This window comes from Pseudoxanthomonas suwonensis 11-1 (assembly GCF_000185965.1).
In the GTDB taxonomy this organism is placed as follows: Bacteria; Pseudomonadota; Gammaproteobacteria; order Xanthomonadales; family Xanthomonadaceae; genus Pseudoxanthomonas; species Pseudoxanthomonas suwonensis_A.
The window spans coordinates 3,243,169-3,300,422 of record NC_014924.1; the positions used below are offsets into that span (position 1 = coordinate 3,243,169).

The 57,254-nt window shown below is 68.0% G+C and carries 48 protein-coding genes and 1 tRNA gene (1 of these 49 running past the window's edge); 29 read left to right on the plus strand and 20 right to left on the minus strand.

Translation table 11 applies throughout. The features are described from left to right. Positions 1-97 precede the first annotated feature (97 nt). From PSESU_RS14835 to PSESU_RS14855, 5 genes are all read left to right on the plus strand, one after another. Entirely contained in the window at positions 98-1,885 is a 1,788-nt protein-coding gene (locus PSESU_RS14835; protein ID WP_013536613.1) for an autotransporter assembly complex protein TamA, read from the plus strand. After that, positions 1,882-5,706 carry a translocation/assembly module TamB domain-containing protein gene (locus PSESU_RS14840; protein WP_013536614.1) on the plus strand — a complete coding sequence of 1,275 codons (3,825 nt, stop codon included), beginning with the start codon at positions 1,882-1,884 and terminating at the stop codon, positions 5,704-5,706. The genes PSESU_RS14835 and PSESU_RS14840 overlap by 4 nt, the downstream gene beginning before the upstream one ends. A gap of 76 nt (positions 5,707-5,782) precedes the next feature. Further along, positions 5,783-7,933, plus strand: a complete 2,151-nt coding sequence (locus PSESU_RS14845; protein ID WP_013536615.1) for a S46 family peptidase — start codon at positions 5,783-5,785, stop codon at positions 7,931-7,933. A gap of 70 nt (positions 7,934-8,003) precedes the next feature. After that, on the plus strand, positions 8,004-8,534 hold the full coding sequence (locus PSESU_RS15790; RefSeq protein WP_013536616.1) for a hypothetical protein: 531 nt from the start codon (positions 8,004-8,006) through the stop codon (positions 8,532-8,534). A 108-nt stretch (positions 8,535-8,642) separates the two neighbouring features. After that, positions 8,643-11,006: a Tex family protein gene (locus PSESU_RS14855; protein WP_013536617.1), complete on the plus strand. Its 2,364-nt coding sequence runs from the start codon at positions 8,643-8,645 to the stop codon at positions 11,004-11,006. Between the two features lie 80 nt (positions 11,007-11,086). On the opposite strand, the gene PSESU_RS14860 is transcribed toward PSESU_RS14855, so the two are convergent. Next, positions 11,087-11,995: a cation diffusion facilitator family transporter gene (locus PSESU_RS14860; protein WP_041765163.1), complete on the minus strand. Its 909-nt coding sequence runs from the start codon at positions 11,993-11,995 to the stop codon at positions 11,087-11,089. A gap of 206 nt (positions 11,996-12,201) precedes the next feature. After that, positions 12,202-12,561, minus strand: coding sequence for a carboxymuconolactone decarboxylase family protein (locus PSESU_RS14865; RefSeq protein ID WP_013536619.1), 360 nt, complete (start codon positions 12,559-12,561; stop codon positions 12,202-12,204). A gap of 76 nt (positions 12,562-12,637) precedes the next feature. On the opposite strand from PSESU_RS14865, the gene PSESU_RS14870 reads away from it, so the two are divergent. Together PSESU_RS14870 and PSESU_RS14875 are read left to right on the plus strand one after the other, a co-directional pair. After that, a complete protein-coding gene (locus tag PSESU_RS14870) occupies positions 12,638-12,955 on the plus strand; it encodes an ArsR/SmtB family transcription factor (RefSeq protein ID WP_013536620.1) in 318 nt (105 codons plus the stop codon). A gap of 10 nt (positions 12,956-12,965) precedes the next feature. Continuing rightward, positions 12,966-13,490: a rhodanese family protein gene (locus tag PSESU_RS14875; protein ID WP_013536621.1), complete on the plus strand. Its 525-nt coding sequence runs from the start codon at positions 12,966-12,968 to the stop codon at positions 13,488-13,490. Between the two features lie 25 nt (positions 13,491-13,515). Here PSESU_RS14875 and PSESU_RS14880 read toward each other — a convergent pair whose 3' ends face one another. The 3 genes from PSESU_RS14880 to PSESU_RS15795 all read right to left on the minus strand — a co-directional run bounded on the left by PSESU_RS14880 (position 13,516) and on the right by PSESU_RS15795 (position 17,489). Beyond that, positions 13,516-14,211: a glutathione S-transferase family protein gene (locus PSESU_RS14880; RefSeq protein ID WP_013536622.1), complete on the minus strand. Its 696-nt coding sequence runs from the start codon at positions 14,209-14,211 to the stop codon at positions 13,516-13,518. 74 nt (positions 14,212-14,285) lie between these two features. Continuing rightward, positions 14,286-16,172 (minus strand): tRNA uridine-5-carboxymethylaminomethyl(34) synthesis enzyme MnmG, encoded by a 1,887-nt coding sequence (mnmG, locus tag PSESU_RS14885; RefSeq protein ID WP_013536623.1) that lies wholly within the window; start codon positions 16,170-16,172, stop codon positions 14,286-14,288. Positions 16,173-16,649: 477 nt separating this feature from the next. Then, positions 16,650-17,489, minus strand: a complete 840-nt coding sequence (locus PSESU_RS15795) for a hypothetical protein (RefSeq protein WP_013536624.1) — start codon at positions 17,487-17,489, stop codon at positions 16,650-16,652. Positions 17,490-17,627: 138 nt separating this feature from the next. Between PSESU_RS15795 and PSESU_RS14895 the strand changes: the two genes are divergently transcribed. From PSESU_RS14895 to PSESU_RS14905, 3 genes are read left to right on the plus strand one after another with little or no spacing between them, the layout of a single operon-like run. Then, entirely contained in the window at positions 17,628-18,578 is a 951-nt protein-coding gene (locus PSESU_RS14895) for a pyridoxal-phosphate dependent enzyme (protein ID WP_013536625.1), read from the plus strand. Beyond that, on the plus strand, positions 18,575-19,183 hold the full coding sequence (locus PSESU_RS14900; protein ID WP_013536626.1) for a YdcF family protein: 609 nt from the start codon (positions 18,575-18,577) through the stop codon (positions 19,181-19,183). The genes PSESU_RS14895 and PSESU_RS14900 overlap by 4 nt, the downstream gene beginning before the upstream one ends. Positions 19,184-19,224: 41 nt before the next feature. Continuing rightward, entirely contained in the window at positions 19,225-19,647 is a 423-nt protein-coding gene (locus tag PSESU_RS14905; protein WP_013536627.1) for a nuclear transport factor 2 family protein, read from the plus strand. A gap of 67 nt (positions 19,648-19,714) precedes the next feature. Here PSESU_RS14905 and bioC read toward each other — a convergent pair whose 3' ends face one another. The 5 genes from bioC to bioB are packed head-to-tail and all read right to left on the minus strand — an operon-like array spanning position 19,715 to position 24,107. Further along, entirely contained in the window at positions 19,715-20,602 is an 888-nt protein-coding gene (gene bioC, locus PSESU_RS14910; protein WP_013536628.1) for a malonyl-ACP O-methyltransferase BioC, read from the minus strand. A 13-nt stretch (positions 20,603-20,615) separates the two neighbouring features. Beyond that, complete coding sequence (gene bioH, locus PSESU_RS14915; RefSeq protein WP_013536629.1) at positions 20,616-21,380, minus strand: pimeloyl-ACP methyl ester esterase BioH; 765 nt, start codon at positions 21,378-21,380, stop codon at positions 20,616-20,618. Between the two features lie 37 nt (positions 21,381-21,417). Continuing rightward, positions 21,418-21,807, minus strand: coding sequence for a DUF7079 family protein (locus tag PSESU_RS14920; RefSeq protein ID WP_013536630.1), 390 nt, complete (start codon positions 21,805-21,807; stop codon positions 21,418-21,420). An 8-nt stretch (positions 21,808-21,815) separates the two neighbouring features. Continuing rightward, positions 21,816-23,015, minus strand: a complete 1,200-nt coding sequence (gene bioF / locus PSESU_RS14925) for an 8-amino-7-oxononanoate synthase (RefSeq protein ID WP_013536631.1) — start codon at positions 23,013-23,015, stop codon at positions 21,816-21,818. Between the two features lie 57 nt (positions 23,016-23,072). Further along, entirely contained in the window at positions 23,073-24,107 is a 1,035-nt protein-coding gene (gene bioB, locus PSESU_RS14930) for a biotin synthase BioB (RefSeq protein ID WP_013536632.1), read from the minus strand. 76 nt (positions 24,108-24,183) lie between these two features. On the opposite strand from bioB, the gene PSESU_RS14935 reads away from it, so the two are divergent. The 3 genes from PSESU_RS14935 (at position 24,184) to PSESU_RS14945 (ending at position 27,369) form a co-directional block, all read left to right on the plus strand. Further along, positions 24,184-24,924 carry a ComF family protein gene (locus PSESU_RS14935; protein ID WP_013536633.1) on the plus strand — a complete coding sequence of 247 codons (741 nt, stop codon included), beginning with the start codon at positions 24,184-24,186 and terminating at the stop codon, positions 24,922-24,924. A 78-nt stretch (positions 24,925-25,002) separates the two neighbouring features. Beyond that, entirely contained in the window at positions 25,003-26,043 is a 1,041-nt protein-coding gene (locus PSESU_RS14940) for a LacI family DNA-binding transcriptional regulator (protein ID WP_013536634.1), read from the plus strand. Positions 26,044-26,169: 126 nt separating this feature from the next. Further along, entirely contained in the window at positions 26,170-27,369 is a 1,200-nt protein-coding gene (locus PSESU_RS14945) for an AGE family epimerase/isomerase (RefSeq protein WP_013536635.1), read from the plus strand. A gap of 9 nt (positions 27,370-27,378) precedes the next feature. Here the strand turns inward: PSESU_RS14945 and PSESU_RS14950 are convergent, their stop codons facing one another. The 5 genes from PSESU_RS14950 to PSESU_RS14970 all read right to left on the minus strand — a co-directional run bounded on the left by PSESU_RS14950 (position 27,379) and on the right by PSESU_RS14970 (position 33,501). Next, positions 27,379-28,293, minus strand: a complete 915-nt coding sequence (locus PSESU_RS14950) for a carbohydrate kinase family protein (RefSeq protein ID WP_013536636.1) — start codon at positions 28,291-28,293, stop codon at positions 27,379-27,381. A 139-nt stretch (positions 28,294-28,432) separates the two neighbouring features. Beyond that, on the minus strand, positions 28,433-29,734 hold the full coding sequence (locus tag PSESU_RS14955; protein WP_013536637.1) for a sugar MFS transporter: 1,302 nt from the start codon (positions 29,732-29,734) through the stop codon (positions 28,433-28,435). Positions 29,735-29,835: 101 nt separating this feature from the next. Next, the gene (ubiA, locus tag PSESU_RS14960; protein ID WP_013536638.1) at positions 29,836-30,738 is read right to left on the minus strand and encodes a 4-hydroxybenzoate octaprenyltransferase; all 903 of its coding nucleotides are present in this window, start codon (positions 30,736-30,738) and stop codon (positions 29,836-29,838) included. 49 nt (positions 30,739-30,787) lie between these two features. Next, positions 30,788-33,016 carry a polysaccharide biosynthesis tyrosine autokinase gene (locus PSESU_RS14965; protein ID WP_013536639.1) on the minus strand — a complete coding sequence of 743 codons (2,229 nt, stop codon included), beginning with the start codon at positions 33,014-33,016 and terminating at the stop codon, positions 30,788-30,790. Positions 33,017-33,060: 44 nt separating this feature from the next. Next, positions 33,061-33,501, minus strand: coding sequence for a low molecular weight protein-tyrosine-phosphatase (locus tag PSESU_RS14970; RefSeq protein WP_013536640.1), 441 nt, complete (start codon positions 33,499-33,501; stop codon positions 33,061-33,063). A gap of 216 nt (positions 33,502-33,717) precedes the next feature. On the opposite strand from PSESU_RS14970, the gene PSESU_RS16445 reads away from it, so the two are divergent. The 13 genes from PSESU_RS16445 (at position 33,718) to PSESU_RS16045 (ending at position 50,367) form a co-directional block, all read left to right on the plus strand. Then, positions 33,718-34,065 carry a hypothetical protein gene (locus PSESU_RS16445; RefSeq protein ID WP_013536641.1) on the plus strand — a complete coding sequence of 116 codons (348 nt, stop codon included), beginning with the start codon at positions 33,718-33,720 and terminating at the stop codon, positions 34,063-34,065. Between the two features lie 106 nt (positions 34,066-34,171). Then, positions 34,172-35,281: a polysaccharide biosynthesis/export family protein gene (locus tag PSESU_RS14975; protein ID WP_013536642.1), complete on the plus strand. Its 1,110-nt coding sequence runs from the start codon at positions 34,172-34,174 to the stop codon at positions 35,279-35,281. A gap of 101 nt (positions 35,282-35,382) precedes the next feature. Continuing rightward, positions 35,383-35,997 carry a YjbF family lipoprotein gene (locus PSESU_RS14980; protein ID WP_041764212.1) on the plus strand — a complete coding sequence of 205 codons (615 nt, stop codon included), beginning with the start codon at positions 35,383-35,385 and terminating at the stop codon, positions 35,995-35,997. Further along, positions 35,994-36,794 carry a capsule biosynthesis GfcC family protein gene (locus PSESU_RS16040; protein WP_081459329.1) on the plus strand — a complete coding sequence of 267 codons (801 nt, stop codon included), beginning with the start codon at positions 35,994-35,996 and terminating at the stop codon, positions 36,792-36,794. Before PSESU_RS14980 ends, PSESU_RS16040 begins: the two co-directional genes overlap by 4 nt. Further along, complete coding sequence (locus PSESU_RS14995; protein WP_049782381.1) at positions 36,791-39,016, plus strand: YjbH domain-containing protein; 2,226 nt, start codon at positions 36,791-36,793, stop codon at positions 39,014-39,016. The genes PSESU_RS16040 and PSESU_RS14995 overlap by 4 nt, the downstream gene beginning before the upstream one ends. Before the next feature lie 169 nt (positions 39,017-39,185). Further along, complete coding sequence (locus tag PSESU_RS15000; protein ID WP_233275234.1) at positions 39,186-40,577, plus strand: undecaprenyl-phosphate glucose phosphotransferase; 1,392 nt, start codon at positions 39,186-39,188, stop codon at positions 40,575-40,577. A 102-nt stretch (positions 40,578-40,679) separates the two neighbouring features. Continuing rightward, entirely contained in the window at positions 40,680-41,846 is a 1,167-nt protein-coding gene (locus tag PSESU_RS15005) for a nucleotide sugar dehydrogenase (RefSeq protein WP_013536645.1), read from the plus strand. A gap of 23 nt (positions 41,847-41,869) precedes the next feature. After that, entirely contained in the window at positions 41,870-42,844 is a 975-nt protein-coding gene (locus PSESU_RS15010) for an NAD-dependent epimerase (protein ID WP_203415164.1), read from the plus strand. Next, positions 42,834-43,625: a WecB/TagA/CpsF family glycosyltransferase gene (locus tag PSESU_RS15015; protein WP_013536647.1), complete on the plus strand. Its 792-nt coding sequence runs from the start codon at positions 42,834-42,836 to the stop codon at positions 43,623-43,625. Before PSESU_RS15010 ends, PSESU_RS15015 begins: the two co-directional genes overlap by 11 nt. A gap of 40 nt (positions 43,626-43,665) precedes the next feature. Further along, complete coding sequence (locus PSESU_RS15020; RefSeq protein ID WP_155942790.1) at positions 43,666-45,174, plus strand: hypothetical protein; 1,509 nt, start codon at positions 43,666-43,668, stop codon at positions 45,172-45,174. A 4-nt stretch (positions 45,175-45,178) separates the two neighbouring features. Then, positions 45,179-47,728, plus strand: coding sequence for a lipopolysaccharide biosynthesis protein (locus tag PSESU_RS15025; RefSeq protein ID WP_013536649.1), 2,550 nt, complete (start codon positions 45,179-45,181; stop codon positions 47,726-47,728). Between the two features lie 65 nt (positions 47,729-47,793). Continuing rightward, positions 47,794-48,735, plus strand: coding sequence for a UDP-glucuronic acid decarboxylase family protein (locus PSESU_RS15030; RefSeq protein WP_013536650.1), 942 nt, complete (start codon positions 47,794-47,796; stop codon positions 48,733-48,735). Positions 48,736-49,308: 573 nt separating this feature from the next. Continuing rightward, positions 49,309-50,367, plus strand: a complete 1,059-nt coding sequence (locus PSESU_RS16045; protein ID WP_013536651.1) for an acyltransferase family protein — start codon at positions 49,309-49,311, stop codon at positions 50,365-50,367. Between the two features lie 54 nt (positions 50,368-50,421). On the opposite strand, the gene PSESU_RS15800 is transcribed toward PSESU_RS16045, so the two are convergent. Next, complete coding sequence (locus PSESU_RS15800) at positions 50,422-51,087, minus strand: phosphatase PAP2 family protein (protein ID WP_013536652.1); 666 nt, start codon at positions 51,085-51,087, stop codon at positions 50,422-50,424. A 280-nt stretch (positions 51,088-51,367) separates the two neighbouring features. On the opposite strand from PSESU_RS15800, the gene PSESU_RS15045 reads away from it, so the two are divergent. Beyond that, positions 51,368-51,444, plus strand: a tRNA-Arg gene (locus PSESU_RS15045). Positions 51,445-51,500: 56 nt separating this feature from the next. Here PSESU_RS15045 and PSESU_RS15050 read toward each other — a convergent pair. The 3 genes from PSESU_RS15050 to PSESU_RS15060 form a co-directional block, all read right to left on the minus strand. Beyond that, positions 51,501-52,463 carry a helix-turn-helix transcriptional regulator gene (locus PSESU_RS15050; RefSeq protein ID WP_013536653.1) on the minus strand — a complete coding sequence of 321 codons (963 nt, stop codon included), beginning with the start codon at positions 52,461-52,463 and terminating at the stop codon, positions 51,501-51,503. 65 nt (positions 52,464-52,528) lie between these two features. Then, positions 52,529-54,562, minus strand: a complete 2,034-nt coding sequence (locus tag PSESU_RS15055; protein WP_203415166.1) for an AAA family ATPase — start codon at positions 54,560-54,562, stop codon at positions 52,529-52,531. Between the two features lie 163 nt (positions 54,563-54,725). Then, positions 54,726-55,307 carry a HEPN domain-containing protein gene (locus PSESU_RS15060; protein ID WP_233275235.1) on the minus strand — a complete coding sequence of 194 codons (582 nt, stop codon included), beginning with the start codon at positions 55,305-55,307 and terminating at the stop codon, positions 54,726-54,728. Positions 55,308-55,532: 225 nt separating this feature from the next. Here PSESU_RS15060 and PSESU_RS15065 point away from each other — a divergent pair, with 225 nt between their 5' ends. After that, positions 55,533-55,868, plus strand: a complete 336-nt coding sequence (locus tag PSESU_RS15065) for a hypothetical protein (RefSeq protein WP_013536656.1) — start codon at positions 55,533-55,535, stop codon at positions 55,866-55,868. Positions 55,869-55,989: 121 nt separating this feature from the next. On the opposite strand, the gene PSESU_RS15070 is transcribed toward PSESU_RS15065, so the two are convergent. Beyond that, a complete protein-coding gene (locus PSESU_RS15070) occupies positions 55,990-57,105 on the minus strand; it encodes a DNA topoisomerase IB (protein WP_428992121.1) in 1,116 nt (371 codons plus the stop codon). A gap of 104 nt (positions 57,106-57,209) precedes the next feature. On the opposite strand from PSESU_RS15070, the gene PSESU_RS16600 reads away from it, so the two are divergent. After that, positions 57,210-57,254, plus strand: the 5' end (the start) of a protein-coding gene (locus tag PSESU_RS16600) for an I78 family peptidase inhibitor (RefSeq protein ID WP_013536658.1). It continues 330 nt past the right edge of the window; the window shows 45 of its 375 coding nt (coding positions 1-45); it begins with the start codon at positions 57,210-57,212; the stop codon falls past the right edge of the window.

Genomic DNA, 57,254 nt, shown 5'->3' on the forward strand with positions numbered 1-57,254 from the left:
CTGCCCGCCGTGCCCGCGCGTGCCGCAGGTCACGCTACGCGCGCCCCCGGGCGCCGGCCTTCAGGCCGCCTTTGCACGATCCCGGTATCCTGCGCTGATGCCGCTCCCCCGTCGCATCCAGACCACCCTCCCGCTCCTCGTCCTGGCCATGGCGCCGGCGCTGGCGCTTGCCCGCGGCACCATCCAGAAGGTCGAGATCGACGGCCTGGAGAAGGAGCCGGCGATCGAACAGAACGTGCGCCTGGGCCTGGGGCTCAACGACGTGCTCGGCAAGGAGCAGGGCGAGTCCCGCCTGGAGCTGCTGCTGTTCAACGCCGAGCGCGACGCCCGGCGGGCGCTGGAGCCGTTCGGCTACTACTCGCCAGTGATCGAGGTCGACTCGGTCCGCGACGAGGAGGACCGGATCACCGTCACCCTGCGCATCGACAAGGGCCAGCCGGTGGAGGTGCGCGACTTCCGGGTCGAGATCGCCGGTCCCGGCGGCGAGGACCGCTACCTGCAGGAGGACCTGGCCGGTTTCCAGCCGCGCCAGGGCGAGCGCTTCGACCACGCGGTGTACGAGGAGCACAAGGACGGCATCACCCGGCGCCTGGCCGAGCGTGGCTACTTCGATGCCGACTTCCTCTCGCGCGAGGTGCGGGTCAGCCGCGGCGAGGCCACGGCCGACATCGACCTGGTCTGGGACAGCGGCTTCCGCTACGACATGGGGGTGACCACCTTCCACCAGGACTACTTCCGCCCCGGCCTGCTGGAGAAGCTGGTGAACTGGGAGGAAGGCAGCTACTTCCACGAAGGCAAGCTGGACCGCCTGCGTGAATCCCTGGTGCGGCTGGACTACTTCAGCGCCATCGACATCCAGCCCAAGCCCGAGGAAGCCACCGAGGACCTGCAGGTGCCGGTGGACGTCAACCTGGTGCTGGCCAAGCGCAACATCTACACCGCCGGCCTGGCCTACGGCACCGAGAGCGGGACCGGCGTGCGCCTGGGCGTAGAGCGGCGCTACGTCAACGACCGCGGGCACAAGCTCAACTGGGACCTGGACTGGGCGCAGAAGCGCAAGAGCTTCCTCACCCAGTACCGGATCCCCGCCTTCGCCTGGCTGGATGGCTGGTACGGCTTCTCGGTGGGCTTCTACGACGAGCAGACCGACTACATCGACCTGCGCAACATGAAGCTGGTCGCCAGCCGCAGCGGCGAGATCAACCAGCGCTGGACCGCGGTGGCCTCGCTCAACGCGCTGCGCGAGCGCTGGAGCTACGACATGGACACGGCCACCGGCTCGCGCCTGTACACGTACTCCACCCTGGTCTATCCGGAACTGACCGCCAACTACGCCAACGTCGACGACCGCCTGTTCCCGCGCCGCGGCATCAGCGGCACGCTGGCCCTGCGTGGCGGCGTCGAGAACGTGGGCTCGGACACCAGCTTCATCCAGGTCCACGGCAGCGGCACCTGGTACCGCCCGATCGGCGAGGTCGACCGCCTGATCGTGCGTGCCGAGGCCGGCACCACCTGGACCGGCGAGCTGGTGGCGATGCCGCCCAGCCTGCGCTTCTTCGCCGGCGGCGACCGCAGCATCCGCGGCTACGCCTGGCGCGAGGTCGGCCCGCGCACGCCGCCGCCGGACAACTTCGCGCTTGGTGCGCGCCGCGTGGTCACCGCCTCGGCCGAGTACGAGCACTACTTCAAGGGCGGGCCCTGGGGCGGCGCGGTCTTCGTCGACGCCGGCGACGCCTTCGACAACGACTTCAGCCCGCGCGTAGGCGTCGGCATCGGCGCACGCTGGCGCTCGCCAGTGGGTCCGGTGCGGATCGACCTGGCCCATGGCCTGGATGACCCCGATTCCAGCTTCCAGATCTACCTGAGCCTGGGAGCGAACCTGTGAGCACGACCGAGGCCAACGCCACTCCCCCGCCGCCGCGCCGCCCGCGCTTCTACCGCCGCCGCCGCTTCTGGGCATGGTCCGGCCTGGGCGTGCTGGCGCTGGTCGTTGCCGTGGTGATCGCGGTGTACTGGCTGCTGCAGTCCGTGGCCGGACGCGACGTGCTGCTGGCGCAGATCGTCTCGCGCCTGCCGGTGGATTCCTCGCTGATCTGGGAGCGCGCCGAGGGTCCGGTCGCCGGCCCGCTGGTGCTGCACGACCTCGAGTTCCGCTACCAGGACTACCGCTTCACCGCGCGCCGCGCGGTGCTGGATCCGGACATCCGCCCGCTGCTGGGCAAGCGCCTGCGCCTGGATGCGTTCGTGCTCGAGGACGCTACCCTCAACCTGGCGCGCAGCGACGAACCCTTCGAGCTGCCGCGCTGGCCGGATTCGCTGCCGGCGATCGAGATGCCGCTGGCGATCCAGGCCGACGCCATGGTGGTCGACGGCCTGCGCATCACCTCAGGCGGCGAGCCGGTGATCGACATCCGCAAGCTGCGCGGCGGCATCGACATCGCCAACGGCGGCCTGCATGCCGAGCACCTGGAGGTGCATAGCGACCTGGGCCTGTTCTCCGTGCATGGCGACTACGTGCCCGCCGAGGACTACCGCAGCGACCTGCTGGCCACCGCGGTATTCCCTGTCGCCGACGGCGGCGTGCCCGCGCGCCTGGGCCTGATCGCCCGCGGCGACCTGTCGCGGATGGATGTCGGCATCGGTGGCCGCGCACCACGGCCGCTGCGCGCCAGCCTGAGCCTGGGCGGCAACGAGGACGCCCCGGCCTGGCAGCTGCGCGCGCGCAGCGAGGGCCTGGATCCGGGCCTGTTCACCGGCGCCGCGCCGATGGAGGAGCCGCTGGTGTTCGACGTGGCCGCCGATGGCCAGGGCGGCGCCGCGGACATTTCCGGCACCGCCCGCGTGGGGGGCCAGGACTGGGTGGTCGCGCCCTCGCATGTGCGCCTGGAGGACCAGGTGCTGGACGTCGACCCGCTGGTGCTGGAGCTGTACGAGGGCCAGGTCCGCCTGCGCGGCCGCGCCGACTTCACCAATCCCGACGAGGGCCGCTTCCGCTTCGCCCTCAATGCGGAGGGCATCCGCCTGCAGCCGACCGAGCCGGATGCGCCGGCGGTGGGCATCGATGCGGCGCTGGGCGTGGCCGGCACCACCTCGCTGTGGGCCGCCTACGGCGACGCCGACCTGCAGCGCGGCACCGAGCGCGCCAGCCTGGAGCTGGACGTGCGTGGCGACCGCAGCAGCGCGCGGATCCACTCCCTGCACGCACGCATGCCCACCGGTACGCTGGATGGGGAGGGCCAGGCCAGCTGGGACCCGGTGCTGGCCTGGGACGTGGCGCTGCGCCTGGACGGCTTCGATCCCGCTTATTTCCTTCCCGACTGGCACGGCAACGTCCATGGCCGCCTTGCCAGCACCGGCCGCCAGCGGGAGCCGGCCAGCCCAGGCCAGCCGGCCGAAGGCTTCGACGCGGACTTCGTGCTCGAAGGCCTCGGCGGCCGCCTGCGCGACCGTCCGCTGTCCGGCCGTGGCCGCTTCGAGCTGCACGGCGATTCCGGCAACGGCGCGCTGGAGCTGGCGCTGGGCGGCAGCCGGGTGCAGGCCAGCGGCGTGGTCGGCGACCGCATCGACGTCCAGGCGAAGCTGCAGCCGCTGCGCCTGGACGACGTGCTGGTGGGCACTGGCGCCGGCAGCGTGGAGGGCGACGTCCGCATCAGCGGTCCGCGCGCCACCCCGGACCTGGAAGCGGATGTCGAAGGTCGTGGCCTGCAGTGGGGCGATTCGCGCGTCGGCTCGCTGAGCCTGCGCGGTCGCCTGCCGTGGCGCGGACAGAACGGCGACCTGCGCCTGCAGGCACGCGAGATCGAGGCGGGCCTGGCGATCGCGAGGGCGGATGTGCACGCGCGCGGCGCGGTGGCCAACCTGCAGCTGGATGCCGAGGTCGACAGCCCGGATGCGGCCGGCATCGTCCTGTCCGGGCAACTGCAGGAGCGCGGCGGCGGCTGGCAGGGCGTGATCGAGCGCCTGCGCATCACCCCGGTCCGCGGCAGCGCCTGGGCGCTGCAGGAACCGGCCGCCTTCAGCCAGGCCGGCGAGCGCTTCCAGCTGCAGCCGGCGTGCCTGGCGACCACCGGCGCCGACGGCGACGGCGCCCTGTGCGCGCGCGCGGACTGGCCGCGGCAGGGACTGCAACTCGAGAGCGAGCGCCTGCCACTGACCCTCATCCATCCGTGGCTGCCGAAGAACGAGGGCCGTGCCCTGGTCCTGCGCGGCGACATGAGCCTGGAGGCCGACATCCGGCCGCAGGGCGGGCGCTGGACCGGCGGCGTGCACCTGGCCTCGCTGGAAGGCGGCCTGCGCCTGGGCGACCGCACCCGGCGCGAGCTGATCCGCTACGACCAGTTCAGCCTCGACGTCGAGTTCGATCCGCGCCAGATCAGCGGCCGCCTGGGCAGCGGCTTCAAGGGCGACGGCTACATCGACGCCAAGGTCACCACCGGCTGGGATCCGGGCTCGCCGCTGGAAGGCGAGATCTATACCTACATGTCGCGCCTGTTCTGGCTGGAGCTGTTCTCGCCCGACCTGGTGCGCCCGCAGGGCGTGCTGCGCGGCCACGTGAGCCTGCGTGGTACCCGCGGCGCGCCCTCGCTGGGCGGCCAGCTGCTGCTGGAGGAGTTCCGGGGCGAACTGCCGGCGCTGGGCCTGGTGCTGAGCGAAGGCAGCGGCAGCCTGGACGCGCAGCCGGACGGCTCGGCGCGGATCAACGCCAGCGTGCGTTCCGGCGATGGCCGGCTGACGGTCGACGGTGGCCTGTCCTGGTACGGGCAGGCCACCCCGCTGCAGCTGGCCATCCGCGGCAGCAACGTGCTGATCGCCGACACGCCGATGCTGCACGCGGTCGCCAACCCGGACCTGCGCTTCAGCCTCGAGGGCAAGACCATGGTCCTGGCCGGCGAGGTCGAGGTGCCGAGCGCGCGCATCGACCTGGAGCGCTTCGAGCAGGGCGCGGAGATTTCCGAGGACGTAGTGGTGCTGGATCCGATCGATCCGGAGGAGACCGCCAGTGCGCCGCTGGACCTGGACCTGGCCCTGGTGCTGGGCAACCAGGTCACCCTCAGCGGCTATGGCCTGGACGGCACCCTTGAAGGCCGCCTGCAGGTCCGCGCCCGCCCGGGCCGCGAGATGACCGCCACCGGTGCGCTCGACGTGGGCGGCAAGTACGAGGCCTACGGCCAGGAGCTGCAGATCACCCGCGGCCAGATGACCTGGAGCAACAACCGGGTCAGCGATCCGCGCGTGAACCTGCGCGCCGAGCGCCGCGTCGGCGACGTCACCGCCGGCATCGACGTCACCGGCAACGCGACCACGCCGCGGGTTGAGGTCTGGTCCAACCCGTCCATGCCGCAGTCCGAGGCCCTGGCCTACCTGATGCTGGGCCGCAGCCTGGAAGGCGCGACCCGCGACCAGGCCAACCAGGTGACCGCGGCCTCGGCGGCGATGTCCGCCGGTACCGGCCTGCTGGCCGCGCAGCTGGGCACGCGCCTGGGCTTCGACGATGCCGGCGTCACCCAGTCGCGCGCGCTCGGCGGCTCGGTGGTCGGCGTGGGCAAGTACCTCTCGCCCAAGCTGTACGTGGGCTACGGCGTGTCCCTGGTCGGCAGCGGCCAGGTGCTGATCCTCAAGTACCTGCTGCGCCGCGGCTTCGACCTGGAGATCGAGTCGAGCACGGTGGAGACCCGCGGTTCGGTGAACTGGCGCCACGAGCGCTGATACGTGACCTGCGGTGGTTGTCCCCCGGGGCAACCACCGCTACCGTCCGGGGTTCGTTTTCCGCTGGATCCCCGCGATGTCCCTAGCAAGACCCGCCGTGCTCGCCGCCGGCCTGGCCCTGGCCTGTGTTTCCGCCCTGCCCGCGCCCGCGCGCGCCGACGAGGGCATGTGGATGCCCTCGCAGCTGCCGCAGCTGGCCGAGGCCATGCGCAGCGCCGGTTACGCCGGCGACCCGGCGAAGCTGGCCGACCTCACCGCCGCCCCGCTCAACGCCGTGGTGCGCGCCGGTGGCGGCACCGGTGCGTTCGTCTCCGCCGACGGCCTGGTGCTGACCAACCACCACGTCGCCTTCGGCGTGATCCAGTACAACTCCACGCCCGAGCGCAACCTGATCGACGACGGCTACGTCGCCGCCGACCGCGCAGCCGAACTGCCGGCCAACCCGGACTTCCGCGTACTGGTCACGGTCGGCTTCGACCGGGTCACCGACGAGGTCCTGGCCGGCACCCGCGGCCGCAAGGGCCGCGACTACCAGCAGGCGGTCGAGGCCGCCTCCAAGCGCATCGTCTCCGAGTGCGAGCGCGAAGCCGGCATCCGCTGCAGCGTCGCCACCATGTACGCCGGCACCGACTTCTACCGCATCCGCCAGCTGGAGCTGCGCGACCTGCGCCTGGTCTACGCGCCGCCGCGTGCGATCGGCAACTACGGCGACGAGATCGACAACTTCATGTGGCCACGCCACACCGGCGACTTCACCATCCTGCGCGCCTACGTCGGCAAGGACGGCAAGCCGGCTGCGTACTCGCCGGACAACGTGCCCTACAACCCGCCCTCGCACCTGCAGGTCTCGGCCACCGGCCCGCAGGCCGGCGACTTCGCCATGCTCGCCGGCTACCCGGGCATCACCTATCGCCACCGCACCGCCGCCGAGTTCGCGCGCCAGGTGGAATGGACCCTGCCGGCGCGGGTGGACGTGTTCGACGCGCTGATCGGCGTGATCGAACAGGCCGGCCGCGGTGATGCCACGGCCCGCACCCTGTATGCCTCGCAGCTGCAGTCGCTGAAGAACAACCGCAAGCGCGCCGCCGGCGAGCTGGAAGGCCTGCGCCGCAGTGACGCGGTGCGCCTGCGCGCCGAGGACGAAGCGGCGATGCTGGCCAAGGCATCGCGCAGCGACGCCCGCGACATCAAGGCCCTGGCAGGCGTGCTGGAGCGCGACAACGCCGTGCGCGAGCGCGAGCTGCTGCTGGGCCTGGCGGCCTCGCAGAGCCAGCTGCTGCGCTCGGCCCTGACCCTCGAGCGCCTGCGCATCGAGGCGGCCAGGCCCGACGCCCAGCGCGAGTCCGGCTACCAGGCCCGCGACCTGGCCCTGATCGAAGGCCAGCTGCGCCAGGTGCAGCGCCGCTACCACCCGGACGTGGAGAAGGCGCTGCTGCGCGAACTGCTGGGCCGCTACCAGCAGCTGCCCGATGCGCAGCGCGTGCCGGAGTTCGACACCGCCTTCGGCCGTACGCCCGAGGCGCTGGAGCAGGCGCTGCAGCAGCTCTACGCCGGCACGACCCTGGGCGACGAGCAGGCACGCCTGGCGGCCTTTGCCGCCGCGCGCGAGGGCCAGGCGCTTCCGCAGGATCCGCTGCTGGCACTGGCCGCGCAGCTGGTCCCGGCACAGGTCCGCCTGGAGCACGCGCGCAAGGCCAGCGAGGGCGAGCAGCTGCGCCTGCGCCCGGCCTACATGCACGCGCTGGCCGCCTGGCGCCAGGCCCAGGGCCGCGCCCTGTACCCGGATGCCAACAGCACCCTGCGCGTGAGCTACGGCAAGCTCGAGGCCCTGCAGGCACGCGACGCGGTGACCTACGCCCCGGTGACCACCGTGGCGGGCATCGTCGAGAAGCACACCGGCGAAGTCCCGTTCGATGCACCGCAGCCGCTGCTGGACGCGATCGCCGCCGGCGACTTCGGCCACACCGCCGATCCGCAGCTGGGCACCCAGACCGTCGACTTCCTCACCAACCTGGACACCACCGGCGGCAACTCCGGCTCGCCGGTGCTCAATGCCAGGGGCGAGCTGATCGGCCTGAACTTCGACAGCAACTGGGAAGCGGTCAGCGCCAGCTGGTGGTTCGACCCTAGCTACAAGCGCGCCATCCACGTCGACATGCGCTACATGCGCTGGCTGATGGAGAAGGTCTATCCTGCCCCGCACGTGCTGCAGGAAATGGGGCTGTAAGCCACTCCTCCTCCCTGTCGGCACCCCACCGCCGACAGGGAGGTCGCATGCGCAGCGTTTCTTCCTCGCCGTGCTGTTGCTGGCCCCGGTCGGGCTGGCCACCGCCACGCCCGCGGGCATCGCCGACAACCCGCGCATGTGGGAGATCTTCCTGGCAGGCCAGCAGGACCGCGGCGAGGGCGAGGTCGACTGGGAGGCGGTGCGGCGGCAGGACCAGGCGCATCGCGGCGAGGTACTGGCGATGCTGCGCGCAGGCACCCTGCGCACCTCGGTCGACTACTTCAATGCCGGCATCGTGTTCCAGCATGGCGACACGGTGGAGGATTACCGCCTCGCAATGGCATTGGCCCAGGTCGCGGCCGCGCTCGATCCGGACAACAAACCCCCGCTGTGGCTGACTGCGGCGGCCTGGGACCGGCCGCTGATGAAGCGCGGCCTGCCGCAGTGGTACGGCACCCGGTGCCACCAGCCCACGCCCGGCGGCCCGCTGGAGCTCTACCCGGTGGACGAGGCGGTGGCCAGCGACGAGGAGCGCGTCCGCCTCAACGTGACCACCCTGGCCGAGGCACGCGCCCGCGCAGCGGCGATGGGCGCGGACTGAGGCGGGATCGCGGGGGCCAGGCAGGTAGCGCTTGTCAACGGCTTACATCGCCGGCGGCAGGGGGCGACAATCGGTTTTCCGAATCTTTCCCGGCGAAAACCGCAGTCCATGACCGAGATTTCCCCCGCGCTCGCGCGCAAGATCGCCCAGACCATCGCCGAGGAAATCGGCGCGCAGACCGCCCAGGTGGTCGCCGCCGTCGGCCTGCTCGACGAGGGCGCGACCGTGCCGTTCATCGCGCGCTACCGCAAGGAAGTCACCGGCGGCCTGGACGACACCCAGCTGCGCAACCTCGAGGTGCGCCTGGGCTACCTGCGCGAGATGGAGGACCGCCGCGCCGCGATCCTGTCCAGCATCGAAGAGCAGGGCAAGCTGACCAACGAGCTGCGCGCCGAGATCGAGGCCGCCGACAGCAAGTCGCGCCTGGAAGACCTGTACCTGCCGTACAAGCCCAAGCGCCGCACACGTGCGCAGATCGCGCGCGAGGCCGGGCTGGAGCCGCTTGCCGACGGCCTGCTGGAAGATCCCGGCCGCGTCCCCGAGGAGTTCGCCGCGCAGTTCGTCGATGCGGACAAGGGCGTGGCCGATGCCAAGGCGGCGCTGGAAGGCGCGCGCGCGATCCTGATCGAGCGCTGGGGCGAGGATGCGGCGCTGCTGGGCGAGCTGCGTTCGTGGCTGGAAGCCAACGGCCAGATCCGCTCGAAGGTGGTCGAGGGCAAGGAGACCGCGGGCGAGAAGTACCGCGACTACTTCGACCATGCCGAGCCGCTGGCGAAGATCCCCTCGCACCGCCTGCTCGCGCTGTTCCGCGGCCGCCGCGAGGAGTTCCTGCAGCTGGACCTGGAGCCGGGCACCGACCTGGAGGCCGGCCACGCCTACGCCGAGGGCCGCATCGCCCGCCACGCCGGCATCAGCGACCAGGGCCGCCCGGCCGATGCCTGGCTGCGCAACGCCTGCCGCCTGGCCTGGCGCGCCAAGATCCACCTGCACCTGCTGCTGGACCTGTTCAACCAGGCGCGCGAGAAGGCCGAGGCCGAGGCGATCGCCGTGTTCGGCGACAACCTGAAGGACCTGCTGCTGGCCGCGCCCGCCGGTCCCAAGGCCGTGCTGGGCCTGGACCCGGGCCTGCGCACCGGCGTGAAGGTGGCCGTGGTCGACGCCACCGGCAAGCTGGTGGCCACCGACACCATCTATCCGCACGAGCCGCGCCGGCAATGGGACCAGTCGCTGGCCAGCCTGCGCAAGCTGTGCATCACCCATGGCGTCCAGCTGGTCGCGATCGGCAACGGCACCGCCTCGCGCGAGACCGACAAGCTGGCCGGCGACCTGCTCAAGCTGGTGCCCGAGCTGAAGATGCAGAAGATCGTGGTCAGCGAGGCCGGCGCTTCGGTGTACTCGGCGTCCGAGCTGGCGGCCAGGGAATTCCCGAACCTGGACGTGTCGCTGCGTGGCGCGGTGTCGATCGCCCGCCGCCTGCAGGATCCGCTGGCCGAGCTGGTCAAGATCGAGCCCAAGGCCATTGGCGTGGGCCAGTACCAGCACGACGTGGACCAGTTCCGCCTGGCGCGTGCGCTGGACGCCAAGGTCGAGGACTGCGTGAACGCGGTCGGCGTGGACGTCAACACCGCCTCGGCCGCGCTGCTGGCGCGCGTGTCCGGCCTGAGCCCGACCGTGGCCGAGAACATCGTCAGCTTCCGCGACCAGAACGGCGCCTTCCCCTCGCGCAAGGCGCTGCTGAAGGTGCCGCGCCTGGGCGAGAAGACCTTCGAGCAGTGCGCCGGCTTCCTGCGCATCAGCGATGGCGAGCAGCCGCTGGATGCCTCGGCGGTGCATCCGGAGGCCTATCCGGTGGTCGAGCGCATCCTCGCCGGCAGCGGCAAGCAGGTGAAGCAGATCATCGGCGACAGCGCCTTCCTGCGCTCGCTCAAGCCCGAGCAGTTCACCGACGAGAAGTTCGGCGTGCCGACCGTGCGCGACATCCTCAAGGAGCTGGAGAAGCCCGGCCGCGACCCGCGTCCGGAGTTCAAGGCCGCGAAGTTCGCCGAGGGCGTGGAGGACATCAAGGACCTCAGGCCGGGCATGGTGCTGGAAGGCGTGGTCAGCAATGTCGCCGCGTTTGGCGCCTTCGTCGACATCGGCGTGCACCAGGACGGCCTGGTCCACATCTCCGCGCTGAGCGAGCGCTACGTCAAGGATCCGCGCGACGTGGTCAAGGCCGGCGACATCGTCAAGGTGAAGGTGCTGGAGGTGGACGTGGCGCGCAAGCGCATCGCCCTGACCTGCCGCATGAGCGACGAGCCGGGCCAGGCCAGCGCGCGCGATGCGCGTGGTGGCGACCGCGACAACCGCGGCGGCCCGCGTGGCGGCGATCGTGGTGGTCGCGGTGGCAATCCCGCCCGCGCACCGCAGCAGCAGGCCGCGCCGTTCAACAGCGCCATGGCCGATGCATTGAAGGGCCTGCGCCGGAACTGATCCGGCCATGGGATTGCAGAAGGGCCGGCACTGCCGGCCCTTTTCGCTTCATGGCCCAAGCGGTCCGGCGTCGCAAGGGGCTACTCGGCCCACTCAAGGTCGGTGGTGAAGGCGATGGTGAGCCAGCGCTGCTGCGGATCGCCGCCGATGCGCTCGCCGATGCTGTCGCGCAGCTGGTCCCATGATTCCAGCGTGCGCGGCGGCTGGCCGCGCGGAACGATGAAGTGCAGCTCGATCTGGCGACCGCGCCCGACCCGGGCCACGTAGGCACGGAAGTCGAGGAAGCCCTCTTCGGCCACCACCTGGCGTGCGACCTCCTCCACCTGCAGGCGCAGGTCCTGCGGGGTGACCAGCAGGATGTCCGCCAGCGCGCGACGGATCGTGCCCAGCGGCAACGGCAGGATCAGCACGCACACCAGCGCCAGCACGCCCGGATCGATGTAGGGCGTCCAGTGCTCCAGCGCCGTGCCCTGCAGCGTGCTGCCGATGGCGAAGGCCAGCAGCAGGGCGGTGGTGATCGCACCGGACATCATCCAGGCCCGCGCATCCAGCGCCACCAGCTGTGACTTCAGGCGCCGGTTCGCGCGCAGCTGGTAGGCGGACATCACGATGCATGCCACCAGGGTGACAGCGGCATACAGCATGGCGTGGCCGAAGTGCAGCACGCGCCCGCCGTCGAGGAAGCTGTGCACCGCGTTGATCAATGCATAAAGGACCGCGCTGGTAAGCATCAGGCCGCTGGCGGCCAGGACCATCGGCTCCAGGTGCCAGAAGCCCATGCTGAAGTGCTCGACCAGGCGGCGGTTCTGCGGCCCGCCGGCATCGGCCGCGGCGATCAGCCGCGCCACCAGCAGGGTGACCACCGTCATCAGCACGTCCACCAGCGAATACACGCCGTCGAAGACGATGGCGAAGGAACGGGACAGCAGGCCGAACACGATGCCCAGCGCCGCGACCAGCAGGGTCACGCCGATGGAAACGGCCAGCACCGTCTGCTCGCTGGGGCCGGCCTGGACCTGCCGTGGCGGAAGTGGCGACGACGACATGGCGTCGAGGTTAACGCGGCTGCGGCGGTTCGGCGCATGCGGCATGACCCGGTAGCGCCCCATCGCGACGCGCGGGAGAGGCCACGACGGAAGGCCCCGGGGGAAGCCGGAGCGGAAATCGGCCACGCCCGGCAACCCGGGCGAACCGCTCAGGCTTCTTCGGCCGCCTTGCGGAACTCGTCGTAGGCGGCCTGGGCATTGGCGGCGTACATCAGCGACGGGCCCCCGCCCATGTAGACCGCCACGCCCAGCATCTCGCGGAACTCCTCCGGGGTGGCGCCCAGGCGCACCAGCGCCTTGGCGTGGAAGCCGAGGCAGCCGTCGCAGCGGTTGGCCACGCCGATGGCCATGGCGATCAGTTCCTTGGTCTTCTCGTCCAGCGCGCCGGGCGCCATCGCCGCCTTGGCCAGCGCGCCAAAGCCCTGCATCACGTCGGCATTGTGGGTGCGCAGCGCGGTGAGGTTGCGCGAGATGTCACGGGTCAGGTCGGTGTAGTTGGCGGCGTTCATGCTGGCCTCCGGCAGTAGGATGTGCAGCGATAATATTAGTTATTGCTAAATTAGGCAATACTCATATACTGGCCGCATGAGCCCAGCCATCACCCGCAAGGACCTCGCCTTCATGCAGCAAGGCGCCGCCGAGGCGGCCGCCATGCTGCGCACGCTCGGCCACGAGCAGCGCCTGCTGGTGCTGTGCCTGCTGGTCGGCCATGGCGAGCTGGGCGTTAGCCAGCTGCTGGAGCAGGTGGACCTGAGCCAGTCGGCGCTGTCGCAGCACCTGGCGCGGATGCGCGCCGACGGCCTGGTCGACTGCCGGCGCGAAGGCCAGGCCGTCTACTACCGCATCGCCGATCCGCGCGTGGCCACGCTGGTGGGCGCGCTCAAGTCCGTGTTCTGCCCCTGAGGGATTCCCCATGAAAACCGTCGATGCCCGCACCGCCCGTTCGCTGCTGGAACAGGGCGCATTGCTGGTCGATATCCGTGCGCCGGACGAACATGCGCGCGAACGCATCAGCGGCGCCTGCTGCGTTCCGCTGGACCGGCTTCAGGCCGCGCCGCAGCTGCGCGACGCCGCCGCCAGCACCGTGGTCTTCCACTGCCGCTCCGGCATGCGTACCCGGGCCAATGCCGCCGCGCTGGAAGCCGCGGCCTGCGGTCGCGAGGTCCTGCTGCTGGATGGCGGCATCGATGCGTGGAAACAGGCTGGGCTACCGGTGGTGCGCGAAGCCAGAGCGCCGCTGGAACTGAACCGCCAGGTGCAGATCGCCGTGGGCGTGCTGCTGCTTGCCGGCAGCACGCTGGCGGCCACGGTCTCGCCCTGGTTCCTGCTGCTGACCGGTTTCCTCGGCGCCGGCCTGCTGTTAGCCGGTGTATCCGGCTTCTGCGGCCTGGCCCACGTGCTGCTGCGCATGCCGTGGAACCGGGCGATGCGCACCTGAGCCAGGGCGCCTCGCGACGGCCGGCCTACCCGGCCGCCGGCACCCGCAGGTCCTCGAGCAGCGTGCCCCAGGTGATGATCTCTTCCTCGTGCGGCAGGTCGCGGAAATCCTCGGCCAGGGCAGCCTGGTACCACTGCCGCATTGGCTCCAGCTGCAGCAGGCGACGTGCGTAGGCATCGGCCTGCGCATCCGCCAGCGACAGGCCGTAGCCCTGCAGGCGGAACGCAACCGGCGCGAAGAACGCATCGACCGCGGTGAACGCCGCACCCGCGAGGAACGGCCCGCCAAAGCGGGACAGGCCTTCGGCCCATAGCGAGGAGATGCGGTCCAGGTCGCGCTGCAAGGCAGGCGGATGCTCGTGCAGGCGGATGCGCTGGCCGCAGCTCATGGAGCAGCGGGTACGCAGTTCGCCGAAGCCGGCATGCATCTCGCTGGCGGCGCTGCGCGCCCAGGCGCGGGCGAGCGGATCCTGCGGCCACACGCCCGGATGGCGCTCGGCCAGGTATTCGACGATGGCCAGCGATTCCCACACCAGGGTGTCGCCATCCACCAGCAGCGGCACCTTGCCACTGGGCGACAGCGCGCGGAAGCGCTCCCACGCAGCCGCGTCATGGAACGGCACCAGGCGCTCCTCGAACGGGATATCGAGCATCCGCAGCAGCAGCCACGGCCGCAACGACCAGGACGAGTAGTTCCGGTTGGCGATATGCAGGGTGTACATCCGCGCGCTCCATCGGGCCGCCGGCAGGACGGCATACGCGCGATCATACGGCCCGCCGCCCGGCGGGCCGCGCTTCAGGCCACGCGGCTGCGGCGCTGGCGTTCCAGGTGCACCAGCAGCAACGAGATCGCCGCCGGGGTCATGCCCGGGATGCGCTGGGCCTGGCCGATGCTCAGCGGACGCACGCGCTCCAGCTTCTGCTGCACCTCGGCCGACAGGCCGCGCACCGCGGCGTAGTCGAAGTCCTGCGGGATCGGCGTGGATTCGTGCCGGCGCTGGCGTTCGATCTCCTCGCGCTGGCGGTCCAGGTAGCCGGCGTACTTGACCCCGATCTGCACCTGCTCGGCGACCTGGGCATCCTCGACCGCCGGACCCAGCGCGGGGACGCGCATCAGCGCGGCGTAGTCCAGCTCCGGGCGCTTGAGCAGGTCCAGGGCATTGGTCTCGCGGCTTACCGCCACGCCCAGCACCTGCTCGACCTCGCGGCCAACGGCATTGGCCGGGGTCGCCCACAGCGCGCGCAGGCGCGCGGTCTCTCGTTCGATCGCCTCGCGCTTGTCGCAGAAGCGCGTCCAGCGCGCGTCGTCGACCAGGCCCAGCTGGCGGCCGGTCTCGGTCAGGCGCAGGTCGGCATTGTCCTCGCGCAGCTGCAGCCGGTATTCGGCACGGCTGGTGAACATGCGGTACGGCTCGCTGGTGCCGTGGGTGATCAGGTCGTCGACCAGCACGCCCAGGTAGGCCTCGTCGCGACGCGGCGACCAGCCTTCCAGGCCGCGCACGTGGCGGGCGGCGTTGATGCCGGCCAGCAGGCCCTGCGCCGCGGCCTCCTCGTAGCCGGTGGTGCCGTTGATCTGGCCGGCGAAGAACAGGCCCGAGACCAGCCGCGTCTCCAGGGTAGGCTTGAGCCCGCGCGGGTCGAAGAAGTCGTACTCGATGGCGTAGCCGGGGCGGGTGATGTGCGCGTTCCCGAATCCGCGGATGCTGCGCACCAGTTCCAGCTGCACGTCGAACGGCAACGAGGTGGAGATGCCGTTGGGGTAGATCTCCGCCACGTCCAGGCCCTCGGGCTCGACGAAGATCTGGTGGCTCTCCTTTTCGGCAAAGCGCACCACCTTGTCCTCGATCGAGGGGCAATAGCGCGGGCCGATGCCCTCGATCTGGCCGGTGTACAGCGGCGAGCGGTCCAGCGCGCCGCGGATGATCTCGTGGGTGCGCGCGGTGGTGTGGGTGATCCAGCACGAGACCTGGCGCGGATGGTGCTCGACCCGGCCGAGGAAGGACATCACCGGCAGCGGATCGTCGCCGGGCTGCTCCTCCATAGCCGCGTAGTCCAGGCTGCGGCCGTCGATCCGCGGCGGGGTACCGGTCTTGAGCCGGTCGATCGCGAACGGACGCTCGCGCAGGCGCGCGGCCAGGGTGGTGGACGGCGGATCGCCCATGCGCCCGGCCGCGTAGGTGGTCGGGCCGATATGGACCTTGCCGGCCAGGAAGGTGCCGGCGGTCAGGACCACGGCCGGGGCCTCGAAGCGCAGACCGGTCTGGGTGATGGCGCCACGCACCGCGTCGCCCTCGATCACCAGATCGTCGACAGCGGCCTGGAATACGGTCAGGTTGGTCTGGTTCTCGACCATGCGCCGGATCGCGGACCGGTACAGGCCGCGGTCGGCCTGGCAGCGGGTGGCACGCACGGCCGGGCCCTTGGAGGCGTTGAGGGTGCGCCACTGGATGCCGGCCAGGTCGGCGGCGTGGGCCATGGCCCCGCCCAGGGCATCGATCTCCTTGACCAGGTGGCCCTTGCCGATGCCGCCGATGGCCGGGTTGCAGCTCATCGCGCCCACGGTCTCGATGTTGTGGGTCAGCAGCAGGGTGCCGGCGCCGGCGCGGGCCGAGGCCAGGGCGGCCTCGGTGCCGGCGTGGCCGCCGCCGATGACGATGACGTCGTACTGGTGGAAGGAGGACATGGGTCGTTCCCGCCGCTGGCGGATCCTGCAGGTTCCGGGCGCAGCGACGATTTTTTCGGCTGGGGCCTAAAGTTTGGCACGCTTCGTGCGGATATACCGATGTGCACCCACTCGCGACAAAGCGTCGGGGGGCGCTTGACCGGAATTGGAACAGGGGCCGGTCACGTGCGCGATGGGGAAGCCTGGGGCCGGTAGTCGGGGGACTGCCGGCCCCTTTTTTATGCCCCGAATCCGCCCAGGGCCCATGGAACAAGGCTTCCGCGGTGCCCTGCGCCCTTCGCATCCTGGAAAAAGAACAGCCCGGCGGGTCAGCCGGGCTGCGCAGAGGTGCCGACGTCCGGCAGGGCCGGAACAGGGGGGATCCAGATTTCCCTGCCGGACATCGACATGGCTTGGCCGGATCGGGTCAGAAGGTGACGTCGCCGGTCAGTCGGAGGCTAGCTTGCCGGGCACCCCCCTGCAGACGCAAGCGTATTTTCAGGGCTCTTGCGTGCGGTGCGTCTCAGTCCGCGCAGGCCGTTCGGCGCGCGGCGGCGGCGCGGACGGGCGCGGAGCCGCCGGACGGGCTTCCGCCCGCGGTGCCGGCCGGACCGAAGGCTGGCCCCGGTTCTGCGGCGCCGGACGCGGAGCACCCACCACCGGGCGCCCACCCTGCTGCGGCTGGGCCTGCGGACGGTAGACCGGTGCCGGGGTCCCGGCCGGACGCTGCCGCACCTGCTGGTTCTGGGGAACCTGCTGGACCCGTCCCGGCCGCATCGGCTGGACCTGGCCCGGCCGCGGCTGGGTATTGACCGGACGCGACTGCTGCGGGTTGCCCTGTGGCTGGGCGCGATAGGTGCCGGCGCTTTGCGGCTGCATGACCGGACGCGGCCCCCTGCGGTCGTCGTCGGCGCGCTCGCGGTCGCGGCGCAGGCGGTCCAGGTCGCGCCACGGCGCCCCGTCACGCGGACGGTCGTTGCCCGGCTTGCCGTGCTGCGGCGGCCGCTGCGGCGGGCGATGGCCTTCCGGCCTGCCACCGGCGGAGTGCGGCGGACGATGCACCGGTGGACGGTGGACGTAGGTGGGATAGGCCGGGGTGACGTAGTAGCCCGGATAGCGCCCGTACCACGGATAGCCGTAGCGCACGCCCAGCGAGATGCCGGGGTAGTAGCTGTAGTACGGGTAGCCGTAGCCCTCGTAGTGGTACTCGGTGACCGGCGCGCCGCTGTAGTAGTCGCCGCCCTCGTAGCTACCGTATCCGGCGCCCACGTAGTCATAGGTGGCGCAGCCGGACAGGGCAAGCACGCATGCCAGTCCGGTCAGCTTCCTCAGGTTCATGGGCAAATCCCCCCGTACAGGTTATGTCAGCAGCTTCATGGCGCCGCTTTGAATCCGTGCTTAACCCTTGCGGGTTTCCGGGCGGAATCGGCCGTCTGGCATGGGCTGCCGGTGGATGCGTTCAGTTAACCTGTGCGCATGACCCTTGGACTGCCTGTCGCCGACGAGATCTTCGCCGCTGCCGCGCGGATCGCCGGCCAGGCCACGGTAACCCCGGTGCTGCGCTCGCGCACGCTCGAGGCGATGACCGGTTGCCAGCTGTTCCTCAAGGGCGAGCACCTGCAGCGCAGTGGAGCGTTCAAGTTCCGCGGCAGCTGCAATGCGGTCTCGGCCCTGGACCCGGATACCGCTGCCCGCGGCGTGGTCACCCACTCCTCCGGCAACCATGGTGCCGCCCTCGCCCTGGCCGCGCGCGAGCGTGGCATCCCCTGCCACGTGGTCGTGCCCGAGGGCGCGATCGGCGCCAAGCTGGCCAACATCGTCCGCCATGGCGCGACCCTGTGGCGCTGCGCCCCCACCCAGGAGGCGCGCGAGGCCACCTGCGCCGAGGTCGCGGCCCGGAGCGGCGCGAGCGTGATCCATCCCTACGAGGACCGGCAGGTGATCGCCGGCCAGGGCACCGCCGCGCTGGAGCTGCTGGACCAGTCCGGCGGCCTGGACCTGCTGGTGGTGCCGGTCGGCGGCGGCGGCCTGGCCGCCGGCAGCGCACTGGCCCTGGAGGCCGCAGGCAAGGGCTGCCGGCTGCTGCTGGCCGAACCGGCCGGCGCGGCCGACACCGCCCATGCCCTGGCCCATGGCGAACCACCCCGGGACTTCGTCCCCGACACCGTATGCGACGGCCTGCGCGCGCGCATCGGCGCGCCCAACCTGGCCGTCCTGCGCCAGGCTGGCGCCGAGGTGGCCGTGATCGACGACCAGGCCACCCTGGCGGCGATGCGCCTGGCCTGGCAGGTGCTCAAGCAGACCATCGAACCGTCCTCGGCCCTGGCCGCAGTGCTGGCGCGTGCGCCGCAACTGGCCGGGCAGCGCGTGGGCGTGATCATCAGCGGAGGCAACGTGGACCTGGAGGCGCTGCCTTGGCGCGGATGAAATCGGGAAGCCGCCGCAGGGGCGGACTGGGCCGCTGGCTGCTGCGGCTGATGGTGCTGGCCATCCTGTGGCTGGGCGGCGTCGCCGCGTGGATCAACTGGGTCGGCCACCGCGACCAGGCGCAACGCGCGGACGTGATCATCGTGCTCGGCGCGGCGGCCTACGACGCGCGGCCTTCGCCCGTGTTCGAGGAACGCATCCGCCACGGCCTCAACCTCTACCGCGCAGGCTACGCGCCGGTGCTGCTGTTCACCGGCGGCTACGGCACCGGCGCGCGCTTCGCCGAGTCGCAGGTGGCCCAGCGTTATGCCGTGCGCCAGGGCATCCCGGAGGAGGCGATCCTGATCGAGACCGCCTCGCGCACCACCCTGCAGAACCTGCTGCAGGCGCGCGAGCTGATGCGCGAGCGGCAGCTGCACAGCGCGATCATCGTCAGCGATCCGCTGCACATGTCGCGCGCGCTGCGGTTGTGCCGCCAGCTCGGGATCGAGGCCACCGGCTCGCCGACCCCGAGCACGCGCTTCCGCAGCTTCCAGACCCAGTGGAAGTTCCTGCTGCAGGAGGTCTACTTCTTCCACCGCGACCTGGTCGCGCGCGTGGCCTGAGCCGCGCCGTATCATCCGCGCCCTTCCCCACCGGACCGCACATGAGCACCGAGAACACCCCGCAGGCCCGCGCCATCGCCCTGGTCACCGCCTACTACGACGCATTCAACCGCGGCGACCGCCAGGCCATGCTCGCGCTGCTGTCCGACGACGTGGCCCACGACCTCAACCAGGGCCCGCGCGAGACCGGCCGCGAGGCGTTCGCCGCCTTCATGCAGCGCATGGATGCCAGCTACCGCGAGCGGCTGGAGGACATCGTGGTGATGGCCACCGCCGACGGCACCCGCGCCGCGGCCGAATACGTGGTCCACGGCCAGTACCTGGAGGATGACGAAGGCCTGCCCCCGGCCAACGGCCAGACCTACGTGCTGCCGGGCGGCGCGTTCTTCGACATCCGCGATGGGCGCATCGCCCGGGTCAGCAACTACTACAACCTGCAGGACTGGATCGCGCAGGTTGGGTGAGAGCGGGGATTGGGGATTCGGGATTGGGGATTCGCAGGAGCGCGTAGCCCGGATAAGGCCGCAGGCCTCAGGGGTTGTTGCGGCGCCGGATCGGGATCGATGACACCGGCACGGCGGCGACGTCGTGGCCGCCCTGGCGGATCGGGGCGCCGGGATCAGGCGCCCAGGCCTGGGCGTAGATGACTTCCCAGGTGCTGGGCAGGCGGCCGTCGATGTCGCGCAGCAGCTCGTAGGCCGCTTCGGCGGCGGCGAAGCGGGCGCGTCCGGTGAGGCTGCGGCGGCGGGTGGCCAGGGCATTGGTCGCGCCGATCGCGCGCAGCTCGCGCATCAGCGCGGGCAGGCCAGTGTAGGTCAGGGTGAACAGGTCGCGGTCCAGCACCGGATCGCGGAAGCCGGCCTGCATCAGCGCGTCGCCGAACACCGAGATCGGCGCGAACGGGCTCACGTGTGGCGCGTCGTCGGCATTGGCGAAGGCCTGGCGCAGCTCGACCAGGGTCTCCGGGCCGAAGCTGGAACACAGCAGCAGGCCGCCGGGCTTGAGCACGCGGCGGAAACCGGCGAACACCGCCGGCAGGTCCTCGATCCACTGCAGGCACAGGTTGGAGAAGATCACGTCGACGCTGCCATCGGCCAGCGGCAGCGCGCGCGCGTCTGCGCACACGCGCGGGAACGGCTTCCACCAGCCGGCCTGGCGCCGCGACTGGCGCAGCATCGGCAGGGCCAGGTCCATGGCGATCACTTGGGCCTTCGGCCAGCGCTTGCGCATGGCCGCGGTGGCGTGTCCGGTGCCGCTGCCCAGGTCCAGCACCACCGACGGCACCTTGTCGTCGAGGTAGGCCAGCGATTCGAGCAGGCGCGTGCGTACCTCGGCCTGCAGGGCCGCGGCGGCGTCGTAACCGGAGGCGGCGCGGGAGAACGCGCGGCGCACCTGGCGGGGGTCGAATACGGGATCCATGGCGTGGCGCGGCTCAGGGGCCGGTATTGTCGGCGAAAGCCGCCAGCTCCGCTGCCACCGCATCGACGTGGCCGAGGAACGGTGCGTGTCCGGCACCGGGCAGTTCGACGAAGCGTGCGCCGGGCGCCAGCCCGGCCGCGTCCTCCATGCCGCGCGGATGCACCAGGCGATCGCGGCGGCCGGCCAGCCACAGGCTGGGCACGGACAGCGAGGACAGGCTGCGGCGCAGGTCGGCGGATTCCAGCAGGTCCAGGCCGGCGTGCAGCGCCTCCGGCTGCGGGCGGCCGCGGGCGTGGAGCACCTCGCGCAGGGTCTTGAGCTCGGCGCGGCCGTGCTCGGAGCCCAGCGTGTCCAGGGCGATGAAGCGCTCGAGGGTGCCGTCGTAGTCCTGCTCCAGGTCGCGCGCGAACTGGCCGAACACCGAAGGCTCGACCGCGTGCTGCCAGTCCGGCGCACGCACGAAACGCGGCGTCGCCGCGACCATCACCAGGCCACGCACGGTGGGCAGCGAGGCGGCCGCGCGCAGCGCGAACAGCCCGCCCAGCGACCAGCCCAGCCAGATGGCGGGCGGGGTGCGCGAGGCGATCTCGCTGGCGACGGCCGCCGGCAGCAGCGGCACCTCCGAATCACGGCTGTAGCCGTGCCCGGGCAGGTCGACCAGGTGCAGGCGGAAGCGCGGTGCGAGGCGTTCGACCAGCGGCGCGAACACGCCACCGTGCAGCGCCCAGCCATGGATCAGGACCAGGTCCGGTCCGCTGCCAAGGGTTTCGATGTGCATGGCCGCATTGTCGCCGATGCCGGCGGTGGGCGTCGGCTCAGTGGGCGTGGGCGTGCGCGTGGTTGAGGCGGCGGCGCGCGGCGGCGATGCGCCGGATCAGGCGATGCCAGAGGATCACGGCGTGGCTGCGCATCGCCCGGCCGCGCCACCAGCGCATCGGCCATGGCCGGCGCAGGTGGGCGGTGATCGCCTCCTCCAGCCAGCGCGGGTCGAAGCCATCCCACACCGGGGCCACGCTGTAGAGGTTGGCGACCAGCACCGGGTGGACCTCCTGGCGCAGGATCCGCTGCAGCTCGTCCAGCGGATATGGCGAACGGGCCAGTTCCTCGGCCACGCGGGACAGCACTTCGTTGTCGATGTCCGTGTCGAGATAAAGCGCGGACATCGCTTGCCACACCTGCCGGCGTTCGGGCGCGGGCGCGGGCATGGGAGTGCTCACGCCAGCGCTTCGCGCCCGTGGTCGACGCGGTCACGGGCGTCGGCGATCGCAGCCAGCAGCGCCTGCACCTGCTGCGGGGTGTGCAGGGCCGAGAGGGTCACGCGCAGGCGCGAGCCACCCTCGGGAACCGTCGGCGGCCGGATCGCGGTCACCAGGAAGCCGGCCCGCTCGATCGCGGCGGACATGGCCAGCGCGCTGGCCTCGCTGCCGCAGACGATCGGCTGGATCGGGGTATTGGAGGACATCAGCTCCAGGCCGAAGCGGCTGGCGCCCTCGCGGAACTGGGCGACCAGTTCGCGCAGGCGCTCGCGGCGCCAGTCGTCGCGGCGCGCCAGCTTCAGCGCCGCCAGCGACGCGGCGGCCAGCGCTGGCGGCAGCGCGGTGGTGTAGATGTACGGACGCGCGGTACCGGCCAGGTGCTCGATCAGGTCGGCATCGCCGGCCACGACCGCGCCATAGCCGCCCAGGGCCTTGCCCAGGGTGACCAGCTGCAGCGGCACGTCGGCCACGCCCAGCCCGGCATCGGCCACGCTGCCGCGGCCCTGCGGACCGACCACGCCGGCGCCGTGGGCATCGTCCACGTAGAACAGGGCCTCGCTGGTGCGGGCGACCAGGGCCAGCGAACGCAGCGGGGCGACATCGCCGTCCATGCTGAAGACGCCGTCGGTGGCCAGCATCGCCGCACCCTCGCCGGTGCCGCGCAGCTGGCGCATCGCGCCTTCGGCATCCAGGTGTGGGTAGCGGCGCAGGCGCGCGCCGGCCAGGCGGGTGGCATCGATCAGGCTGGCGTGGTTGAGGCGGTCCTGGACGCAGACGTCGCCGTCCTCCAGCAGCGCCTGCTGCACGGCCAGGTTGGCGGCGAAGCCGCTGCCGAACAGCAGCGCGCCGGGCACGCCGAGCCAGTCGGCGACCTCGCGCTCGAGCTGGGCATGCAGGGCGTGGTGCCCGCAGACCAGGTGCGAGGCGCCAGCGCCGGTGCCCTCGCGGGCGGCGGCGTCCTGCAGCGCGGCACCAACCTCGAACTGCGAGGCCAGGCCCAGGTAGTCGTTACCGCAGAAGCCGGTCAGCCACTGGCCGTCGACCTCGAGGCGGACGCCGTCGCGGCGGGTGACGGTACGGCGCTGGCGCAGGCGGCCCTGCGCCGCGCGGAGTCGGTGGCTGTCGCGGATGCGTTCGTGGATATCGATGCGGCCCATGTTCCCTGCGCTTCCCCCCGGGGAAGTCCTGCCTTCGGGAGCCGCCATCCGGCCCCCCTAGGCAGATAACGGCTCGATGATCTGGGCATGCACGGTAGCGCCTGCAACCGTGCTTGTTCCGTGATGATCATCACATGCCGGGCGGGGCATGGGGCGCAGGCCGAGGCGGGCGAACAGCGCGCGGTCGCGCTCGGCGGCCGGATTGGCGGTGGTCAGCAGCTGCTCGCCGTAGAAGATCGAGTTGGCCCCGGCCATGAAGCACATGGCCTGCAGCTCGTCGGACATGGCCTCGCGCCCGGCGGACAGCCGCACCATCGAGCGCGGCATGGTGATGCGGGCCACGGCGATGGTGCGTACGAATTCGAAGGGGTCCAGCGGCTCCACCCCGGCCAGCGGCGTGCCCGGCACCTGCACCAGCTGGTTGATCGGCACCGAGTCCGGGTGCGCCGGCAGGTTGGCCAGGGCCTGCAGCAGCCCGGCGCGCTGTTCGCGGGTCTCACCCATGCCGACGATGCCGCCGCAGCAGGTCTTCAGGCCCGCCTCGCGGACGTGCTCCAGGGTGTCCAGGCGGTCCTGGTACTCGCGGGTGCGGATCACGTCGCCGTAGAACTCCGGGGCGGTGTCCAGGTTGTGGTTGTAGTAGTCCAGGCCGGCGTCGCGCAGGGCCTGGGCCTGTCCGGGCGAGAGCATGCCCAGAGTGGCGCAGGTCTCCAGGCCCAGTGCCTTCACTCCGGCGATCATCGCGGCGACCTTGGGGATATCCCGGTCCTTGGGGCTGCGCCAGGCCGCGCCCATGCAGAAACGCGAGGCGCCGGCGGCCTTGGCCTGGCGGGCCTTCTCCAGCACCGCCCCGGTGTCCATCAGCTTCGTGGCCTGGACCCCCGTGTGGTAGCGCTGGGCCTGCGGGCAGTAGCCGCAGTCCTCGGGGCAGCCACCGGTCTTGACCGACAGCAGGGTCGAGACCTGGACCTCGGCGGGGTCGAAATGCTCGCGATGGACCTGGGCGGCGCGGTACAGCAGCTCCGGCAACGGCAGGCCGAACAGGGCGAGCAGTTCCTCGCGACGCCAGTCGTGGCGGATTTCCGAAGACATGGGGGATGTTTCCTGACAGCGGCGGCGATCGAAGGCGGGCAGTCTGGAAATCCGCCCCGGACCTGTCAACCCGAACATGTCTCCCGAGGTTTACGGAAGCCATTCCCTCCGCTCTTGGCCCGCCTTGCTGCGCGACCTGCCCGCGCGGATCTGCGCCGTCCTCCTGCCACCGCGCTGCCTGCTGTGCGGAGAGCCCGGGGATGACGGCCGCGACCTGTGCGCCGCCTGCCATCGCGCCCTGCCCCGCAACCACTGTGCCTGCCCGCGCTGCGCGATCCCGCTGGCGGTGCCCGGAACCTGCGGCCACTGCCTGCGCAAGGCGCCGCCGCTCCAGGCCACGTGGGCCTCCTTCGTCTACGCCCCTCCGGTGGACCGCCTGCTGGCGCGCTACAAGTTCCACCACGACCTGGCCGCCGGGCGGCTGCTGGCCGGGCTGATGCTCCCGGCCCTGGCCGATGCCGAGCGCCCGCAGGCGCTGGTCCCGGTGCCGCTGCATTCCAGCCGCCTGCGCCGGCGCGGCTACGACCAGGCGCTGGAACTGGCACGCCCGCTGGCCCGGGCCACCGGCCTGCCGCTGGCGGAAGGTGTGCTGCTGCGCCAGCGGCGCACCGAGGCGCAGTCGGAACTGGGTGCGCTGGCGCGGCGGCGCAACCTGCGGGGCGCCTTCGTGGTGCGCGGGGGGCGGCCGCTCCCGGCGCACGTGGCCCTGGTCGACGACGTCATGACCACCGGCGCGACCCTGCATGCGGCCGCCCTGGCCCTGCGCCGTGCCGGCGTCGCACGGGTCGACGCCTGGATATGCGCGCGTACGCCCTGACCAGCGGCGCCTGCCCCCTGCCGGCGAGCGGGTAGGCTAGACCACGGTCGCGCGAGGCGGCCCCGCGGACGATCGACCATGCCCGAGCGCAAGCCCCCTGCCACCGTGACCATCCTGGACGTGGCCCGCCATGCCGGGGTCTCGGCGATGACCGCCTCGCGGGTGATCAACGGCAATCCGCGGGTGGGCGCGGAACTGCGCGAGCGGGTCCAGGCCTCGGTGCACGCGTTGGGCTACCACCCGAACCTGGCCGGGCGCTCGCTGCGCACCCGCGGCACGGCGCGGATCGGCGTGCTGTACAGCAACCCGTCCGCGGCCTACCTCAACGAACTGATGCTGGGCATGCTCGAGCAGAGCAGCCTCTCCGGCGCCCAGGTGCTGGTGGAGAAGTGCTCCGGCCTGCAGAGCCAGCGCGCGGCGGTGCAGCGCCTGGTCGAGGCTGGCGTCGACGGGGTGATCGTGCCGCCGCCGCTGTGCGACTCGGCGCAGACCATCGGCGACCTGGACCAGCGCGGCATCCCGGTGGTGGCGGTGGCCACGGCCACGCCCTTGCCCGAGGTGGCCTCGGTGCGGATCGACGATTACGCCGGCGCGCGCGCGATGGCCCGGCACCTGCTGGAGCTGGGCCATACCCGGATCGGCTTCATCGAGGGCGATCCGAAGCACACCCCGGCGCAACTGCGAAAGCAGGCCTTCCTCGACACCATGGCCGAGGCCGGGATCGAGGTGCCGGCGACGCACATGGTTGTGGGCATGTTCACCTACCGCTCCGGACTCGAGGCCGCGCGCCAGCTGCTGGCGCTGGAACCGCGCCCCACCGCGATCTTCTGCAGCAACGACGACATGGCTGCCGCGGCGATGGCCATGGCCCACGGCATGGGCCTGCGTATCCCGGACGAGCTGAGCATCGTCGGCTTCGATGACACGCCGATGGCCACCACGCTGTGGCCCGAGCTGACCACGATCCGCCAGCCGGTGACCGCGATGGGCAAGGCCGCCATCGCGCTGATGCTCGAGCGCATCCGCGACCGCCGCGAGGGTCGCGAGCGCACGCCGCGGCACCAGGTGATGAAGTTCAGCCTGGTCAAACGCCAGTCCGCATCGGCTCCCGCACGCTGAGCAAGGCCCGGCGCTTGCGCGATGCGGCATGCCTCGCCACGGCGGCCGAGATAACCTTACCTCGGCGGTGCGCCCGGGGAATCGACTGGCGGCACTGCAGCCCCCTCCCTGCCGGAGCCACGACGCATGACCCCAGCCCTGCCCGGCCCAGGGCCGCTGCCCGACTTCCGCTCGCGCGAGTTCCTGCTCGGCCACGTGCGCGACACCATGGCCTTCTACCACCCGCGCTGCATCGACCCTGACGGCGGCTTCTTCCAGTTCTTCCGCGACGACGGCCAGGTCTACGACCGCCATACCCGGCACCTGGTCAGCAGCACACGCTTTGTCTTCAACTATTCGATGGCCTTCCAGGCCTTCGGCGACCCGGCCTACCGAGAGGCGGTGAAGCACGGCGTGGACTTCCTGCGCGAGGTGCATCGCAACCCGGAAACCGGCGGCTATGCCTGGCTGCTACGCGACCGGGACGTCATCGACGCGACCAACCACTGCTACGGCCTGGCCTTCGTGGTGCTGGCCTATGCCAAGGCGCTGGAAGCCGGCTTCGAGGAAGCGCGCGGGTGGATCGCCGAGACCTGGGAGCTGATGGAGCGCCACTTCTGGGAGCCGGCGCATGGCCTGTACGCCGACGAGGCCGATGCGCAATGGAACCTCGCGCCCTACCGCGGCCAGAACGCCAACATGCATGCCTGCGAGGCGTGGCTGGCCGCGTACGAGGCCACCGGCGAGGCACGCTACCTGGAACGCGCCGCCACCCTGGCGGCCAACATGACCCGGCGCCAGGCCGCGTTGGCCGGCGGCCTGGTCTGGGAGCACTACCACGCCGACTGGAGCGTGGACTGGGACTACAACCGCGGCGACCGCAGCAACATCTTCCGGCCGTGGGGCTTCCAGCCCGGGCACCAGACCGAGTGGGCCAAGCTGCTGCTGATCCTGGACCGGCACGCGCCGGCGGACTGGCACCTGCCGCGCGCGCGCGAACTGTTCGACCGCGCCGTGGCGATGGCCTGGGACCCGGTGCACGGCGGCCTGGTCTACGGCAACGATCCGGATGGTGCGGTGTACGACGCCGACAAGTACTTCTGGGTGCAGGCCGAGTCGCTGGCCACCGCCGCGCTGCTGGCGCAGCGCACCGGCGAGGCGCGGTACTGGGACTGGTACGAGCGGCTGTGGAGCTACAGCTGGACCCACTTCGTCGACCACCGGCACGGCGCCTGGTACCGCATCCTCGGCCCGGACAACTCCAAGCTCAGCGACGAGAAGAGCCCGGCCGGCAAGACCGACTACCACACCATGGGCGCGTGCTACGAAGTGCTGCGGGTGCTGTGACCGTCGCGCTCAACCGCGCGCCAGCAATGCTTCCACTTCGCCGCGCGTAGGCGCATGGGCACCGGCACGGGTGCAGGCCACCGCGGCGGTTGCAGCAGCGAAGCGCGCGTGTTCGCGCAGCGATGCTTCGGGCCGTAGAAGGCGGCTGGCCAGGAAGCCGCCAATGCAGGCATCACCGGCACCCACGGTATCCACCACCTCCACCGCGAAGGCCGGCTGGGCGACGTGCACATCGCAGGCGTACACATCCATGCCTGCGCTGCCCCGGGTGTAGAGCAGCACCGCCGCGGGTGCCAGCGCGCGCACGTGCGCCAACGCTGCCTCGGCTTCCAGTTGCGGATAGATATGGCGCAGGTCCTCGTCCGAGATCTTCAGCACCGAGGCGCGCGCGGCCAGGCGTTCGAACAGCTCCGCGTAATCCGGCCCCATCAGGTTGCGGCAGTTGGGATCGAAGCTGACCGGCACACCGGCATCGGCCAGGCAAAGGGCAAGCGACACCAGGCGTTCTCCCAGCGGCTGCCGGACCAGGCTGATGCAGCCAAAGTGGGCGAACTGGCAGGCCGCTTCCCAACCAGGCGGAAGCACGGACTCGTCGAAGGCCAGGTCCGCCGCCTTCTCGCCGAGGAAGAAATAGCGCGGCGGATCCAGCTGGTGGACCACCGCCAGCAGCGGCGGCCGTGCCACCACCTGCATGAAGCGCGGATCCAGCCCGGCCTCCCGCGAAAGCTCCACGATGCGCGCGCCGAACAGGTCATCGCTCACTGCACCGCCCCAGCCCGTCGCCACGCCGAGAGTGGCCGCCACCCGTGCCACGTTCCAGCAGGCGCCGCCGGCGATGCTGCGCCAGCTGTCCTCGCCGGTGCGGACCAGGTCGGTCAGGGCTTCGCCGAACACGGCGAGACGTGGCAGGTCAGGCGCGGTCATCGTGGGTCTGGGTCAGGCGGATAAAAAGGCGGCCGGCGGGCGTGCAGCATGACCCGACCGGCCGAGAGAGGGCCACCGCTGCCGTCCTGGTGGTGGCCACGGGAGATGCATCCAGGGCGGCGCGGCACGCCGCGGCGCCTCAGGTTTCGGCCGGCGCCACGGCCACGCGACCGGACAGGATCCCGGCACGCACCATCAGTCCATACGCGGCGATGCAGGCGTAGCAGGCCACCGGCACCAGCAGGGCAAGGGCCAGGCCGACGTGATCGGCCACCAGGCCCATCAGCAGCGGCACGATCGCGCCGCCGACGATGGCCAGGCACAGCAGGCCGGAGCCGCCGGCCGTGTCCTCGCCCAGCCCGTCGATCGACAGGGTGAAGATGGTCGGGAACATCACCGAGTTGAACAGGCCGATCGACAGGATCGCCACCGCCGCCCCCGTGCCTTCCAGCACCGTGGCAGCGAGCAGGCCCAGGGTCGCCGCGCCGATCGCGCAGGCGGCCAACACCAGGCCAGCCGGCACGAAGCGCAGCACCACCGAGCCGATGAAGCGACCGACCATGGCCAGCCCCCAGTACACCGCGATCAGGTTGCCGGCCGCGTGCTCGCTGCCGGTCGCGCCGACCATGATCAGGTAGTTGACCAGGGCGCTGCCCACCGCGACCTCGGCGCCGACGTACAGGAAGATCGACAGCGCGCCCAGGCTCAGGCGCGGGATCCCCAGCAGGCGCAGGTAGTCGCCCTGGCGGATCGCATGCACGGCCGGCACCGGAGAACGGCGCAGCCACCAGCACAGGGCGGCCAGGCCCACCAACACCGCGGCGATGATCATGTAGGGCAGGCGCACGTGGCTGGCCTGCTCCACCCGGAACGCGGCCAGCGCGACCTCGTCCATCCCGGGCGCAGGCTCGGCCACGCCGGCGGCCAGGATCAGGGCCGAGCCGAACAGCGGACCGAGCATGGTGCCGAAGGAGTTGAACGCCTGGGCAAGGGTCAGGCGGCTATGCGCACGCGCCGGATCGCCCAGGCCAGCGGCCAGCGGATTGGCCGCCACCTGGACCACGGTGATGCCCGCGGCCAGCACGAACAACGCGGCAAGGAAGGCCGGATACCAGCCCATCGAAGCAGCCGGCGAGAACATCAGGCAGCCACTGGCCATCACCACCAGGCCCAGGACGATGCCGCGCATGTAGCCGATGCGGCTGACCAGCAGGGCCGCCGGGATCGAGACCACGAAATAGGCGAGGAAGAAGCAGAACTGGGTCAGCATCGCCTCGGCGTAGCCGAGCGAAAAGGTCGCCTTCAGCTTGGGGATCAGCACGTCGACCAGGACGGTGCAGAAGCCCCACGCGAAGAACAGGGCGATGACCAGCGGCAACAGCCGCGACGAACCAGCCGCGCCGGTCCCGGCGCTGGCTTCACTGCTGGCTGCAACGTGCATCCCCTGCTCTCCCCCGGGTGTAAGGCGGATAACGTTACCCGCCGGCAGCGGCCTGCAGCATTCTGCGATGCAACACGAGAGAGAGGCGGCCCGGCGGCCGGTCAGCGCAGGCCGTAATGCAGGGCGATACCGGCGAACACCGCGGCACCGACCCAGTTGTTGTGCAGGAAGGCACGGAAGCAGGCCGCGCGCTCGCGGTGGCGGGCCATGACGAACTCCTGCACCACCAGCGCCGTGGCCACGCCCAGGCCGATCCAGTACGGCAGGCCCAGCCCGGCCTGGCGGCCCACCAGGGCCAGCGCCAGCAGCACCAGCGCGTAGAGCACCCCCTGCGCGACCAGGTCCAGGTCGCCGAACAGGATCGCCGTGGACTTCGAGCCGGCACGGATGTCGTCCTCGCGGTCGACCATCGCATACCAGGTGTCGTAGGCCGTGGCCCAGAGGATGTTGGCGCAGTACAGCAGCCAGGCCAGCGCCGGCACCTCGCCCCGCACCGCGGCGAAGGCCATCGGGATGCCCCAGCCGAAGGCCATGCCCAGGTAGACCTGCGGCAGGTAGGTGTAGCGCTTGAGGTAGGGATAGGTGGCCGCCAGGAACAGGCCGCCAATGCTGAGCAGGATGGTCAGCCCGTTGAGCGTCAGCACCAGGGCGAACGCGACCAGCATCAGCACCGCGAATACCGCCAGGGCCTCGCGCCCGGACACTGCACCGGTGGCCAGGGGGCGGTCGCGGGTACGCTCGACCTTCGGGTCCAGCCAGCGATCGGCGTAGTCGTTGATCACGCAGCCGGCGGAGCGGGTCAGCCACACGCCCGCGGTGAACACGAACAGGGTCCAGGGGTCCGGCACGCCCTCGGCGGCCAGCCACAGCGCCCACCAGGTCGGCCAGAGAAGCAGCAGCACGCCGATCGGGCGATCGCCGCGGACCAGCTTCCAGTACTGCCCAAGGCGCCAGCGCCAGCCGCGGTCCGCCGCGCTGCCCGGCTCGTAACGTTCGTAAGCCATGGCCGGAAGGTTAGCAGGCCGGCACGAGGTGCCGGCCTGCCGTCCATCGTCAGGTGTTGCCCGACTTGTACTCGTAGTAGCCGTAGCTGTAGTAGCCGGTGGCCCGCTTCTCGACCGCGTTGAAGATCGTGCCCTTGACCTGCACGCCGTTCTGCTCGAAGCGCTTCATGGTCAGCAGGATTTCCTTGGCCTGGTTGAGGCCGAAGCGGGTCACCAGCAGGCTCGAACCGGCGTGGGAAGCGACGATGGCCGCGTCGGTCACCGCCAGGATCGGCGGGGTATCGACGATGACCAGGTCGTAGCGCGACGACAGCGTCTCGAGGATCTGCTTGAAGCGCGGGTGCATCAGCAGCTCGGACGGGTTCGGCGGGATGTCGCCACGCACGATGTAGTGCATGTTCGGCAGTTCCGCGACCTCGTGAACGGCGGCCTCGACGTCTACCTTGCCGACCAGCACGTCCGACAGGCCGTCCTTGTGGCTTACGCCCAGGATCTTGTGCAGGGTGCCCTTGCGCATGTCGGCGTCGATCACCAGCACCCGCTGCCCACCCTGCGCGATCACGGCACCGAGGTTGGCCGACACGAAGGTCTTGCCGACACCCGGACGCGGACCGGAGATGGTCAGGATGTTGTTCTTCGCCTCCAACATCGCGAAGTGCAGGCTGGTACGCAGGCTGCGCAGCGCCTCCACCGCCAGGTCAGCCGGCTCGGCGACCGCCAGCAGGTGCTGGCGACCATCGGCACGGATGTGGTGCAGGCCCTTGCGATCCCGCTTGGCCGAGGGCAGCGCCTTGGAGTTGCTAAGCGGGATGGCGGCGTAGACCGGCAGCCCAAGCTCCTCGATAACTGCAGGATCCTCGATGCCCGGGTTCAGCATGCGCTGCAGGAACACAACCGCCATAGCGAGAAAAGCACCCAACATCGTGGCCACGAGGACAACGAGACCCTTACGAGGCTTCACCGGCTCGGTGATGTTGACGGCGGCAGGATCGACAATGCGCACATTGCCCACGGTGCCAGCTCGTGCCACATCCAGCTGCTGTGCCTGGTTGAGCAACGCCGTATACAGCTCGTTGCTGACCTGGAGGTCTCGGGTCAGGCGCAGCAGCTCCTGCTGCGTATCGGGCAGCTCGCTCACCTGACGACGGAATCCCGCCTTCCGGGACTCCAGCTCACCGAGCTGGTTCAACAGGGCGCGGTAAGCTGGATGGTCACGGGTGAAGCTGCGATCCATCTCCGCCTGCTTCAGGCGCAGCTGCTGGATGCTGGTCTCGACAGCGACCTCCTGCTCCAGCAGACCCTTGGTCTGCATGGTGATGTCCACAGAGTTGGCCGTCGACTGGTACTTGGCCATTGCCGCCTGGGCTTCCTCCACCTGCTTGCGCACCGTAGGCAACTGGTCCTTGACGAACTGGAGCTGGGCAGCAGCTTCGGCGGAACTGCGCTCGACGTTCTGACGGACGTAAGCCTCGGTCACCTTGCTCACCACGGCTTCGGCACGCGCCGGATCGGTGTGCTCGTAGGAAACCTGCAGGATGCCGGAGTCCTTACCCTGCTCCGATGCTCGAATCTCATTCTGGAGCTCCACAAGCACGTCCAGCCTGCGGTGCTTCACGACGTTGAATACCATGCCGGGATTAGCCTTCAAGGTCGCGACTTCCGCAACCAATGTCCCGGCCTGTGCCGTTTCCCCGGCCTTGCCGCGCGCAAGCTCATTGCCGTCGTCGTCACGCAGCACGTAACCGCCTTCGCCGTCGAGAACCTCAAGCGTGAGGTCGGTATCGATCAGCGAGGTCGGAACGTCCAGACGCTCGAACTGGAGCAACTCACCGCCCCAGCCATAACTGTTCAGACCCCATACCGACTTGGCCACTGCATCGGGCTCGTCCACCACAAAACGCCTCGCTATGAGCCCACCAATGAGCGGGAACGTGCGCGGCTCCACATCGATATCGAGGTGCAATTCGTCCACCGCCGCACCCACAACAGTGCGCGACTTCAGCAACGCGATTTCAGTGGTAGCGGCTACGCTGCCGCTACCGGCCAGCGAAGTGAGGTCAGCCAGCCCGGGGATGGTCGGCATCTTGGATTCGACCTGTACCATTGCCTGGGCACGATAGACCGGCGCCGTCAGGAGCACATAGGCCACACTCAGGAGGAAGAACGCAACGGTGGCGGCGAGGATCAGCCACTTCCTGTCCAAGAGCACACCGAGCAGCTCACGCAGGTCGATCTCGTTCTCGGCGCCGGGCGTGCCAGCCGCTGTTTCCTTGCCCATTGATTTCATTCCGTATTGTTCGGAGAGGTGCTGCGGGAGCAGCATTACTTGATGTAGGGGAGCCAGCTTTCCACGCAATCGTCGATCAGGCGATAAACGTGCTCGAAGGCTTCCTTGTGCTGGCGGTAGGGGTCGGGAATTTCCCGCTGGCCCCGCCACTTGCCGAGAAGAAAGGTCTTGCCGCTGACTTGGGGAACCTCACGCGCGATCCTGGCCTGGTGTGCGTGTTCCATGACCAGGATCAGGTCCGCTGCCGCCAGTACAGAAGGCGTAGCCTGCCTGGCCTTGTGGGTGTCCGGGTCGATTCCCGCCTCGCGCAGCAGAGCCGCGGCCTCGGGGTCTACGGGACGTCCTGCCAGCGCCTGCAGGCCGGCTGACGAAACTTCGATCCCCCCGCGCTCCTGGAGCCTGTGCTTCATCACCAGTTCCGCGGTCGGACTCCGACAGATGTTGCCAATGCAGACGAATAGCAGCTTCCTGAACACGCGATGCAGGTCCCTCCGTGCCTCACTCGACTAATCGCCCGAGCAGCACGCGGCCCGGCCGGGGGCGCAAGCTTACCTGATGACGCCACGGGATGCTGCAGTGCGATGATGTGAAGGTTTCGTCTATAAGCCATTGATCAGTTTGACAACGGCCCTGGAAGTTGGTTATGTTCCAGTCCGTGTAGTTGCCCGCCAAATTCTCAGGAGCAAGCCCCCATGAAGACCAAGGTTGCAGGTCTGGCCGTCGTACTCGGCTTACTGGCCCCGTCGTACGCCATGGCGCAGGAAGGATCGGAAAACGCGGGTACGCCCGCTCCCAAGCAGTTCAAGAAGAGCCCCAACTGGCGCACCGTGGGCTATACCGCCGGCGCTACGGCGGTGGGCATCTGGGCGCTTGATCGCCTCAACAAAGGCAAGGGCGGCATCATTCCGGGTGGCGATGACGGTGAGGATCCGGGTGACGGCGGCGGCGGCACTGGTACGGGTGGCACTGGCGGTACCGGTGGTACCGGCGGCACTGGTGGTACCGGTGGCACTGGCGGTACCGGTGGCACTGGCGGCTGAGAAGTCCCGCCATGCCTGAACACAGGGGCCCGCCGGCCTTCAGCGCCTGGCGGGCCTTCTCGTGTATGGGGGTCCAGCGCCCCCCTGTTCTACGAATGGAAGCGACATGAAACGAGCCTTATGGTCCGGCGCGGCTGCGCTGATGGCGATCACTCTTATTTCCGGTTGCGCGTGGGCCCCTGGCCAGCATCTGGCCCGCACCAAGCCCGGTCCGGGACAGATCCGCACCTCAGGCAACGACCAACTCGATCTGGTAGCAATCACGCCGAAGCTGATCGCCATGGAGCAGGCAGCCCAGTCGAGCCAGCAGGTGCCGCAAGCGCTGCTCGATTACGAGCCTGAGCCTTACCGAATCGGCGCCGGTGATGTCCTCTACATCACTGTCTGGGATCACCCGGAACTTACGGTCCCCGCCGGCCCGCAGCAGCAGGGCAACCTTGCCGGCCGCCTGGTCCAGGGCGATGGCACCCTTTTCTATCCCTACCTGGGCAAGATCCAGGCCGCTGGACTGACCCCGTCCGAACTGCGCGAGACGCTGACCAAGCGACTCGCTTCCGTGATCCAGCAGCCGCAGCTGGACGTCTCGATCCTGAACTACGCGAGCCAGCGGGTCTGGGTTTCGGGCGCCGCCCAGCAGGCAGCCGTGGTCCCGCTGACCATCGTTCCCCTGACCTTGCAGGATGCGATCAGCAACGCTGGCTACAACGCCAGCCAGGCCGATCTTTCCGGCGTCCGCCTTACCCGCGACGGCGTGAGCTACACCCTGGACATGTCCAGGCTGGGCGGCAAGCCGATCTACCTGCGCGCGGACGACCAGATCTATATCCCATACCTGGACTCGAAGGAAGTCTTCGTCGTCGGTGAGGTCAACCAGCCGGGAGCGCAGAACTTCAAGACGGGCAGCATCAGCCTGAGCCAGGCCCTGGGCCGCTCGCGCGGTCTCGCCCAGGCTACCTCCAATGGCAATGCGGTCTACGTGATCCGCGGCGCCCAGCCGGATGCGCTTGAGCAAAGTCCCTCTGTGGTCTACCAGCTGGAAGCGAAGTCGCCCGCTGCATTCGCGGTTGCAAGCCAGTTCGAACTGGTACCTGGCGATGTCGTGTTCGTTGGTGCGGCGGGCATTACCCGCTGGAGCCGCTTCGTGAACCAGTTGCTGCCGTTTACCGGCATCATCAGCAACGCCGCCAGCGCCAGCAACGATCTCTCCAACAACTGACGGCTATCGTGCGCACGAGTCCCGTCTCCTGGGGGAAGCACTCCCGCCTCTCCGCCAGTGCGGCACCCGGCCGTGGCATCGCGTTGGCAGGCGTCGGCCTGATGGTCCTGCTGCTGACTGGCTGCGGGACGCTCCAGAGGGGCGTGGATATGGCTCGCGGGGCCGTTTTCGGCCCCAAGGGTGTGCGTCCGGCGCCCGAGGAAGTCGCGGCGAGTCCGTACGCCCAGTTGTTGATTGAAGACGACGCAGTCAGCGCCGTCATGCTACTTGGCAACGACGATGACGGCCGGACTGCCTGGTTTACCGACCAGCACGTGGTGTTCCTGTGCGAAGGCGACCTGGTGTGCGGCACGCATGGGCTGTCCGCTCGCCTGGACGACATGCGCATCGTCGGCCCCAACCCGTTCGTCGACCTGCGTGCGATCGGCCAGGCACCTTTCACGGTAGATCGCCGCTACGACTGGCATGACGGCTACCGGTATGGGGTCCAAGTGACCGGTACTGTTCGTCGCGTCGGCGAGGAAGAGGTCGAGATCCTTGAGCGCAAGCGCACCCTGGTGCGCTACGAGGAGCAACTCTCGGGCGGCGTGGACGGCAAGAACATCTACTGGATCGACCCTGCCACCGGCCAGCTCCGGAAGAGCCGGCAACTGGTGGCCCCAGGCCACTATGCCGAGATCGAGATCCTGAAGCCGTATCGCAGGAGGGTGCAGTGAGTCCGTCGCAGGGCTTCGCGTCCGTGGTGATGCTGGTCGCGCTTGTCGCGGCTCCGTCGGCCGTGCGCGCGGCAGCGCAGCTAACCGTGTCCGTCGAAGGCGCCGTGCAGGCCCCTGGTGCCCAGCAACATGAGGTCGGCAGCCGTTTTTCGGATGCGCTTGAAGCCGCGGCACCCCGCCGGGATGCTTATGCGCTCGGAGCCTCTGTTTTCCGCGCGACTGCGCAAGCCGCGCAGGTCCGGCAACGAGCCGGCCTGTTGCACGACCTCAAACTGGTGGCAGAGGCTAACGAAGTGCCGGCCGCCGTGGCGAGCCGCGCGGCGGCGTTGCACGCGTGGGTGGAAGGTCTGCCCGCCACCGGGCGCGTTCCCCTTGAGGGCAACGTGCGTCGGCTCGAGGTTTCGCTGGGCGACAGCAACAGCCTTCTGGCCAATGGCGATCGCCTTTTCCTGCCGGAGCGTCCGGACACCGTGACCGTGACCGGGGCCGTCCAGACACCCTGTTTGCTACCGCATGTCCCTGATCGGGATGCAGTCGCCTATGCAAGCGCGTGCCTTGTCGATACCCGTGCCGCCGATCCGGACGCGCTTATCGTGATCCAGCCCGACGGACACATCGCCGAACTTGGCGTCGCCATGTGGAACCGTAGCCCGGCACAAGCGCTGGCGCCCGGAGCAATCGTCCTCGTGCCTTTCCGTCTTCGGCATATCGCGCGCCTCACTCCGGAACTGAACAGCGAGCTGGCCAGCTTCCTGGCTACCCAGCCACTGCCGCATGACCCGTTGGGGTTGCCATGAGTCATCGTCTGCGCCGCGTACTTCCGCCGCTCAGCATGTTGAGTCTGGCCATATGTGGCGGGCTCCACGCCGAGGTTCCTGCGACCCAGAACGACTGGGGCGGCATCGGCCTGATGCAGACGCCCACGGCCCGCATGGCCGAAGAGGGTGAGTTCGCCTTCACCGTCGGCCATATCTCCCCTTACACCCACTACAACGTAGCGATGCAACCTTTCCCGTGGCTGGAAGGTATCTATCGCTATACCAATGTAGCCGCCGTCCCGTATGCCGCAAGCAAGGGAAGGCAGCACTACAAGGACAAGTCGATCGATTTCAAGCTGCGGCTGTGGGAGGAAGGGCGGTGGCTGCCCGCGGTTGCTGTCGGCGCCCGTGACTTCGGCGGCACTGGCCTGTTCTCCACCGAGTACGTCGTCGCCAGCAAGCGCTTCGGGGATTTCGACGCCAGCGTGGGCTTCGCCACCGGCTACCTCGGTAGCAACGGCGGCATCCGCAACCCGCTTGGCATGATCGACAGCGATTTCGACACGCGGCCTGATCCGACCAGTGCAATCGTCAATGCCGGCAAGGTCGGTCTTCGGTACCTGGGGCACGGCGAAATCGGCGTCTTTGGTGGCGTGTCCTGGCAGACCCCCTGGGATCCGCTGCTGGTCAAGGTCGAGTACGACGGCCACGATTACAGCGCCGAACCAGGCGTGCGCTGGCTGCCACAGGATTCGCGCTTCAACATCGGCCTGCACTACACCCCCAAACCCGGCGTGCGTCTCACCCTGGGCTGGGAGCGCGGCAACGAGCTGCAGGCGAGCCTCGCGCTGCACAGCAACCTCAAGAACGCGGCACGCGTGGCAGGTCCGCTCGACCCGCCCAGGATCCCGATGCGCGAAAGCGCGATGGCTTCCACCCCCGACACGGAGGCTGGCAACAGCCCGATGGAAGCGGCTGCGTGGGATCACCCCGCAGGCACCGGAACCGCAGGCGTGGAGAGCGCAATTGGCGACTTCCCGCTGCTTCCGGGACATACCTGGGACAGCGTGCGGCAGCAGCTGATTGAGAATGCAGGCTTCTACCTGCGCAAGGTCGAGGTCAGCGGCGACGAGTTGATCCTGCACGGCAACCAGACGCTGTCCATCTATATCGCGGACAGCCTGGGACGCACCGCGCGTGTGCTCGACAACGTGGTCGATCCCAGCGTGGAGTGGTTCACCGTAGCCCACGACCGGCAGGACATGCCGATCGCGCAGACCAGCGTCTCGCGCAGTGCGATGGCCGCCTATGTGCGCCGCGATATCGACCTCGACACGATGGCGCGCAGCATCGAGCTGAACCCGCCAGGTAGCTCCCGCGAGGGCGACATCGTCTACGACCGGCCTATGGACAGGCGCTTGCGTTATGGCCTGGCTCCCGGCCTGAAGGAGATCATCGGCGGTCCGGACGACTTCATCCTGTACCAGCTGACCGCCAACGCTTCCGCGTCCTGGTCCTTCAGCCGCAGCACCTGGTTCGCCGGCGTGGTGGCCATCGATCTGGACAACAACTTCTACAAGTTCCAGTACGACGCGCCCAGCAACCTGCCGCGCGTGCGCACGGACATGCGGCAGTACGTGACCACCTCGGACGTCACGATCCCGAACCTGCAGCTGACGACCACCCATGCGCTTGGCCGCGATCTCTATGGCATGGCCTACGCGGGTCTGCTTGAAAGCATGTTCGCGGGCGTCGGCGGCGAACTCCTGTACCGCCCCGTCGGCGAACGCTGGGCCCTGGGTGTGAACGCAAACTGGGTCAAGCAGCGCGATTACGACCAGCGTTTCTCGTTCCGGGACTACAAGGTCGCCACGGGCCACGCCACCCTTTATTACGACTTCGGCCAGGAACACCGGGTCCATGTCGCGACCTCCGCCGGCCGTTACCTGGCCGGCGACTGGGGCGTGACCCTGGATGTGTCGCGCATCTTCAACAATGGCGTGGCAATGGGTGCCTGGGCCACAAAGACCAACGTTTCCTCCGCCGAGTTCGGCGAGGGCAGTTTCGACAAGGGCATCTATGTGTCGGTGCCTGTGGACCTGTTGCTCCGTCGCTCGACCAGGCAGCGCGCCGATCTGGTGTGGCAACCGCTCGTACGTGACGGTGGCGCGCGACTCGCTCGTCGTTACAGCCTCTACCAGATGACTGGCGAACGGGACCAACACTTCTTTTTCGAGAATATTAAATACATTGACCCATAGCTGTTAGGAATAACAAGGATCGGTTTCTTGGATGCTATCCTCGCCCCAAGCTTTTGCTGCAATGCAACAACCCAAGAGGGAGGGGACCTCACCAGGCCTGCGCCGATCCGCACCACGGAAGGACCATTCAGTCATGTTGCTTATGCCAGTCAATCAAGAAACGGCCAGCGTGCGAACCACCAGTAACGTCACGGCCGCGTTCAACGCAGTCCTGCGCCTTGGCGATCCGGCCATGCTCATCGCAGGTGCGGCCTTCGCGCACTGGGTGCGCTTTGGAACGCCCATCCTCCAGGTCGAGTACGTCCGCCTGGTGGTCCTCACCACGGTGTTCGCGCTCCTCGTCCTCAGTTCCAAGATGTACAGGAGCTGGCGTGGCCGGGGACTTTCCGCCGAGGTCATGCACCTCGGGTTCCGCTGGTCGTTGGTTTTCATCGGCGTCGTTCTGTACGCCACCGCGACCCAGCTGACGGTCGAGCTGTCCCGTTTGTGGTTGGGTACCTGGTTTGCCGCCAGCTTGGGCGGTGCGGTGTTGCTACGCTTCATTATCCGTGGCATCGCCGCCTGGGTACGCGCGCGTGGCATGGACCTGCGCACCGCCGTCATCGTCGGCGGCAACCCGGATGCCCAGCGCATCGTCGATACGATGCGCCAGAACCCCTGGATGGGCATCAAGCTCCGTGGCTGGTTCTCGACCAGCGCGGACCGTTGCGCGCTGGAAACGGTCAAGCCGATGGGACGCGTGGACGGGCTCGCCGAGTTCGTCGAAAAGAACCACATCGATCAGGTCTGGATCGCGCTGCCGATGCGTGAGCAGGGCCAGATCGCCAATGTGCTACGCCAGCTCGACCACTCCACCACCGACATCAAGTTCCTGCCCGACCTGTTCGGCCTGGAGCTGCTGAACCACTCGGTGGAGAGCATCGCCGGCCTGCCGATCATCAACCTGCGCTCCAGCCCGCTCGACGGCAATGCCCGCCTGATCAAGGCGATCGAGGACAAGATACTGGCCTCGATCATCCTCCTGCTGATCTCGCCGCTGCTGGCACTGATCGCCATCGGCATCAAGCTGAGCGACCCGGGACCGGTGATCTTCAAGCAGCTGCGGCATGGCATGGGGGGCAAGCCGATCGAGGTCTGGAAGTTCCGCAGCATGCGGATGCACAAGGAAGAGGAAGGACGCATCACCCAGGCGACCAAGGGCGACCCGCGCATTTTCCCGTTCGGTGGCTTCCTGCGCCGCACCAGCCTCGATGAGCTCCCGCAGTTCATCAACGTGCTGCAGGGCCGCATGTCCATCGTCGGTCCGCGCCCGCATCCCCTTGCGCTGAACGAGCAGTTCAAGACCCTGGTCGACCGCTACATGCAGCGCCACCGGGTCAAGCCCGGCATCACCGGCTGGGCGCAGGTAAATGGATTCCGCGGCGAGACGGATACCGTCGAGAAGATGGCGCAGCGCGTCAGGTACGACCTGTACTACCTCCAGAACTGGTCGCTCTGGCTGGACCTGCGCATCGTATTCATGACCGTATTCAAGGGTTTCGTCGGTCAGAACGCTTACTGACTTAGCAACACAAGCAGCAAAGCCCAGCAACCAGCGCCGCGGGAGGCACGACCTCCTGCGCGCGCTCCCGCTTTCATTTGTTCTTACTGGAATCGAACACGCATGAAGATCGCTATCGCCGGAACCGGCTACGTGGGCCTCTCCAACGCCATCCTGCTTGCTCAGAACCATACCGTCGTCGCCCTGGACATCGATGCAGCCAAGGTCGAAATGCTCAACCGTGGGCAGTCGCCGATCGACGACGCCGAGATCCAGCAGTACCTCTCGGAGAAGAAGCTCGACTTCCGTGCGACCCTGGATAAGCGCGAAGCCTACGAAGGCGCCGACTTCGTCATCATCGCCACCCCCACCGACTACGATCCGGAAACCAACTACTTCAACACAGGCTCGGTCGAGTCGGTGATCCGCGACGTGGTGGCCATCAACCCGAGCGCCACGATGGTCATCAAGTCGACCATCCCGGTCGGCTTCACCGTGGGCGCCCGCCAGAAGTACGGCACCACCAACGTGATTTTCTCGCCCGAGTTCCTGCGCGAGGGCCGTGCGCTGTACGACAACCTGCATCCCAGCCGCATCATCGTCGGCGAGCGCTCCGAGCGCGCCGAGACCTTCGCGAACCTGCTGCAGGAAGGCGCCATCAAGAAGGACTCCCCGGTCCTGTTTACCGACTCCACCGAGGCCGAGGCGATCAAGCTGTTTGCCAACACCTACCTGGCCATGCGTGTTGCATTCTTCAACGAGCTCGACACCTACGCCTGCACCCACGGCCTGGACACCCGCCAGATCATCGAGGGCGTGAGCCTGGACCCACGCGTCGGCGGCCACTACAACAACCCCAGCTTCGGCTACGGCGGCTACTGCCTGCCGAAGGACACCAAGCAGCTGCTGGCCAACTACAACGACGTCCCGCAGAACCTGATCCGCGCGATCGTCGATTCCAATACCACCCGCAAGGACTTCATCGCCCGCGACGTCCTGCGTCGCGAACCAAAGGTCGTCGGCGTGTACCGCCTGATCATGAAGGCCGGCTCGGACAATTTCCGCGCCTCGAGCGTGCAGGGCATCATGAAGCGCATCAAGGCCAAGGGCGTTGAAGTCATCGTGTACGAACCGGTCGTCAAGGACACCGAGTTCTTCCACTCGCGCGTGGTCAACGACCTGCAGGAGTTCAAGAAGCAGGCGGACGTCATCATCGCCAACCGCATTACCGACGACATCCGCGATGTCGCCAACAAGGTCTATAGCCGCGACCTGTTCGGCTCCGACTGATCCTGGGACGAATGGCCAAGACCATGAAGATTCTCGTCACAGGCGCAGCCGGGTTCGTCGGCTTCCACACTACCACCCGGCTGCTAGGTGCTGGCCATGAGGTCGTGGGCATCGACAACCTGAATGCCTATTACGACGTCGGACTCAAGCAGGGCCGGTTGGCCCTGCTCAAGGACCGACCGGGCTTCTCCTTCACGAAGCTCGACCTGGCCGACCGAGCAGGGATGGCGTCCCTGTTCCAGGATCATGCGTTCGACCTGGTCCTGCATCTGGGCGCCCAGGCGGGTGTCCGCTACTCGCTTGAGAATCCGTTCGCCTACCTGGATAGCAACCTCACCGGCATGCTGACCGTCCTGGAAGGTTGCCGGCACAGCGGCGTCAAGCACCTGGTCTACGCCTCCTCCTCGTCGGTGTACGGGTCCAACACCAAGCTGCCGTTCGCCACGGAAGACCGCGTCGACACCCCGGTATCGCTGTATGCCGCCACCAAGAAGGCGGACGAGCTGATGGCGCATACCTATGCGCATCTGTACCGGTTCCCGATCACCGGCCTGCGTTTCTTCACCGTATACGGTCCGTGGGGCCGGCCGGACATGGCGTACTACAAGTTCGCCAATGCCATCATGGCGGGCAAGCCGATCGATGTGTACAACCACGGGGACATGCGCCGGGATTTCACGTACATCGACGACATCGTCGATGCGATCGAAGCGATTGTTGCCCAAGGCCCCAAGCCGAGCGGAATGGATGTGCCGCACAAGGTCTACAACCTTGGCCACAACCATCCCGAGCAACTGCTGGACATGATCGAGCTGCTCGAGGGGCTGCTCGGGAAGCAGGCCGAGAAGCGGATGCTGCCAATGCAACCGGGCGATGTCTACGCCACCTACGCGGACATCAGCGACATCAGCCGCGACTATGGCTACACCACCAAGACCAGCCTGGCGAACGGACTGAAACAGTTCGTCTCCTGGTACCGGAGCTACCATGGCAGTTGATATCGCCACCGACAGTGGCAACCACGACTTCCCCGTAGTGCAGGTCGGCGGCTTCCCGACGGCTTCGGTTTCCCGCCGCAAGCTTGCGCAATGCATGGTGCGGGACTGCATGGCTGCACGCGAAGACAGGGAGAACTGGATCCCGAAGGCTGTGTTTTCCTCCAATGGCCAAGGCATCGCCCTCGCCGGACAGGATCCGGCGTTTGCAGATGCCATGGCTGCGGCCGATATCATCCATGCAGATGGCATGCCGGTGGTCTTTGCAAGCCGCAGGACCGCGCACCCGCTGCCCGAGCGCATCTGCACCACTGATTTTTTTCATGATGCGGCCCAGGCTGCGAGCGAACACAAGCTGCGCTTCTTCATCCTCGGCGCGAAGGAGGAGCAGAACCGGGCCGTAGTCGAGGCCATCCGAAAGCTTTATCCGGACGTCGAGATTGTTGGCCGGCACCATGGATACTTCCCACCGGAGGACGACAAGCGTGTGTGTGACCTCGTCCGCGCGAGTGGAGCGGACGTGCTCTGGGTCGCTCTGGGCAAGCCGCGGCAGGAGTTCTGGTCGATCCGTAATCGCGAGAACCTCAAAGGCGTGGGCTGGATCAAGACCTGCGGCGGCCTCTATTCGTTCCTCACCGGGGACGCTCCGCGAGCACCGGGCTGGATGCAGGCCTTGGGGCTGGAATGGCTCCATCGCGTGGCACTGGATCCCAAGCGGCTCGGCTGGCGATACCTGACCACTAATCCGTATGCGTTCTATCGACTAGTTCGATACACGCGATAAAGACCCGGCGCGACCCGAGCAGCACGCAAGGAATCACCTGATGAGCGCAGCACCACATGCTATCCAGACTCGCGGGGACCTAATGCCCGTAGGCGAGGCTGCTGCGTACTTCGTGCTTTCGGTACTGCTGATCTTCGCATTCGCAGGCTCCTTGGCTATTGGGTTCTTCCCGATCTCCGCCGCCGTCCTAGCCTGTGCGGCTATCTTCTTTTTCTTCTCCAGAAAGTTCTGTCTCATCCTTGTCATAACTGCAACACTTTTCCAGAACCTGATCGTTGCCACAACGGCATACGCCATCTCGGACCTGGAGGTTTTCAGGGCATCGCAGGCAATCAATTTCGTCATCTTCGCGGCACTGGGGACCCTTGCCGGCTGGATACTGTTCTGGGCAAAGGTGCCGCTTCTGAAGCGTGACCGCGGAACCCTTCTCCTCTGCATAGGCTTCATCTGCCTGCTAGTGGCCTACGCTGGATACGGAACATTCCGCTCTACTCCGGGTAGCGTGGCCGCATACTTCCGCCAGTTCTCGACCGTAATTTTCGCTCTGGTCTGCGGGATTCATGTGGGTCGCGATCTTGATCGCCGGTTTGTCCGGGCGGCGATCTCTCTCTTCGCGTTCTTGGTGATCGTCTTCGGCGCCATTGAAATCGCCAGTCCGGACCAGTTCTATTCGATGTTTGGCGTCGAGGACTTCTACAAGCTGAAGCTCCCTACTGAGATTGCGATGCATCAGGCCGATCTCATTGCGGAGTCGTTCACGCAGACTTGGCTGAATTTTAGCGGCCAGTACGCATTAGACATCGAATCCCGCAAGCTGCTCGGGCCCACCCTGCACAACATCAGCTTCGCGTACGCCGCTGCGATCTTCGCCCTGGCCAGCCTCTACTACGGACGTGTCATTCTCGCCCTGTTGTTGATCGCCCTTCTTGTCTTCATCGGCGCGAAGGGGCCCCTGATCATCACCGTCTTCTCCGTGTCCACCTATCTCCTTGCGAGAACCCGAAGCTTGAAGCCCAGGCTGATCGAGGCTGGCGTCATCGGCGTTGCACTTGCGTACAGCACGTTTGTCATCCTGTACGGGATCTCATCGCTTGATATCCACGTCATCGGCCTCTTGGCGGGCCTCAACGGCCTGATCGACAACCCGCTCGGACATGGCTTGGGCGTTGGTGGAAACCTAAGCGACATGGCAAGGGAGGCCCGCAACATCGTCGAGTACCGCAACGAAGGCGTGCCGTTCGCCATTGAAAGCGCGATGGGCGTGCTGATGTACCAAGTCGGCGTGTTCTTTGTCCTCCTAATCATCATCTTCTTCAGGGTGATCGGGAGCTTGAGGCGGGCGATTCCCGCCAACCCTATCAATACGGTCTTCCTGACTTCGGCGTACTTCCTGCTTTGCAACTCGTTCTTCCAGGAGGAAGCCCTCTCTCCTGCTGCAGGCGGACTTTTCTTCCTCCTCTATGGAATTGTTATCTCGCAGCTCCCTCCGGAGGGAGCCATGACCGCCATATCCCAATCGGATCGCAAGCTCCGGGCAGCTATCTCCTGACAAGATGAACTTCATTTATCGTTCTCTCCAGTTCGGTTTCATGCACATATGGCCGGCACTGGTCCTGATTTTCTGCGCCACTTTCCTGCCCGCCGGACAGCTTGGCGCGGTCGCCATCTTCCTTTCGGTAGCCACGCTTTTCCGACCGCTGGTCGGCCTGTCGCTCGGCAGGACGGCGATTCGCAACGCAGGAGCCGCGTTCGCCGAGGGTGGGGACGCAAGGGCCCAGCAGGTAATCGCGCTCGCTACACGACTCGGTTTCGCCATGTCGGCGCTGGGCCTTGTTTTCGTCGTCGTGGCGGTACCGGTCGCCAACCGGATCTATGGGTTGGAAATCTCGGCGAGAGCAGTCGCCTTCGGTGCGTTGTTCATTTACGCATTCGGCCTCACCGAGTTCCTCGACGGGATCATGCGAGCCCAAGGCCACTTCCGCGCACTAGCGTCCGCAGTGATTGCCAGCAGGCTATTTGGAATCCTGCTCTTTGCTGTCGTCTTGCCTTTCGTACCGCAGGTCGAGGCACTTTTCGCATGCCTTGCCTTGGCGGAAGTTTCCTGTGTCGTCCTGCTGGCGCGCCACTTCCTCCCCTCTTTCCGGCGACACGCGGCACCCTCCCTTTTATCCCGCGACAGCGCCTCACTGCTGAAGAACTGCCTGCCCGTCATCATCAATGCGCTGTCCGTCTACCTCTATGCACGGGCGATGGTGATGGTGGCCGGTTTGCATGATTCGGGCGCCGCTCTGGGCGGATTTGAGATGGCAGTTCAGCTGACCAACCTGCCAATGGCCTTGACGATCGTCTGCGCGACCGTCATGTCGCCAGCCATCGCCCGGCTGCATGCGCGCGGTACTGTCAGGAGCCTGGAAACCGCTAGTGCAGCCGCTTCGCAGGCAGCTGCGTTCTCGGTGTGGGCAAACATGCTGGCCGCGGGCTTCCTCATGGTTGTCGGCCCCATGGCAATCCTTTGGTTTTTCCCGGCCATCCCCGGGGCAGCCGTGGTGCTGGCCATCATTGCGCCGCTGGTCGCGCTCAAGGCCTACGCGCAGATCCTTTCGGGTGAGCTTGCCATCGCAACCGGAACCGCCAGCATCGCGGCACGAATCACGATCGTCTACGCCGTCCTGACGGTAGCCCTCGGTTACGCGCTTTCCGCGGTCGATGGCGTCAGGGGCGCGGCCATTGCCATGCTGATCGTCCATACACTCGCCGTGTGGACGACCGTGCGCGTTCTCGGCAGGGAAACGGGACTAAAGATCCGGTATCGCGGCAAGAGCAGCCTTGCGTCGGCGCTGGTCGCTACCGTGCCGACCGCTCTGCTTGTACTCGCCTTGAGGGATCACCCAGCGGCCGCGACGCTTGCAGGCGCAGCGACGTTCCTGCTGCTTGTCGCGGCGACCCAGTATCTGTCGGTCCGCCTTGGCTGGGGCCTGCATGAACCTCTCGTCGACGGGTGGCGCATGCTGCGGAACAAGAACGTCAGTGCCGAGGATGAGGCCTACGCACTTTTTGATGATGAGTCCCGTCCCGAACCAGACGCAAAGGACTATCGGAACGCGCTTGTCCGGTTGATCGGACTCAAATCCCCGGACGGCCTTGCCTTCTGGACGGGAGGCAACGGCGCCGCGGACGTGGTTCCACCACAGGATCACGCGGATATCGTCTATTCGCTCTACCTGATCGGTGAAGGTGAACGCATAGATCCGGGCGCTGCGAAGCGATTCGCGAAGCACCTAGCTGGGCTACCGTTGTACGGAAAGACGCGAAAGGGGCTGAACGCCCATGTGAGCGCATACCTGCTCGCCACGATCCGCATCCTTGTCGAGCTTGGTAAGCTTAACTCCGAGGATGACATCGAGGAGATCTACCAGGATTGGCAGCAGGACCTTCTGTTCGACTCGCTGCTGCTCCCACGCTGGCCGCGCATGTGGTCCCACCATATCTGGCGGGTCAGCCACTGGATCGGCGGCTCCTCTTCGATCCTACTGCACCTTGCCGCTTCGGGCAGGGTCGCGTGGGCCACGAAGGAGCTGCTCCAGCAGGTACTGGATGCCGCCGAGCGCCACATACTCGATCACCACACTGGACTGCTGAGGACGTATCGCTCGAAGCTGCTTCATCGCGGCTTCCGGAAGCTCTACCAGGCGCTACATGACCCCGATATCGCCGATCTCGGCGGCATCGTGCACCTGCTTTGGGTCTACCACGCCATCGACCGGCGCTATGTTGGGTCGGCCGCTCTTTCTGCCGCCGCATCCCGGGAGCTTCGACGCGAGCCGTTCATGGAGTCGGTGCCGTATTGCCTGGATTTCGACATCATCCAGCTCAAACGCACCGCGGAATCCCAGTTCGACAAGGACACTATCGCGCGCGCGGACAGGTTCATAGATGACACTCTCGCGTTCTTCCGCGCACCCCTCAGCTCCACCTACACCCTGCACAAGCTGCCGGGGGCACTGGCGTCGCTGCATGAGTGCGCATTCATCACTGGCCAGGAAAAGGTCAGGGGACTGGAAGTTGAACGCACGGACATCATCCGAGTGGCGTACTGGCTTTAGTACCGGTCGACGATCACCCGCGCAACGAATACCGCATTGATGAATCAAACCTGGAGTAGATGAAAATGAGTGAACGCACCCTTGTTACTGGCGGCGCTGGCTTCCTCGGATCGCATCTGTGTGATCGCCTCATCGAGGCTGGCCATGACGTGCTCTGCGTTGACAACTATTACACCGGCAGCAAGCAGAACGTGCTTCAGCTCATCGACAACCCTCGGTTCGAACTGATGCGCCATGACGTCACGTTCCCGCTGTACGTGGAGGTCGACCGCATCTACAACCTGGCCTGCCCGGCGTCTCCGGTGCACTACCAGGCCGACCCGGTCCAGACGACCAAGACCAGCGTGCACGGCGCCATCAACATGCTGGGCTTGGCCAAGCGCACCGGCGCCCGCATCCTGCAAGCAAGTACCAGCGAGGTCTACGGCGATCCGGAGATTCACCCGCAGGTGGAGACATACTGGGGCCGCGTGAACCCGGTCGGCATCCGCAGCTGCTACGACGAAGGCAAGCGCTGCGCCGAGACCCTGTTCTTCGACTACTGGCGCCAGCACCAGCTCGAGATCAAGGTCATGCGAATCTTCAACACCTATGGCCCGCGCATGCACCCCAACGACGGCCGTGTGGTCAGCAACTTCATCGTGCAGGCACTGCGCGGCGAGCCGATCACCATCTATGGTGACGGCACCCAGACCCGCAGCTTCTGCTACGTCGACGACCTCGTGGAAGGCATGATCCGCCTGATGAACAGCCCGGTCGAGCTTACCGGCCCGGTCAACATCGGCAATCCGGGCGAGTACACCATGCTCGAGCTGGCGGAAGCGGTGCTGAAGCTGGTGGGTGGCAAGTCGAAGCTGGTCTTCGAACCGCTGCCGTCCGACGATCCGAAGCAGCGCCAGCCCGATATCAGCGTGGCCAAGGAACACCTCGGCTGGGAGCCGAAGGTTGCCCTGGAAGATGGCCTGCGGGAAACGATCGCGTACTTCCGCAGCAAGCTTCAGGCCTGATCAACAGGCTGCATGGTCTTGCTTCGGAATCGTACTCCCGGTGCGGGGACAGCGTGCAAGGCCGGGCTCCACCTGGGCGGAGCCCGGCCTTTTGTTTCAACGCGTACCCCGAAGCGCACCACCGGAATGGCAGATGCCCATTGCCACCGTACCCAGGCAGGCGCCGCACAGCGCACCGACGACGAACATCAGCATGGTGACTCCCCCTGACGACGCGGATCCCCTCCGCGTGGCTATCCTCGCATGGGCATCAAGCAGAAAAGTTTGACAATCATCACATAGCGCTCGCTTTAGCCCCTGAGCCATGCCACAAGTTGGAAGACGGATGGAAGATCAGCTCGGGCCCTCCAAGCACCTACGCCCAGCATCTAAGGCTTGATTGCGCTGGTCCGTGGTCACCCGACCGCCATGTCATTACCTACCTGGACCCTCACGCAAGGCTATGCATCCAGCCGGTAAGCAATGGCCTCCCCAAAAGTAGACCACGCGCTACCACAGGGACAAGCTGTCCCTTTTCTCTCGGAGTTACGGCATGATTTCGCCACTTCGGGTAGACAACTAGAGCACCGCCATATGAGTAGCCCTCCTCCAAGAACTGATATACCGTCTTTGACCGGTCTTCGCGGCGTCGCTGCGCTAATGGTCGTTCTTTATCACGCGAACGAATCTTTCATTCGAGCTTCCGGATACGCTTCTCCTCATATTTTCCACGGCCGTTTGTTCGTGGATCTTTTCTACGTACTTTCGGGGTTCGTGCTTTGCCACGTGTATGTAACTGATACGCGGAGTATAAGCTGGCGGAAGTTTTTCGCCGCTAGAGTGGCCCGGGTATACCCTCTTCACGTGCTGACGGCGCTGCTCGGCGCGGCGGGTCTATACGCACTATCGAAAATGTCGGGCCAAGGACTTCCCCCGGAGCTTACGATTGGTCAGGCAATCCGTGAGCTGACGTTAACTCAGGCGATGCCTTTCATATGGAAGGACCTCATATGGAATTCGCCCTCTTGGTCTATCAGTGTTGAGTTCTATACCTACGTCCTGATCTTCCCGATTATTTATATCTGGCTTCATCGGGTCAGGCCGAGTACGTCCGTACTGATTTCCGGCACATTGATGGCGGCCCTAATTCCGTTCCTATTCTTTGCCGACATCCATCCGGCACGGGGCGCCGGGGCTTTTCTCCGGGCGTCAATCGGCTTCCTGGCCGGTTGGAGTACCTGGCTTGTGTGGAAAAGTCCTGCCAAGCGCCTACGTCCAAGCACGGTCCTCGCCGTGATGGTGGCGCTGTTTGCCGGCACCCAGTTCTACCCGACGAGCCTCGACGATCCGTGGTACGTGCTGCCGCTGATGCCAGTGCTCGTATATGGCATTGCAGGCATGACATCCCCGTTAGATCGGATTCTTTCCGGACGGGTTTTGAGCTACCTCGGACTCGTCAGCTATTCCGTCTACTTAATACACCCACTGATCCTTAAGGCGACCCAGGTTGTTTTTTCCAGGATGGGCTTGTTCCAATACGGAATGGGGCTTTTCATAGCCGTTTCACTGGCCCTGATAATCCCTTGCTCTTACGTTTCATGGCGGTTCTTTGAGCTTCCATCGCGAGACTGGCTGAAGCGCCGCCTGGACTGATCACCAAGGTTTCCGCTCGCAGGGCCTTTGATTCGAGCCCCTCAGGTTGCCTCTTCAGGGGCGCATGCGTGGCTCACATTCAACGCTGAAATGGCCCTGCGGTTGGCGCCAGACCCCCCGGTTCGTGACACAACTCTTGCCCGACAGTGCTGTGGCTGCATCGACAAACCATTCTTCGGTGGTCGCGCGGTAGATGCTTCCACGCAGATGCGTCTGCGACGCGAGCAGGCCGAACAGTACGACTGCCGGGACGAACAAGGGGGGCACAGATTCGTTACGCAGGCGATGCAAGGCAAGTAGCGCGACTGCACCGCCGAGTAATAATCCGGCAATGATTTCCGAGACCGAATGGGCTCGCAGGGCGTAGCGCGAATAAGCGATGAGCGTTGCGAAAACGATCCCGAATAGCCCTGCCGCCGTGCGCCATGCTCGATGGGAACTATGCAAGGACAATACGCCGACGACTGGCCACACGGCCAACGATATAACCGTGTGGCCGCTGAAGCAGGTCAGGTCCCAGGCGCGGATGCCGGTGCCCCAGCCGTAGAAGGCGATCTTGCTGGCGGCGGTCGCCAGGCAGGCGACGGCGATCGCGGTCCACCAGACCAGGACGGGGCGCCTGCCGGATGGGGATCGCAGCATTACGGCGATGCCGGCCAATGCGGCCAGGGGGATCAGATAGAGGGCGCTGCCGGGGGCGACGAACCACTGCCAGTTCATCAGTGGGTGCCTCGGCGGAGAAGATGACGGCTGGGGGTGTGCATGTGCCTTTCCATGTGCACCTGCAGCATCGCATGGGCCGGGATGGTCGGGAAGCTGGCCCCGTGGCTTGCGTTCATCGGGCCCCGCTTAAAGCCGCAGCGCCTCATGGTCCCTGAGCGCCCGGCGGGATTTCCGCTACAATGCACGACCGCACCCTTGGCCCAAGGCCGGGTGCCGGTTCCGAGGGCTTCGCCCTTCGGTGGCCAAGACGGTGTGATCCGCCGTCGTTCTGCACAACGCGCCCGTAGCTCAGCCGGATAGAGTAGTGGCTTCCGAAGCCATTGGTCGGGGGTTCGAATCCCTCCGGGCGCGCCAGAATCCTTCCCCGCCGGGCATTCGTGTCCGCGGGCGAGCACCGATCTCCGGGCCTGTCAGGTCTCCAGCTTCTTCCTGCGCACCGACCAGACCTGGTCGCCGAAGCCGTTGAGCCAGCTCTGCAGCATCTGCGAGTCCACGACCGTGGCCGTGATGCGGTAGCCGTCGTCCAGCTCCTTCACCTCCTGGTCGGTCGACAGCGGCGTTTCCAGCAGGTGGGCGCCTGCGCCCTTCGAGATGCTGAAGCCCAGGCGCACCCTGGTGCCGTCGCCGAAGCCGAAGCGGCCTTCGTCGTCGTAGCGCTTGAGGTCGAAGTCCTTCGGGCGCTCGAAGGTTAGGGTCGTCGCCTCGGCGGCAAGCAGCCGGTGCACGGCGATTGTCCGGTTGTCGTCATAGCCCTGGAACCGGCAGACCAGATACAGGCGGGCGCCCTGCTGGGCCAGGCCCAGGGGCATGACTTCGGCCTTGACCCGGTGGCCGGCGGCGTTGCGGTAGTCGATCCGCAGCCACCGGTTGGCGTACAGCGCCTCGCAGGCCACCTCGAACACGCCCGGCGCCACCTTCGGTGGCAGCAGGGGCTGCGAGGTGGCGACCACCCTTACCTTGTGCGGCCACTCCCGTTCCAGGTTCCTGGGTCCCGCCGCTTCGAGGTTGCGGCGCGCCTGGGCGAAGAAACCGTCGAGCGATCGCATCATGCGCACCGGCAGCAGGTTGCGCAGGTGCTCCTCGGCCAGGCGCAGCAGCAGCGATTCCTGCGGGGTCAGGCTGGACAGGGACAGCGCGCGGCCGGCGTCGGGCCAGCGGTAGCCATAGGGCCGGCTGCGCTGGTCGCGCTCGAGGTGGAACTCCTCGGCAAGCATTTCCAGCTGGCGCTGGATGGTGCGCAGGTCGCGCTCGATGCCGGCGTCCCGCAGCTGCTGGTGCAGCTCGGGCGCGGTGACCTTGCGGCCGCGCGGGATCCGCCTGAGCAGTTCGAGTGCCAGGCGCACGGTCTCACGACTGTCTGATCGCTTCCCCATGATCCCGCCCCCCGCGGGTCCTTGCCCATGTCTGCCTGCCGCCGACGGCGAACCCGGGCGGTATATCACGCCCGTCCGGGCGCGACGAAGCCCATCGGCCGCGGCCCGCTGGCCTTGAGCCTGGACTCGGCCTGCAGCAGGGACACGAACCCCCTCGCGCTGCCGACAGGACGGAAGCGGTGCTGGCGGGCGATGGCGGCGTAGTCGCCGGGCGTCAGGTTGCCCAGCTGCCGAACGAGGGCAATGTCCGCGGGGGAAGGTTCGCCAAGTTCCAGCGCGGCCAGGTGTCGGTGCAGCAGTTCCACGGCTTGGGTGGCAGTGAGGTAGTCCATCCGCACCTTGAGGTCGAACCGGCGGAGCGCGGCAGGGTCCAGCCCGGCGACCAGGTTGGTGGAGGCAATGAAGATGCCGGAGAACGTCTCCATCTGGGTCAGCATCTCGTTGACCCCGGTCACCTCCCACGAATGCCGCGCCTCGCGGCGGTCGCGCAGGAAGCTGTCGACCTCGTCGATCATCAGCACCGCCCGGTCGTGGCGTGCCTCGCGGAAGGCGGCGGCCAGGTTCTGCTCGGTCATGCCGAGGTAGGGCGAAAGCAGGTCCGACGCGCGGCGCACGTGCAGCGGCAGCTCCAGCCGGCGGGCCAGCCAGTGCGCGAACGCGGTCTTGCCGGTGCCCGGCGGGCCGTACATGCACATCCGGCCCTGGCCGGAACGCGCGAGGCCTTCCGCCAGTGCGGAGATGCTCGTGTCCGGGTTGAGGAAGGCCAGGTCGTAGGTTCCCGGCAGCTCGGCTGCGTCATGGGTATCCAGCCGGGCATGGCCCTGCGCCTGCAACGTGCCGTCCACCAGCCGCTGCAATGCCGCCTCGGCTCCGGACGCACCCAGGCGTGGAGCCACTGCACGCACCACCGAGGACGCGCGCGCCACCACCGCCGGTGCGAGGTGCGGTACCGCCGCCAGCCGTTCGATGCAGCGGCGGTCGACCAGGTCGCCACACACCGCTTCGATGATGCGGGTGCGCTGGCTGCGCGGCGGGACGTGCATCTCGATGATCATGTCGAACCGGCGCAGGAAGGCCGGATCGACCATGCCGATCGCGTTGGACAGCCAGAAGGTCGGCGCAGCGCTTTCCTCCAGCATGCGGTTCATCCAGGCCTTGCGTTCCTGGGCCACGCTGCGGGGGCCGAACAGGCCTCCACCGTCGAACACGTCCTCGACCTCGTCGAACAGCACCACCGACCGCTGCTGCGAAAGCAGGGTCTGGGCCGCGCGGAAGGCGCGCAGGCGGGTCCTGCCGTCGACGGGGTCGCCATCGCTGTCCTCGCTGGAGACTTCGTACAGCGGGCACCCCAGCCGGCCGGCAAGCATCCGCACCAGCTGGGTCTTGCCGGTACCGGGCGGACCATGCAGGAAGATGTTGGCGCCACGGCGGCGGGTCGCCAGTACGTGCTCCAGGTACGGCTCGAGGATGGCCAGCGACTCGCGCAGGTGCGGGTAGTCCGCCGGCCCGAGCTCCGCCGCCGGCGCCACTGCCACGGCGCTGCGCAGCAGGTCCATGGGTTGCACCGGCGTGGACGACAGCAGGTCGGCGAACTCGCTGGACAACAGCTCCAGGCGGGAGCTGACCGAGCCGGTGCCATGGCGTCCGGTGACCAGCAGGCCCGAGCGCCCGAGCAGCCCCTTGCCGTCGAGCGCCTCCGCCACCTCGCGGACCGGCAAGTCCAGGATCCGCGCCAGGGCCTCGTGCAGTCGCCCGGTCGTCAGTTCGCCGAGCAGGTCGGCCGCGTTGTCCAGCAGCGGCTGGGTGTGCAGCAGCACGGCGAAGGACAGGATCCGGCATTCCACCGGCGAAAGCCCCAGCGCCCTCTGCAGCTGCGCCAGGTTGCGGGCCATCACCGCAGGAAGCCGCATGCGGCTGGCCCTGGCTTCGGCCTGCCCATGCATCGTCCGCAACGCGGCGCGTGCGGTGTCCGGGTCGAATGCCCCGGGGTCCTCGACCATCTCGCCGAACCCGAGCGCACAGGCCAGGTCGTCGTGGACGAAGTCGCCGCCACGGATGAACTTCCGGTGCCCGCGCATGGGCACCAGGATGCGCAGCATCCAGAGCTTCACCAGGGGTCGCAGGGCCGACTCGGCTTGCGACGCGCAGGATGCGGGGCGCCGGAGAAACGAGGGTACGCGGGTCATGGGGCCTCCTTTTCCAAGGAGCCCGATTCTCCGGAGCCACGCGACATCATGTGTCGCATGGACTCCCGCCCGGGTGTCAGACCACCGGGTAGAGGATTTCGCCGTACTCCTGCTCGGGGTTTGACATCATGATGTCCAGCACCAGCGGCACCACGGTGCCCAGGATCGCGACGCCATCGCGTACCTGGCTGCGGTTGACCTGGCTGTTCCAGGTGGCACCGCCATGTACAAGCTGGTTGCGCAGCACATACAACCGGTCGAACACGATGGACAGCACGGTGGCCGTATCGCGGCCGGTCACTGCGGCCAGGGCGGCCTTCTGGCTGGCCGCGAAGGCCTGTTCCCACCTGCCACTGGAGTCATGGTCGCGCAGGGCCGCCCAGAAGGGCTCAAAGGCGAACCTGTTGCCGACCAGGGTGCGGATCGGGCCGCTGAACTGCTGGAACAGCGCCTGGTGCAGGCGCCCCTCCCGGTCCAGGCCAACGATGGTGGCGAGGAACGCCCGGGCCCGGTCGCGCTCCCGCTCCGCCTGGCCGAACTCGCGCGCGTAGCCGGCATTCAACGCCACCCACGACAGGATGAAGCGCAGGTCCGGATCGTCCCCGGCCTGCTCGGCGCGCTGCAGCCAGCTGAGCGCGCGGTGGATGCGCAGGCGCAAGGCCTCCGGCTGGTCTTCGCGTATGGCCCGGTGTCGCTCCTTCAAGGCCGCTGCCGTCAGAACCGTCATTTCTCCCCCTGTGGAACGCCGCTTGCCCCCTACCCGGGTTGGTGCATCGGCAGGTTCCGCAGCTTAGCCATCCGGGCCAGCGGCGGGAACGCCCTTCATCACCCGCCGACACGCGGCGGGACAGGCTGGTGGGCATTCCTGGTTGGAGATTCCCCCATGCGTATCGCGATCCTTGCCGTTCCTGCCGCCCTGCTGATTGCGGGGTGTGCCTCCTCGCCGCTGGCCCAGCGGGTGGAGCCGATCGACGGGGTGGTGTCGGGCCAGTGCCATGCCGACATGGTGCGGGGGGCCGTCGGACTGGCGGCTTCGGGCACCACGATCGAGCGGGCGCGGATAGACAGCGACAGCAGCGAAGTGCTGGTGGTGCGCGGCCAGGGCGACCGGATGGGCAGCGCGACCCTGCCGGAGCCGGGTACCGGCGGGGCGGGCGGTTCGCGGCTGGTGATCGAAACCGGCAACAACAACGCGATTACGGCGGTGCGGTGTGGGTAAGGCCGCGGCCTGCCCTGCTCCCAGACAGCAGGTCTGGTAACCGGCCGGTCGCCGGTAGAAGCGGAAGGTCGCCCGGTCCCGGGCTATCAGATGTTCGTCTGCGCCGGGACGAAGGGGCCCGTCAGAGCGCGGGTACCCCGCCGGTAGTGGCCAGCGAGCGCTTGCGCGCACGTCGCAGGAAGACCAGGGCAGCCTGCTCCCACTGGCGGTCGCCGCGGCAGTGGCCGCAATGGCGCTGCAGGGTGCCTTCGCGCCAGCCGTCGAAGACGCAGGGATCGATATAGGCCTTGCGGCAGACGGCGGGCGTGTTGCCCAGCAGGGAGGCGACCTCGCGCACGACCTGCACCTGCTGGGCGGCGCATTCGCGCTCCACCTCGGCCGCCTCGCCAAGCCCCGCCAGCGCGCGCATCGCGGCCACTGTCCCTCCCCAGGTGCGGAAGTCCTTGGCGGTGAAGGCCTCGCCCATCACCTCCTGCAGGTAGTCGTTGACCTGGTTGGACTGCACCGGCTGCACGTTGCCGTCGTCGTCGCGGTACTGGAACAGGCACTGGCCGGGCAGCTCGCGGCAGCGGCGCACCAGCCTGGCCAGGCGGCGGTCGTCGATCACCGCTTCCTGCGGCTGGCCGGCCTTGCCGCGGAACGAGATATGCGCGCGGCCGCCGGCGAGGAAGCGGATGTGGTGGTTGCGCAGGGTGGTCAGGCCGTATGAACGGTTCTGCTGGCGGTAGGTCTCGTTGCCCACGCGCAGCAGGGTGTGGTCCATCAGCGCGACCACCATGGCCAGCACCTTCTGCCGCGGGTAGCCGGGCCGGGCCAGGTCGCGGCGCAGGCGCCGGCGCAGGGCCGGCAGGGCCTTGCCGAAGGCGACGATGCGCTCGAACTTGCCCTGGCCGCGGTGCTGGGCCCACTCCGGGTGGTAACGGTACTGCTTGCGGCCGCGGGCATCGCGACCGGTCGCCTGGAGGTGGCCGCGCGGGTCGGCGCAAATCCATACGTCGGTCCAGGCCGGCGGGATCGCCAGGGCACGGATCCGGTCCAGGTCCTCGCGCCCGCGGACCACCTTGCCGTCGGCATCGCGGTAGCAGAAGCCCCTCCCCTGCTTTCGGCGGCGGATGCCGGGATCGGTATCGGCGACGTAGATCAGGCCGGCGCGGTCGGCATCCCGGCGGGCGGCTTCGGGGTCTGCGGTGTGGACGGGGGTGGCCAGGGGAATGCCGTTGCGGGTGGGGGCAGCCAGTCTCGGCGGCGGTCCGCATTGGCCGCGTCAACAGAACCCGTTAACGTTTCGCCAATGCCGGGTCCTTACCCTGCAGGTTCGTTGTCCACACACGGAGATTGCCGATGCGCGTCCGTCCTCTATTCGTCCTCCCGCTGGTCCTGCTGGGC

Bases quoted from the DNA above. Each gene is read 5' to 3' on its own strand.
- PSESU_RS15050 (WP_013536653.1), bottom strand. From the start codon at position 52,463: ATGGGGAAGCGATCAGACAGTCGTGAGACCGTGCGCCTGGCACTCGAA.
- PSESU_RS14905 (WP_013536627.1), top strand. From the start codon at position 19,225: ATGAGCACCGAGAACACCCCGCAGGCCCGCGCCATCGCCCTGGTCACC.
- bioC (WP_013536628.1), bottom strand. From the start codon at position 20,602: ATGGATCCCGTATTCGACCCCCGCCAGGTGCGCCGCGCGTTCTCCCGC.
- PSESU_RS15025 (WP_013536649.1), top strand. From the start codon at position 45,179: ATGAACTTCATTTATCGTTCTCTCCAGTTCGGTTTCATGCACATATGG.
- PSESU_RS14940 (WP_013536634.1), top strand. From the start codon at position 25,003: ATGCCCGAGCGCAAGCCCCCTGCCACCGTGACCATCCTGGACGTGGCC.
- PSESU_RS14865 (WP_013536619.1), bottom strand. From the start codon at position 12,561: ATGAACGCCGCCAACTACACCGACCTGACCCGTGACATCTCGCGCAAC.
- ubiA (WP_013536638.1), bottom strand. From the start codon at position 30,738: ATGGCTTACGAACGTTACGAGCCGGGCAGCGCGGCGGACCGCGGCTGG.
- PSESU_RS14880 (WP_013536622.1), bottom strand. From the start codon at position 14,211: ATGTACACCCTGCATATCGCCAACCGGAACTACTCGTCCTGGTCGTTG.
- PSESU_RS14900 (WP_013536626.1), top strand. From the start codon at position 18,575: ATGAAATCGGGAAGCCGCCGCAGGGGCGGACTGGGCCGCTGGCTGCTG.
- PSESU_RS15010 (WP_203415164.1), top strand. From the start codon at position 41,870: ATGAAGATTCTCGTCACAGGCGCAGCCGGGTTCGTCGGCTTCCACACT.
- PSESU_RS16445 (WP_013536641.1), top strand. From the start codon at position 33,718: ATGAAGACCAAGGTTGCAGGTCTGGCCGTCGTACTCGGCTTACTGGCC.
- PSESU_RS14955 (WP_013536637.1), bottom strand. From the start codon at position 29,734: ATGCACGTTGCAGCCAGCAGTGAAGCCAGCGCCGGGACCGGCGCGGCT.
- bioH (WP_013536629.1), bottom strand. From the start codon at position 21,380: ATGCACATCGAAACCCTTGGCAGCGGACCGGACCTGGTCCTGATCCAT.
- mnmG (WP_013536623.1), bottom strand. From the start codon at position 16,172: ATGTCCTCCTTCCACCAGTACGACGTCATCGTCATCGGCGGCGGCCAC.
- PSESU_RS14870 (WP_013536620.1), top strand. From the start codon at position 12,638: ATGAGCCCAGCCATCACCCGCAAGGACCTCGCCTTCATGCAGCAAGGC.
- PSESU_RS14895 (WP_013536625.1), top strand. From the start codon at position 17,628: ATGACCCTTGGACTGCCTGTCGCCGACGAGATCTTCGCCGCTGCCGCG.
- PSESU_RS14935 (WP_013536633.1), top strand. From the start codon at position 24,184: ATGTCTCCCGAGGTTTACGGAAGCCATTCCCTCCGCTCTTGGCCCGCC.
- PSESU_RS15015 (WP_013536647.1), top strand. From the start codon at position 42,834: ATGGCAGTTGATATCGCCACCGACAGTGGCAACCACGACTTCCCCGTA.
- PSESU_RS14835 (WP_013536613.1), top strand. From the start codon at position 98: ATGCCGCTCCCCCGTCGCATCCAGACCACCCTCCCGCTCCTCGTCCTG.
- PSESU_RS15800 (WP_013536652.1), bottom strand. From the start codon at position 51,087: ATGAACTGGCAGTGGTTCGTCGCCCCCGGCAGCGCCCTCTATCTGATC.
- PSESU_RS14950 (WP_013536636.1), bottom strand. From the start codon at position 28,293: ATGACCGCGCCTGACCTGCCACGTCTCGCCGTGTTCGGCGAAGCCCTG.
- PSESU_RS14995 (WP_049782381.1), top strand. From the start codon at position 36,791: ATGAGTCATCGTCTGCGCCGCGTACTTCCGCCGCTCAGCATGTTGAGT.
- PSESU_RS15020 (WP_155942790.1), top strand. From the start codon at position 43,666: ATGAGCGCAGCACCACATGCTATCCAGACTCGCGGGGACCTAATGCCC.
- PSESU_RS14975 (WP_013536642.1), top strand. From the start codon at position 34,172: ATGAAACGAGCCTTATGGTCCGGCGCGGCTGCGCTGATGGCGATCACT.
- PSESU_RS14845 (WP_013536615.1), top strand. From the start codon at position 5,783: ATGTCCCTAGCAAGACCCGCCGTGCTCGCCGCCGGCCTGGCCCTGGCC.
- PSESU_RS14980 (WP_041764212.1), top strand. From the start codon at position 35,383: ATGGTCCTGCTGCTGACTGGCTGCGGGACGCTCCAGAGGGGCGTGGAT.
- PSESU_RS16045 (WP_013536651.1), top strand. From the start codon at position 49,309: ATGAGTAGCCCTCCTCCAAGAACTGATATACCGTCTTTGACCGGTCTT.
- PSESU_RS15795 (WP_013536624.1), bottom strand. From the start codon at position 17,489: ATGAACCTGAGGAAGCTGACCGGACTGGCATGCGTGCTTGCCCTGTCC.
- PSESU_RS15005 (WP_013536645.1), top strand. From the start codon at position 40,680: ATGAAGATCGCTATCGCCGGAACCGGCTACGTGGGCCTCTCCAACGCC.
- PSESU_RS15030 (WP_013536650.1), top strand. From the start codon at position 47,794: ATGAGTGAACGCACCCTTGTTACTGGCGGCGCTGGCTTCCTCGGATCG.
- PSESU_RS15065 (WP_013536656.1), top strand. From the start codon at position 55,533: ATGCGTATCGCGATCCTTGCCGTTCCTGCCGCCCTGCTGATTGCGGGG.
- PSESU_RS14855 (WP_013536617.1), top strand. From the start codon at position 8,643: ATGACCGAGATTTCCCCCGCGCTCGCGCGCAAGATCGCCCAGACCATC.
- PSESU_RS15055 (WP_203415166.1), bottom strand. From the start codon at position 54,562: ATGCTGCGCATCCTGGTGCCCATGCGCGGGCACCGGAAGTTCATCCGT.
- PSESU_RS14875 (WP_013536621.1), top strand. From the start codon at position 12,966: ATGAAAACCGTCGATGCCCGCACCGCCCGTTCGCTGCTGGAACAGGGC.
- bioB (WP_013536632.1), bottom strand. From the start codon at position 24,107: ATGTCTTCGGAAATCCGCCACGACTGGCGTCGCGAGGAACTGCTCGCC.
- PSESU_RS14920 (WP_013536630.1), bottom strand. From the start codon at position 21,807: ATGCCCGCGCCCGCGCCCGAACGCCGGCAGGTGTGGCAAGCGATGTCC.
- PSESU_RS14945 (WP_013536635.1), top strand. From the start codon at position 26,170: ATGACCCCAGCCCTGCCCGGCCCAGGGCCGCTGCCCGACTTCCGCTCG.
- bioF (WP_013536631.1), bottom strand. From the start codon at position 23,015: ATGGGCCGCATCGATATCCACGAACGCATCCGCGACAGCCACCGACTC.
- PSESU_RS14965 (WP_013536639.1), bottom strand. From the start codon at position 33,016: ATGGGCAAGGAAACAGCGGCTGGCACGCCCGGCGCCGAGAACGAGATC.